At 50.7% G+C, this 57671-nt stretch carries 49 protein-coding genes, 1 tRNA gene, 2 pseudogenes and 1 other annotated feature (2 of these 53 cut by a window edge); of the genes and pseudogenes, 26 read left to right on the top strand and 26 right to left on the bottom strand.

Going from position 1 to position 57671, the window contains the following annotated elements; translation table 11 throughout:
• The 3 genes and pseudogenes from dndC to dndE all read left to right on the top strand — a co-directional run.
• Positions 1-1480, top strand: the 3' portion of a protein-coding gene (gene dndC / locus HA51_RS15090; RefSeq protein WP_084935443.1) for a DNA phosphorothioation system sulfurtransferase DndC. 155 nt of this gene lie to the left of the window's left edge; the window shows 1480 of its 1635 coding nt (coding positions 156-1635); its start codon lies beyond the left edge, outside the window; it ends in the stop codon at positions 1478-1480.
• Positions 1470-3469, top strand: a pseudogene (gene dndD / locus HA51_RS15095) (DNA sulfur modification protein DndD). The gene dndC and the pseudogene dndD overlap by 11 nt, the downstream one beginning before the upstream one ends.
• Positions 3469-3822, top strand: a complete 354-nt coding sequence (gene dndE / locus HA51_RS15100) for a DNA sulfur modification protein DndE (RefSeq protein ID WP_084935444.1) — start codon at positions 3469-3471, stop codon at positions 3820-3822. The pseudogene dndD and the gene dndE overlap by 1 nt, the downstream one beginning before the upstream one ends.
• Positions 3823-4115: 293 nt before the next feature.
• On the opposite strand, the gene HA51_RS15105 is transcribed toward dndE, so the two are convergent.
• The 7 genes from HA51_RS15105 to HA51_RS15135 all read right to left on the bottom strand — a co-directional run bounded on the left by HA51_RS15105 (position 4116) and on the right by HA51_RS15135 (position 16579).
• Positions 4116-4343, bottom strand: coding sequence for a hypothetical protein (locus HA51_RS15105; protein ID WP_084935445.1), 228 nt, complete (start codon positions 4341-4343; stop codon positions 4116-4118).
• A gap of 50 nt (positions 4344-4393) precedes the next feature.
• Complete coding sequence (locus tag HA51_RS15110) at positions 4394-5089, bottom strand: DGQHR domain-containing protein (RefSeq protein WP_084935446.1); 696 nt, start codon at positions 5087-5089, stop codon at positions 4394-4396.
• On the bottom strand, positions 5086-5889 hold the full coding sequence (locus HA51_RS15115) for a hypothetical protein (protein ID WP_084935447.1): 804 nt from the start codon (positions 5887-5889) through the stop codon (positions 5086-5088). Before HA51_RS15115 ends, HA51_RS15110 begins: the two co-directional genes overlap by 4 nt.
• A complete protein-coding gene (gene dptH, locus HA51_RS15120) occupies positions 5886-10955 on the bottom strand; it encodes a DNA phosphorothioation-dependent restriction protein DptH (RefSeq protein ID WP_084935448.1) in 5070 nt (1689 codons plus the stop codon). The genes HA51_RS15115 and dptH overlap by 4 nt, the downstream gene beginning before the upstream one ends.
• A complete protein-coding gene (dptG, locus tag HA51_RS15125) occupies positions 10936-12258 on the bottom strand; it encodes a DNA phosphorothioation-dependent restriction protein DptG (protein WP_084935449.1) in 1323 nt (440 codons plus the stop codon). Before dptG ends, dptH begins: the two co-directional genes overlap by 20 nt.
• A 4-nt stretch (positions 12259-12262) precedes the next feature.
• Positions 12263-13909: a DNA phosphorothioation-dependent restriction protein DptF gene (gene dptF / locus HA51_RS15130; RefSeq protein ID WP_084935450.1), complete on the bottom strand. Its 1647-nt coding sequence runs from the start codon at positions 13907-13909 to the stop codon at positions 12263-12265.
• 912 nt (positions 13910-14821) lie between these two features.
• On the bottom strand, positions 14822-16579 hold the full coding sequence (locus HA51_RS15135) for a DUF262 domain-containing protein (RefSeq protein ID WP_084935451.1): 1758 nt from the start codon (positions 16577-16579) through the stop codon (positions 14822-14824).
• A 1258-nt stretch (positions 16580-17837) separates the two neighbouring features.
• On the opposite strand from HA51_RS15135, the pseudogene HA51_RS15145 reads away from it, so the two are divergent.
• Positions 17838-18263: pseudogene (locus HA51_RS15145) on the top strand (site-specific integrase); the annotation flags it as partial.
• Between the two features lie 15 nt (positions 18264-18278).
• Here the strand turns inward: HA51_RS15145 and HA51_RS15150 are convergent.
• Together HA51_RS15150 and HA51_RS15155 are read right to left on the bottom strand one after the other, a co-directional pair.
• Positions 18279-18355: transfer RNA gene (locus HA51_RS15150), tRNA-Arg, on the bottom strand.
• 163 nt (positions 18356-18518) lie between these two features.
• Complete coding sequence (locus HA51_RS15155) at positions 18519-19022, bottom strand: DUF1198 family protein (protein ID WP_084935499.1); 504 nt, start codon at positions 19020-19022, stop codon at positions 18519-18521.
• A 176-nt stretch (positions 19023-19198) separates the two neighbouring features.
• On the opposite strand from HA51_RS15155, the gene folD reads away from it, so the two are divergent.
• A complete protein-coding gene (gene folD / locus HA51_RS15160) occupies positions 19199-20065 on the top strand; it encodes a bifunctional methylenetetrahydrofolate dehydrogenase/methenyltetrahydrofolate cyclohydrolase FolD (RefSeq protein ID WP_084935452.1) in 867 nt (288 codons plus the stop codon).
• On the top strand, positions 20065-20277 hold the full coding sequence (ybcJ, locus tag HA51_RS15165) for a ribosome-associated protein YbcJ (protein ID WP_084935453.1): 213 nt from the start codon (positions 20065-20067) through the stop codon (positions 20275-20277). The genes folD and ybcJ overlap by 1 nt, the downstream gene beginning before the upstream one ends.
• A gap of 173 nt (positions 20278-20450) precedes the next feature.
• Here ybcJ and cysS read toward each other — a convergent pair whose 3' ends face one another.
• The gene (gene cysS, locus HA51_RS15170) at positions 20451-21836 is read right to left on the bottom strand and encodes a cysteine--tRNA ligase (RefSeq protein ID WP_084935454.1); all 1386 of its coding nucleotides are present in this window, start codon (positions 21834-21836) and stop codon (positions 20451-20453) included.
• A 218-nt stretch (positions 21837-22054) separates the two neighbouring features.
• Between cysS and ppiB the strand changes: the two genes are divergently transcribed.
• The 4 genes from ppiB (at position 22055) to purK (ending at position 25012) form a co-directional block, all read left to right on the top strand.
• Positions 22055-22549 carry a peptidylprolyl isomerase B gene (gene ppiB / locus HA51_RS15175; protein ID WP_084935455.1) on the top strand — a complete coding sequence of 165 codons (495 nt, stop codon included), beginning with the start codon at positions 22055-22057 and terminating at the stop codon, positions 22547-22549.
• Entirely contained in the window at positions 22549-23265 is a 717-nt protein-coding gene (gene lpxH, locus HA51_RS15180; RefSeq protein WP_084935456.1) for a UDP-2,3-diacylglucosamine diphosphatase, read from the top strand. Before ppiB ends, lpxH begins: the two co-directional genes overlap by 1 nt.
• A 176-nt stretch (positions 23266-23441) precedes the next feature.
• Entirely contained in the window at positions 23442-23951 is a 510-nt protein-coding gene (gene purE, locus HA51_RS15185) for a 5-(carboxyamino)imidazole ribonucleotide mutase (RefSeq protein ID WP_084935457.1), read from the top strand.
• A complete protein-coding gene (gene purK / locus HA51_RS15190; protein WP_084935458.1) occupies positions 23948-25012 on the top strand; it encodes a 5-(carboxyamino)imidazole ribonucleotide synthase in 1065 nt (354 codons plus the stop codon). The genes purE and purK overlap by 4 nt, the downstream gene beginning before the upstream one ends.
• A 247-nt stretch (positions 25013-25259) precedes the next feature.
• Here purK and ybbP read toward each other — a convergent pair whose 3' ends face one another.
• Together ybbP and ybbA are read right to left on the bottom strand one after the other, a co-directional pair.
• Positions 25260-27677 (bottom strand): putative ABC transporter permease subunit YbbP, encoded by a 2418-nt coding sequence (ybbP, locus tag HA51_RS15195; RefSeq protein WP_084935459.1) that lies wholly within the window; start codon positions 27675-27677, stop codon positions 25260-25262.
• Positions 27674-28360 (bottom strand): putative ABC transporter ATP-binding protein YbbA, encoded by a 687-nt coding sequence (gene ybbA, locus HA51_RS15200; protein WP_084935460.1) that lies wholly within the window; start codon positions 28358-28360, stop codon positions 27674-27676. Before ybbA ends, ybbP begins: the two co-directional genes overlap by 4 nt.
• On the opposite strand from ybbA, the gene tesA reads away from it, so the two are divergent.
• From tesA to HA51_RS15225, 5 genes are all read left to right on the top strand, one after another.
• A complete protein-coding gene (gene tesA / locus HA51_RS15205) occupies positions 28328-28954 on the top strand; it encodes a multifunctional acyl-CoA thioesterase I/protease I/lysophospholipase L1 (RefSeq protein ID WP_211282954.1) in 627 nt (208 codons plus the stop codon). The two genes, ybbA and tesA, sit on opposite strands and share 33 nt — an antisense overlap.
• Before the next feature lie 31 nt (positions 28955-28985).
• The gene (locus tag HA51_RS15210; RefSeq protein WP_084935462.1) at positions 28986-29759 is read left to right on the top strand and encodes an SDR family oxidoreductase; all 774 of its coding nucleotides are present in this window, start codon (positions 28986-28988) and stop codon (positions 29757-29759) included.
• 79 nt (positions 29760-29838) lie between these two features.
• On the top strand, positions 29839-30693 hold the full coding sequence (locus tag HA51_RS15215; protein ID WP_084935463.1) for a thioredoxin family protein: 855 nt from the start codon (positions 29839-29841) through the stop codon (positions 30691-30693).
• Positions 30694-30757: 64 nt separating this feature from the next.
• The gene (locus tag HA51_RS15220) at positions 30758-31672 is read left to right on the top strand and encodes an SPFH domain-containing protein (RefSeq protein WP_084935464.1); all 915 of its coding nucleotides are present in this window, start codon (positions 30758-30760) and stop codon (positions 31670-31672) included.
• Complete coding sequence (locus tag HA51_RS15225) at positions 31672-32130, top strand: NfeD family protein (RefSeq protein WP_084935500.1); 459 nt, start codon at positions 31672-31674, stop codon at positions 32128-32130. Before HA51_RS15220 ends, HA51_RS15225 begins: the two co-directional genes overlap by 1 nt.
• On the opposite strand, the gene cueR is transcribed toward HA51_RS15225, so the two are convergent.
• A complete protein-coding gene (cueR, locus tag HA51_RS15230) occupies positions 32106-32522 on the bottom strand; it encodes a Cu(I)-responsive transcriptional regulator (RefSeq protein ID WP_084935465.1) in 417 nt (138 codons plus the stop codon). The genes HA51_RS15225 and cueR overlap by 25 nt on opposite strands.
• Before the next feature lie 320 nt (positions 32523-32842).
• On the opposite strand from cueR, the gene copA reads away from it, so the two are divergent.
• The 3 genes from copA to ybaK all read left to right on the top strand — a co-directional run bounded on the left by copA (position 32843) and on the right by ybaK (position 36924).
• Complete coding sequence (copA, locus tag HA51_RS15235; protein ID WP_084935466.1) at positions 32843-35347, top strand: copper-exporting P-type ATPase CopA; 2505 nt, start codon at positions 32843-32845, stop codon at positions 35345-35347.
• A gap of 71 nt (positions 35348-35418) precedes the next feature.
• Positions 35419-36216, top strand: coding sequence for a TraB/GumN family protein (locus tag HA51_RS15240; protein ID WP_084935467.1), 798 nt, complete (start codon positions 35419-35421; stop codon positions 36214-36216).
• 228 nt (positions 36217-36444) lie between these two features.
• On the top strand, positions 36445-36924 hold the full coding sequence (ybaK, locus tag HA51_RS15245) for a Cys-tRNA(Pro)/Cys-tRNA(Cys) deacylase YbaK (protein ID WP_084935468.1): 480 nt from the start codon (positions 36445-36447) through the stop codon (positions 36922-36924).
• On the opposite strand, the gene HA51_RS15250 is transcribed toward ybaK, so the two are convergent.
• Complete coding sequence (locus HA51_RS15250) at positions 36921-37790, bottom strand: LysR family transcriptional regulator (protein ID WP_084935469.1); 870 nt, start codon at positions 37788-37790, stop codon at positions 36921-36923. The two genes, ybaK and HA51_RS15250, sit on opposite strands and share 4 nt — an antisense overlap.
• 90 nt (positions 37791-37880) lie before the next feature.
• Between HA51_RS15250 and HA51_RS15255 the strand changes: the two genes are divergently transcribed.
• Positions 37881-38312, top strand: a complete 432-nt coding sequence (locus tag HA51_RS15255) for a multidrug/biocide efflux PACE transporter (protein ID WP_084935470.1) — start codon at positions 37881-37883, stop codon at positions 38310-38312.
• A 120-nt stretch (positions 38313-38432) separates the two neighbouring features.
• Here HA51_RS15255 and ushA read toward each other — a convergent pair whose 3' ends face one another.
• Entirely contained in the window at positions 38433-40142 is a 1710-nt protein-coding gene (gene ushA, locus HA51_RS15260; RefSeq protein WP_084935501.1) for a bifunctional UDP-sugar hydrolase/5'-nucleotidase UshA, read from the bottom strand.
• A 204-nt stretch (positions 40143-40346) separates the two neighbouring features.
• On the opposite strand from ushA, the gene HA51_RS15265 reads away from it, so the two are divergent.
• Both HA51_RS15265 and ybaL read left to right on the top strand, forming a co-directional pair.
• A complete protein-coding gene (locus HA51_RS15265) occupies positions 40347-41543 on the top strand; it encodes an MFS transporter (RefSeq protein ID WP_084935471.1) in 1197 nt (398 codons plus the stop codon).
• Positions 41544-41763: 220 nt separating this feature from the next.
• Positions 41764-43452 carry a YbaL family putative K(+) efflux transporter gene (ybaL, locus tag HA51_RS15270; RefSeq protein ID WP_084935472.1) on the top strand — a complete coding sequence of 563 codons (1689 nt, stop codon included), beginning with the start codon at positions 41764-41766 and terminating at the stop codon, positions 43450-43452.
• Positions 43453-43593: 141 nt separating this feature from the next.
• On the opposite strand, the gene HA51_RS15275 is transcribed toward ybaL, so the two are convergent.
• From HA51_RS15275 to HA51_RS15290, 4 genes are all read right to left on the bottom strand, one after another.
• Positions 43594-44895: an inosine/guanosine kinase gene (locus HA51_RS15275; protein ID WP_084935473.1), complete on the bottom strand. Its 1302-nt coding sequence runs from the start codon at positions 44893-44895 to the stop codon at positions 43594-43596.
• A gap of 57 nt (positions 44896-44952) precedes the next feature.
• Positions 44953-45912, bottom strand: coding sequence for a ferrochelatase (hemH, locus tag HA51_RS15280; RefSeq protein ID WP_084935474.1), 960 nt, complete (start codon positions 45910-45912; stop codon positions 44953-44955).
• Positions 45913-46105: 193 nt separating this feature from the next.
• Entirely contained in the window at positions 46106-46750 is a 645-nt protein-coding gene (adk, locus tag HA51_RS15285) for an adenylate kinase (RefSeq protein ID WP_084935475.1), read from the bottom strand.
• A gap of 152 nt (positions 46751-46902) precedes the next feature.
• Entirely contained in the window at positions 46903-47733 is an 831-nt protein-coding gene (locus tag HA51_RS15290) for a DUF6024 family protein (RefSeq protein WP_084935476.1), read from the bottom strand.
• Between the two features lie 190 nt (positions 47734-47923).
• Here HA51_RS15290 and HA51_RS15295 point away from each other — a divergent pair, with 190 nt between their 5' ends.
• Complete coding sequence (locus HA51_RS15295) at positions 47924-48793, top strand: LysR substrate-binding domain-containing protein (RefSeq protein ID WP_084935477.1); 870 nt, start codon at positions 47924-47926, stop codon at positions 48791-48793.
• Between the two features lie 105 nt (positions 48794-48898).
• Here the strand turns inward: HA51_RS15295 and htpG are convergent, their stop codons facing one another.
• From htpG to HA51_RS15330, 6 genes are all read right to left on the bottom strand, one after another.
• Positions 48899-50767: a molecular chaperone HtpG gene (gene htpG, locus HA51_RS15300; RefSeq protein ID WP_211282955.1), complete on the bottom strand. Its 1869-nt coding sequence runs from the start codon at positions 50765-50767 to the stop codon at positions 48899-48901.
• Between the two features lie 230 nt (positions 50768-50997).
• Positions 50998-51603: a recombination mediator RecR gene (gene recR, locus HA51_RS15310; protein WP_084935478.1), complete on the bottom strand. Its 606-nt coding sequence runs from the start codon at positions 51601-51603 to the stop codon at positions 50998-51000.
• Complete coding sequence (locus HA51_RS15315) at positions 51603-51932, bottom strand: YbaB/EbfC family nucleoid-associated protein (RefSeq protein ID WP_031377860.1); 330 nt, start codon at positions 51930-51932, stop codon at positions 51603-51605. Before HA51_RS15315 ends, recR begins: the two co-directional genes overlap by 1 nt.
• 52 nt (positions 51933-51984) lie before the next feature.
• Positions 51985-53979, bottom strand: coding sequence for a DNA polymerase III subunit gamma/tau (gene dnaX / locus HA51_RS15320; RefSeq protein WP_084935479.1), 1995 nt, complete (start codon positions 53977-53979; stop codon positions 51985-51987).
• Positions 52582-52643: a sequence feature (DnaX frameshifting element), on the bottom strand. Its footprint overlaps the gene before it by 62 nt.
• Before the next feature lie 416 nt (positions 53980-54395).
• A complete protein-coding gene (gene apt, locus HA51_RS15325; RefSeq protein WP_084935480.1) occupies positions 54396-54947 on the bottom strand; it encodes an adenine phosphoribosyltransferase in 552 nt (183 codons plus the stop codon).
• A gap of 153 nt (positions 54948-55100) precedes the next feature.
• Positions 55101-55481 (bottom strand): DUF454 family protein, encoded by a 381-nt coding sequence (locus HA51_RS15330; protein ID WP_084935481.1) that lies wholly within the window; start codon positions 55479-55481, stop codon positions 55101-55103.
• Between the two features lie 57 nt (positions 55482-55538).
• On the opposite strand from HA51_RS15330, the gene priC reads away from it, so the two are divergent.
• From priC to rsmS, 3 genes are read left to right on the top strand one after another with little or no spacing between them, the layout of a single operon-like run.
• Positions 55539-56051 carry a primosomal replication protein PriC gene (priC, locus tag HA51_RS15335; RefSeq protein WP_084935482.1) on the top strand — a complete coding sequence of 171 codons (513 nt, stop codon included), beginning with the start codon at positions 55539-55541 and terminating at the stop codon, positions 56049-56051.
• Positions 56052-56102: 51 nt separating this feature from the next.
• Entirely contained in the window at positions 56103-56348 is a 246-nt protein-coding gene (locus HA51_RS15340; protein WP_084935483.1) for a GlsB/YeaQ/YmgE family stress response membrane protein, read from the top strand.
• A gap of 8 nt (positions 56349-56356) precedes the next feature.
• Complete coding sequence (gene rsmS / locus HA51_RS15345) at positions 56357-56512, top strand: pleiotropic regulatory protein RsmS (RefSeq protein ID WP_084935484.1); 156 nt, start codon at positions 56357-56359, stop codon at positions 56510-56512.
• Here the strand turns inward: rsmS and acrR are convergent.
• On the bottom strand, positions 56509-57147 hold the full coding sequence (acrR, locus tag HA51_RS15350; protein WP_084935485.1) for a multidrug efflux transporter transcriptional repressor AcrR: 639 nt from the start codon (positions 57145-57147) through the stop codon (positions 56509-56511). The two genes, rsmS and acrR, sit on opposite strands and share 4 nt — an antisense overlap.
• A gap of 142 nt (positions 57148-57289) precedes the next feature.
• On the opposite strand from acrR, the gene HA51_RS15355 reads away from it, so the two are divergent.
• A protein-coding gene (locus HA51_RS15355; protein WP_084935486.1) for an efflux RND transporter periplasmic adaptor subunit crosses the window boundary here: on the top strand, positions 57290-57671 show its 5' portion. It continues 809 nt past the right edge of the window; the window shows 382 of its 1191 coding nt (coding positions 1-382); its start codon is at positions 57290-57292; its stop codon lies off the right edge, out of view.

Below are 57671 nucleotides of genomic sequence, written 5' to 3' on the forward strand. Positions count from 1 at the left end.
TAAGGACTCATCAGCAGTTATCACCTTAGTATATTTGGCCTTGTTAGGTCTAACTCCAGAGATGCGCAACAAAGACGTTTTCTTAGTGTCATCAGACACATTGGTTGAAACACCAGTAGTAGTTGATTTAATCAAGAAAACCATGATGCAGATAGAGGCTGGTGCAAAACGCAATAACTTGCCAATAACCCAACATTCAGTCACACCAAAAACTAATGAAACTTTCTGGGTCAATCTGTTGGGCAAAGGATATCCCGCTCCAACTCGAAGTTTTCGCTGGTGTACTGAAAGAATGAAAATTAATCCGGTTAGTGATTTTATAAAAGATAAAGTCAGCCAGTTTGATGAAGTTATTGTTGTCTTAGGTTCACGAAGCAGCGAGAGCGCATCGCGCGCACAAGTGATCGCGAAGCACAAAATTGATGGCTCACGCCTCGCAAGACATACCACATTGCCAAATGCATTTATCTATACCCCTATCGATAGCTGGGACGTAGATGACGTATGGAAATTGTTGCGCGGTGCGTTTCGCTATGCCCCTGATGATATCAATGAATGGGAAAGTCCTTGGGCAGGAAATAACCGTCCTCTTTGGACTCTATATATGGACTCCTCAGCACAGGGGGAGTGCCCATTAGTGATCGATGAGAGTACCCCGTCCTGTGGTAACTCCCGCTTTGGCTGCTGGACCTGTACCGTAGTCACCAAAGATAAAGCGATGGAAAGTCTGATCAAGAATGGCGAAGAGTGGATGTCCCCTTTGCTGAAATATCGCGATCTGCTGGCATTTACTACCGACCCCGTGAATAAAGACACGTTCCGCAACTATAAGCGCCGTACCGGTAAAGTGAGTTATCAATATGCCAAGGACGGTGAAGAAATCAGTGCGGAACGTAAGCATGTTCCCGGCCCTTACTGGCTAAAATATCGCCAGAAGTGGCTTAAAGAATTGCTGGAAATAGAGCGCGATTTGAACGATCAGGGCCATACCATCACGTTAATTACGCAGCCGGAGCTACATGCTATTCGCCAGGAATGGCTGAAAGACCCTAATGAGCCGGACTGGTACGACATTTTGCCAGGTATTTATCGCGACGTTTACGGAAAAGACTTGGACTGGGTTATTGACGACCAGTCACGTTTCAATGCTAGCGATGCGGAACTGCTTGAGCAGATCGCCCAAGGGTTTGAGGTGGTTCCTGAGATGGTTATGAAACTGATTGAGCTCGAGGTTTCTATGGAAGGACTCAGTCGCCGTCAGGGTATCTTCGACAAACTTGGCACTATCTTGAAACAAGACTGGGGCAGTCTCGAAGAAATAAAACAGCAGCAACAAGCCTTGCAGAAACGGAACGACCGAGATATTCATCAGGATGAAGTAGCAAAATTGGAGACCGAACTACAGATCTTGCAGCGCAGAATTGCCGAAGTGAGCGAGCCGACTCTGCTTACCAGTGAGGAAAATGAACGTGTTAATTAAACAGCTGGTATTGCGTAATTTCCGTGTATTCAATGGTACTCATGTCATTGATTTGGCCCCGAGAAAGCGCCGGAACAATGATAACCCGCGTCCGATAGTTCTTTTCGGTGGGCTTAACGGAGCAGGAAAAACATCAATTCTGTCTGCAATACGCCTGGCACTGTATGGTCGGTTAGCGTTCGGCTCAGGAACTCAACAACAAGAGTATGTTGAAGAACTTAGCGCATTAATTCACAACGGATCAACGACTGATGAACGGCCAAATGAAGCGTCGATTGAACTCGTTTTCACGTATAACAAAGGAGGGCATGAAGCTGAGTTTACCGTCACGCGCACATGGAAAAAAGGGAAAAAGGATCAACTATCCCTCCAGCAAGATGACCAACTCCTTGAAGAACTGGATTACGATCAATGCCAGGGGTTCTTGAATGAATTAATTCCGCATGGAATTGCCGATTTGTTCTTCTTTGATGGTGAAAAAATTGCAGAGCTCGCTGAAGATGACTCTGGTAATGTTCTACGTACAGCCGTACGTCGCTTGTTAGGTTTAGATCTCATCGCGAAACTTCGTAATGATTTGATGATCTTTGTTAAGCGTCAGCAATCCAGTCAACTAGCAGACTCCCAACAACAAAAACTTGCTGAACTCGAAGAACAGGTTAAGCAGTTTGCTTTCCAGACAGAGCATATTTTAGAAAAAGCTGATTTTGCCAAAATAAGATTTGATTTGTTTTCAAAAGAAATCAACCGGTATGAAGCACTTCTGAATGCGCAAGGTGGTGCTTTTGCTCAGACAAAAGCACAGGAAAACAGAAAGTCGACACTCTGTTAAAAGAAAAAGATCGCCTTGAAAAAGCATTGCGCCATGAATGCGATAGCTCACTACCTTACGCTCTAGCACCTAAGACTCTAGGTCTTTTGCTTGAGCAAATTAGTGCAGAGATACAAATTAAGCAGGCGAACAGTTTTGAAAAGGAATTAACTCAATTTCTTACGCAGCTGAAAAATGATATTTCATTCCGCTCAGGAACTACTGGCAAAATTGCTGCAGAATCAATTGAAGATAATCTGAAAGATTACCTGGCAGGAAAACCGAAAGGTGAGCTGTTATTTGACATATCCGAACGCGAAGCTGGGATGATCCAACAATCGATCGAAAAGGACAGCAAGAAAGCGTGGCTGCGTTTTGATCTTTATCGTAACCAATTGGGTGAAGTTGAAGAGCAGCTTGAGCAAGCCGCGGCAAACATTGCTCGTGCACCGGAAGATGATCAACTTATCGATCTATTTGAAAAAATTCGGGAACTTGACCGTAAACGAGAGAGTAAACGGCAGGAGTATCGCTCGCTGTTGGAAGAAGCAAAACAAACTAAACAGCTGCAACTGGACTGTGCTCGTCAGGTACAAAAAACACACGATCTGGCACGTAATCAACATAACTCCGATAGTGCATTTAATAATGCCCAAGAAACAATCAACCTGCTTGACCGCTACAGCGAGCTTTTAACTCAAGCAAGGGTGAAAACACTATCAGCGAATTTTGAAGGTGCTTACCGTAAATTAGCTCGTAAAGAAGATTTGCAGCTCAATGCACACATCAATCCAGAAACGTTTGATGTGGAATTAGTGGATGAAAACGGCTCAGTGATCAATCGCAAACTACTCTCTGCCGGAGAGAAACAGATCTATGCGATTGCAATTCTTGAGGCCTTGGCAAAAACTTCTGGTCGTGATTTGCCGGTAATCATTGATACTCCATTGGGCCGTTTAGACTCTCAACATAGAGATAAATTGATTAACCACTACTTCCCGTTTGCCAGCCATCAGGTAGTGTTGCTGTCTACAGATACGGAAGTGGATGAGCGTTATTTTGTCGATCAATTGCGTGATGATATCTCTCATGCTTATGAGATTGTGTTTAATGCGCATACAAAATCATCGGTGCTGAAACCTGGCTATTTCTGGGAATTAACCAAGGAGGCACTCTGATGCTCCCGAATCGAATGGTGCTTAGTCGTCAGACTGAAGAGCAGCTTAAAAAATTGAAAGGGTATACCGGGATCACTCCGAATATTGCCGCCCGGCTGGCTTTTTTCCGCTCGGTGGAGAGTGAGTTTCGTTATTCCCCTGTGCGTGATACCAATAAGCTAGATGGCTCGCTGGTGCTGGATAAAATTACGTGGCTGGGGGAAACACTACAAGCTACGGAACTGGTGCTGAAAATGCTTTATCCTCAACTAGAGCAGAAAGCGATGATTAAGGCATGGGCGGCGCATGTCGAAGATGGTATTGCGGCATTAAGGAATTATCGGAGCTTAAAAGATTTCGCCATAAACTTATAAAAACCAAAAAATGAATGCCGGAAAAACATTCCGGCATTCAACTAGATTAACAGTTCTTATAATTTTTTCAGAAAAAACTAACCATATCTTTAAAAGATGGGTGTCTTAATTCAAGATCAATTATAAACCTGCCAGAAACAGCATCCGTTTATAAGCATCATTCATCCCTTTTGTTGATGAAGGATAAAGGGTAGAGTCAGAGAAATCCTCTTTATTTTTTATTACATTTAGATAGTTTGTAAAATCATCACTTATAACCTTCCTAGAAACGCCATGTTTAAGCAAGACAGCTTTTAAAAATTTAAATATGCAGGCAATGCCAACTGTTTTTTGAGAAAGTTATCATCCCCCAGATCTTTCCAAAAAATTTCATCTGTGGCCTCCAACGCTAAAGACAGTACTTCTTGAATAGCTTTATCATTCCCTTGAATATATAATTTTCTTAAGGGATACTCTGCATCATCTTTAAGAATACTTCTTCCATATATAGTACTTTCGCCCGCATATCGCTTTGAGTTCATCAAATATCGATCATCTTTAGGATTCTTACTTATCAGAGAAAGTATAGCTTCTACAATAGAGGCAGTAGAAACACGCCAAGAAGCTGCATTATTTTTTTATGTTCATCTGCTGTTCTATATTTGATCCTATTTAACAAAGGCTTTTCACTATTGAAAAGCCGAACAAGATAAACAGCTAGGGTTTCTGGCGGCCAATTTATTGGCTCTTCATTATCCAGTTCATAACCAAACAATTGATATGCTAGACTTTTATCAACTTTCCCTTGATTGTAATTTATCGTCGAAAATAAAAAAGCTTGGTAGGGCATAGCCAAATCGATATAAATTGCACAAAGTAGATCCATTTGTGTTTCAGCATATTCAAAAGCATACAAGCGATGCTGCCCATCAATAATAGAAAGAACTTCCGAATGTTTAGGCACCTTTATTGTGTATAGGTTCTCTGTAGTTGTTGGTTCAACTAAGCATCTTTCGTTTTCTCCAGCATATCTACCTGATTTTAAAAAATTTGCCCCTAGAATTATTGAGTTAGGAAAAGCAGCAGACTCTCCATCAATAAACTTTGATATTTCGTGTAACCTTTTATTATTCAGTAAACGCTGAACACCTTGGATAGTTCCATTTACATTCTCGGCCTTCAAGGAAAAACTTATTTCCTTTAGAGTGACAGAAGGTATAACACATGCATAATAATCAGCAAATGGCTGGGATACTTTCATTGCTAAAAATTCATGATATCCACTCATTCTAAGCCATCTCCATTTAGTTGAGTAACGGGGTGTTCTGGAGAAATTGCCGCCTCATCGAGGCCCATACCTTGTAATTTATCACTATCCAATACTATGCCACCAACAAGATTGTTTGCATCCGTATTTACGATATATTCCTTTTTCCTAATATTTGTGAATATCCATAAAAAAATCGATAACACTCCTCCCCAGAAGACCTGAGGGGAATCGCCTGTTGGATTTTTCAATGCAAAGAATGACAGTATAAATGCTACTACCCAAAGGAAAAATGCTGCATATTCCTTTACTCGGCTATCACTACCGTCATCATTTAATAAATCATCTGAGATAATATTTTTCTCGCACTCTGAACTATCTTTCTTTTGTATAAAAAACTCAGCAGCAATCCCACCCAACAACCCTAAGTTAAACATAAATAATGAAAAATTCTGAAAAAGAGTAATATCAAGAGATGAGATATACAAACAAACCACATTAACAGATTCAACTATTTTATCTGATTGTATAATCCCTCCCGATGTTGTTGTAATAATGGTATTTGTTGGTACTATTGTTTCACAGACAGGGGAGAGGTCTAAAGAGTATAACCATGGAGCCCATATCCCTGCACTAGATATAAGCATAATAACTAAAAATGAAAATATAAATTTTGGATTTTGTACTACTTCATATATTACAGACAGAAGGAAATTCCATAATAAAAACCAATACTTAAAATATCCTTTTTCATCAATCTTTAGCCTATTGATTGATAAGTAATATTTTGTACAAGTAAGGAATTTTTCTATTTTATTCATATAATTAACTCCCAAAATGCCTTGTCACGCATCTTCTTGACCTTTTTATCTCCATCAATATACAAACTAAAATGCTTCTCAAGCTGCCGAATCTGTCCCATCAAAGACTCCTGCTCACCTTTATCATCGACGTTAAATACCGCCTTGATATCCGCATTCTTAATTTCAGAAACACGATGGATCACCCACGTTAAAATATAGGAGGCGTAATTATTTTCACCAGTCTTAAAGTGGGTTATCTCCTGCGTTGACAGGATCGCACCAACACCATACTCACGACCTTCTTTAAGGATCTTCCTAAGGCTGGCAAAATCTTGGCGCATAAAGTTATCGGCTTCGTCCACCAGAATCATTTTGGTGAGTTGACGATAATCCCCTCGCACCACTGGTTTACCGCGCTTTTGCATCTGCGCGTAAAAAAGATCCAGTGTTAGCGCGACCACCAGGTTTTGCACTTCTGGCGGGTATCCAGCCAGTTCAATCACGGTGACGCCGTCAATCAATTCGTACAAGCTGGTCATCTTCTCCGGGATGGTCTCGAATATCTTGTAACGCGCCAGTTTAGAAAGTGCTGCGTAAAGTGAATCTTCTTCAACCTTCTCCTGATCGAGGAAGCGCTGCCATACATCTTCAATCGTCGGTGCAGTCCTTGACCATGTTGTCGGATCCTCCGGCGAAATACCTGCAGCTTCGTAGCATTCTAAAATTAGATTTTCTAGTTTGAGCTGCTGCTTATGGCCCAGCCCATAAGCTTTCGCCATTGTTTCCGATAGTCCACCAGCGGTGTGAATTGGTAGCATTGGCGTATCGCCAAACAGAGATAAGGGGTTGTAAGGCAGCTTAAATAATTTGTACTTTTTGGCCCCCGTAGCATTAATAAAAGCTTCGTCAACATAGTCTGATTTGTAGTCGAAGATCAGCAAACCAATAGGTTTACCATCAACGTTGCAAGACTGATTACACATCAACTGTGTGATCAGCGATTTAGTAAACTGAGTTTTACCGGTGCCCATCGTCCCAATAATACCGGTATTGGTATTCATGAACTTCGCGGTGTTGGTTGGCTCCCAATGTAACGGACTCTGACGCGCAGCATCATGACCAAACAGGATCTGTAATGGGGTATCGCTAATATCAGTAGTCGCCACAGGCACAGCAGGCGGTAACGAATCCGGTTCCGAAATGGATTGAGCAGTAGTCGGCGTTGTGACTTCTACCACGACTTCGGGTTCTAATGGACAGGCATCACACTCTGGCTTAAGCCGGTATTTTTCTGGCACCCGGTATCGTTCGGCAAGAGGTAGTTCATCCCCCTGTGCGGCAATCAACGAAGGCAGCAGTGAATATGGGATCTCAATCTGTAAGATATTCTCCGCTGTCTCTTTATAAGAGAGATCGAAACAGGTTGCGCTGTCCACATGTGCCACGACGAAGCCGTCCACATAGTCTGCCAACTCACCTAATTGATAGTCTCCCGTTAACCACCATTCACGTCGTTCCAGTAAGGGAGTAAGTTTGTCGCTGTCCAGCACGCCATACAGGCGCAGTTTCTCCACCTGCATCAGCACCTGACGAATAAAGAGCGCGCGGTACAATTGTGATGCCAGCGTTTGTGGTTCCAGAATATCCTGCTGTAAATAGCGTTTAAGCTCACGAGCCTGTTGGCCTGCATAGCTATAGTCAGGTCGTGCCCCTGTTTTAACTTCTAATGGCAACAGATAAAGACAGTTTTCTTTAAACCCAACAAAAAGCACGTCGTCCGATATTGCTCCTTTGCGATAACCCTGTAAATTTCGGGACAAATCGCTCTCTTTCATTTTCAGTCCAACGTTGCCGGATACGCGGATCATTTCGGCTACAGATAGCGGGATCCAGCAAATATCAGATTGCTGCAGCATGGACTGCACAAATTTATATGCACCAATAATACCGTGCTTTTCTTTACGCTCTCTATCGTTTGAGCGCAGCATCTTGAGCAACCATTCGCCGTTAAAGGCGTTAAATTCGGCCAGTAGATGCTGGCTGTCAACGGAGTGCTGCCCTGTCTGAAGCAGGCGTAAGAACAAATCAACCTGTTTAGTTACGGTGACAGCATCATAGCCAGCGCAACTGGTATATTGGTCAGAGTAGTGGATAAGAACCACATCTTTCTGGTTTGTGAAAAAGTCTAGAGTGACTTTGGGATCAATAATTGTGGTCCAGAGTGCACTATTGTAGGAGTAATTGAGTAGCTGTTTAAAATTGCCGCTAACAGCAAGACCGATCCCTTGTCCGTGGTATTGGCTATTACTTTGACGCGCAGGCTGCCACAGGCAGCCAATTAATCGGGCAAGGCGTAAGGCACTGTATTGCTCAGTGTTCACATCACGCAAGCCAAACGCGGTAAAGTAGGCATCCCCTTGTGTTTCAGCACCTTCTCCGGCGATCAGGCCATGACACAATACTCCGCTTGAAGCATCTTCAATACGAATCTGACGGCAATCTACCGGTGCCGTGTTGGTGAAAAATGCCAAGTGTGCATATGCCATCTTGTCACTTTCTGTAGGCAGGATAAATTTACTGAACGTTAAACGGCTACGTAGCAAATCAATCAGCATATCGGCTTCAGCGCGCCATACGCCGCTGTTTAAATCGAGATCATTCTTAAGATGCTCATAGCTTCCGCTTTCTGCAAAATGATCGAACATATTGGGAAGCAGGCGTTCATCGTAGCAGTTCACATGCACTGAAATAGCATGCTCTTTTTCCTGTTTGAAATATTCCACTATCCCAAGAAATAGCTCTTTAGCGCTCCCTTGGTTGATGGCATTAACAATTAATGAATTATTGCCAGCATTTTGGAACAACCGACCGTAGGCATCAGTGAATTCATTGAGTTTATCTTTTACGAGACGTTTAACGTAATCATGGCTAACCTGACGCTGAGGGACAACATCAATCCAGAAACGGTTTTCCTCTACAGGCTGTAGTTGCGCGTATTCATGCTCATTATGGTAAACAAATGGCATTAAACCGGAAACCATCAGGCGATCAAGAGTAATCGGCGGAAGGGTTGAAAATGATGATGATGTATGCTTTTCAAATTCATCGACGATGCTCTCTGCCAGTTGTAGATGGTAAGCCAGCACTAGAGGATGTAGCGGTGAAAGGCGCTCGTGGCTATCATCGCGGCAGATGCCCAAATTCAGTAGACGTTTCTCATGCGCAGTCAACGCCTTACTTAAGCCAATCTGCAAGAGTGCCTGCTCAAACGTATTGATAATGTGGTTCACAAGAGAGCGATATTCTGCCGACCACGACACTAGGCTTGGCAAAGTGTTATGGCGCTTGAAGTAAGCAAATAACTGTTCATAAGCCTTATAAAGGTCAGGATGACTGGTTAGAAGTTCACCCAATGCAAACTCGCTATTGTTGCTTCCGGTCCCCAGCAGATGTCGCTCGATTAATGAAGCTTCCAATAAAAGTAACTGCTGACGAACACCGACGACATTATGTTCAGTGTTATCTAGGATGATACGTCCCTTGAGGCGGCTCCAGGATGCATTCCCCTCCTCTTTAAACAGCTTATTAAAGCGACTCTGATCGAAAAGCAACGGTAGCACTAAGCCTTCTTCTGCCCCCGGCCCCTCAATGTTAATTAACAGACGATTTTCGCCTGACGCGAGCATAAACTGAACCAAGTCACTTTGATTCGCCAGCGTTTCAAAATTCACCTGTGCATAGAGCTGAGAATCTATACACTCGCTCTCTTCATCAAGTACATAGGTTAGGTTGCCTAACTCGGCAATGCGCAGTACGTTATCCTCCAACTGCAGCGTTATCTGTCCTTTTCCCGGCTCAATACGATAGCAATTCTGAATATCGTTTAACCAAAATTGTCCTTGCTCTACAAGTAACAGACGGAATTTGTATTCTTCGGCTGAATTATTGCGATTAGTCAATTCGAGGCTAAAGAAACACGGATGCCCGTTAAAAGGCACGGACGCCATAATGCGGGAATTCTTGCCTCCCGCCCGACTGGTACGCAAGAAAGATTCATTTTTAAGTTGACGATGATGGCTAATCTTTATCTGGTTATCCTGAAGATCGTTCCCTTGGAAGCTGAACTCGAGCTCCACAACTGATTGTCCAGGCAGTACCTGCACAAGTAAACTAATATCGCGTTTACCAGCCTTACTAGTGCTTTTCACGCGTTGCCAAATCTGACCATTTTCAACAGAAACGTTTTCCAGCACTAATTTCTGTTCACTGTTTTGCTCTTTCTCTTTCCTGTAGTCAGAGAAATCCAGTTCACGCCAGTCATCTTTATCGACAAAATGTTCCTGAATGAATTTCGTACTAAATTCAGTCAATACATTCTCCAACTGCCCACTGTAGCGTTCAACGCTATCTTCTATCTGCCGATACAATTTCCGGTTTTCATTCAATCTGGTGCGTAGTTGTTTTTGACTGTAGTTAAGTAGTTCATCGTCTCTAAAAAGGTGAAGCTCGGAAAAATCCAGATGCCCGTCATCTAGCAGACGATATAGAGAGGAGAAACCAAATACAGTAGCGCCTTCATCCAACACCGTCGCGAGCTGATCATCTAGCAAGCAGCGAGACAATTCTGAACGGTTACTACCAGCGGTTATGAGTTTTCCAAGTTGGTAGCTGAAGGTTTTTGGGTACCAAATTGCATCGGGGGCCGCCACATCTTTCGTACTATTAATCAGTGTATCAAGCATACTGTTGTGAATAATCAAAAGTGCTGTTTGGGCAAAAACACCGCTTTGTCCTGAAACTTCATCACGAAGATGTGAGATATAGTTTTCCGTGAATGCTGGAGCTACAACTCCGTGCAGTACTGGAATAAGCTGAATTCCATTGCAGGATAAATAGTAAACCTTCTGCCCAGGTGAAATCTCCAACTGATTTCCCTCAGCCAGAGAAGCAAATGCCTGCCAGAGTTTTAAACCATTCTCTGGATCAGGAGATTTGAACTGATAACGTTCACCAGCTTCGATTATGCCCCCAACCCAGTTAATGAAGGTCTCCGCTAAGTAGGTTTCATACTGTTTTACGGACATATACGGCATCTCCACTGTCACTCATTCGTTCTACATTTCCCATACGCTCGTAAAAAGCTACCAATGTTTGCGCCGACTGGTTATCTAGATAAAAACCACGCTTTTCAAAACCGCGTAACAGTTCATGAAGCCGGAGTTTGTCATTTTTACCTACAGTGAGATTAGTCAGTAACAACAAGCGATCTTGATTGAGCACCAACACTTTCCCAGCACGGCCACGCACCTGAATAAAATCATTACAGATCTGATTTTCTAGTTCGTTAACATAATTTCGATTCACGGTAGCACGGTCATTTTTTTTACCCTGAAACTGTTCAACTGAAACAGACAATAACTGTTCAAATGCATTTTCAATGTTTGTGGCGGATTCACGGCGGGGGAGGCCGCGAACTAAAATAAATTCTTGCAAATAAGAGTTGAGTGCATCCAATACCTGAGAATATGAGTCTGAACGATTAAGTGTATCCTGATAGATCTGCCACAATGGACGTTTTTTTTGTCCTTTCCCCCATTGCAAAACTTCCAGAGCAGAAAGTATCGGAAAAAGCTTTTCGCTTTGACTGGCGAAAAGTTTATAGCCATAACGCTTTACTTTTTCTCGTTCGGAACTGGCTTTCTCGCTATCAAGTATAAAAAAAAGCGATTTGCTTTTCGGTTCACCGTCTTGCCAGTTGTCTACATTGAGAGCCAATTGAGCACACCAAGAAAAAGCATATAAGCGCAGAGTATTGGTTAATTCTTGCAAAAGGTATTGCGGGTGTTCAGCCAGAAATGCCAAGTCGTCCTGAAAGCATTCTACCATATATGGGAGATAGGATTGTTCTTCCGCAAACGGCCCTCTTCCCAACAACTTTACTTTTTCATTTAGCTTATTCAGCATTTGCTGCTCAATGAAGTTCAGCCTGTCCTGTATAGGATAATTAAGGCTAAAATCTCCCATTAAGTTGGCAAACAACGTGCCAAGACGTTTGTCCGCAGTTGACCCTGCACTTATTTTTTCTCCCGAATATTGAGCATGAAAGAGTAAAAATAGTGGAGAAACTCGGAAAATATCTTGGTTAGAAAAATACATACGCTCTAACACCGGCCAAAATTTAGGCTCATCAAGCAGCTCCTGCATGTGAGCTTTACAATCATCACGGAATTGGTCGGGTTCATAAGCTTCAATTTTGCGTTTCAAGGCATAGCTAAGGGCTAAGCCGGTAACAAATTGCCAGCTAATATCGTTGTTTTTATTTCGCACTGGCAGATAACTATCTAGCTGATTGTTACCTACTTTTAATTCGGTTGCGATAGGATACATTCTACTATCCCTCCATGCCGCTAATAGTGATCATATCGTCATCCGCCTTTGCACGATAAATTCGTTTTCCGCCATCGTAAAATTTAATTTCTTTACTTGATTTAGCCTGTTCAGCAATAAGTTCTACAATTTCATCCAGCAGTACAATGGCATTTTTGTCATATTTATTTGGCCGATAGCCATTATTCAGCTTATCCAACAACTCAAAAAGATTCAGGCCGATATGGACATGTGGTAATGAGGTTTCACCAACTTTTAAATAGACATCAAAGCCAGCTGGGTGAGCAGTATGTTTGTTACGAATTGTATCCCAGTCAGGTCTTACTTCTACAGGAGCAGTTATTTTGACACCACCAAACTCCCCCAGAAAGAAATCTTCTTTATGTATACTTAATTCGGGTGCTTTACGGTTGGCGTAGCGCTGAATGCCAGCGATAAGTTCGAATGCATAAAAACGATTCAATATTTTTTTCTGTTCTGAATCTGCGGTGTAATTTTTATGCTGGTGCCAAATTTTTGAGTAGCGTTCGAACAGTGATTCGTTGAAAAATGCGGAAAACTTTCGATGATAATTGTTTCCCAGTGATTCGTGTTGTAATAGCCAAAAAAGTCGAATCAAAGAGACAGCATCCCCGGGCTTGACGTTTTGCCGGTCAAACTTAATGTGCAAAGGTTCAAGTGCAGTCAGAAAATCATCAAGATCGTCGTCAACCAACCCAAGCTCATAGCGTAAAATAAACTGATCCAGTTCATAGCTGTGCAATCTGGAGGGATCAAAATCGGAAACTTTTTTGATCAGATCATTTTCTTCACTATTAAAGAGGTTATCAAATAAATAACCGGGACCAGTTAGCAGATGATGCAAAAAATCCAACAATGTTCTTGTTGTAACAAACTGGTCTTTAATTAATCGAGACTTAAATAACTGAGTAATTAATACATCCTGAACTCCAGACATGCAAAGCAGATTGAAGTTAGCGACTGTAATTAAATCAGATTGTGTTGCTTCATTTCGTCTAAAAATAGTATAAAATAAATTACCATCATCTTTTCCAGTTAACTTAATTAGCAGTTTTTTTATAAATGATGAATACTGTCTTCCTTCATCAAATTGGAATTTTGGGTAATTTTCAAAATCAAAAAAATAACAATTACCACTGTTAAATGGACCGCTATTTTTTTTCTGCTTAGATAAAAACTTATCAATGACTAAGCGAAGCGACTCATGACGATCAGCCCCCTCTCTGGCAAAATTGGCCAGCATCCCTGTATTGACGCCTATCAACAATGGGCATGATTGCTGATGGTTGTCGAACAAATTGTTCAATGCATCAATGGCAGTTTGTTGAGGTGCAAAACTGTGAGTAGCATCAAGATGAAAAGAAAATCGCTGATTATATTTTAAATTTGACTTACAGCGAGTTAAAATTTCAGACTTACCATCCCCACTACTGCCACACAAAAAAATTATTTCATTGGGTTTGGCTACATCCAAATGACGCAGCAAATCTTCTTCAATATCTTGTTGAACAAAGAGTTGATCCTTTAACTGATCAAACACGTCTTTTTGGCGCTGTCTTACCGTGGTGACTGAAAACGAAGATGACTTCGCGAGTACACCCAACGCCTTGCGTAATGTGATTGCGTTCATAACTTCATGTTCTCAATAAAAGAATTATCTTATTGTATACAAGCTAATCTATGATCACTATATTCTTTTTACTCTCTTTAAAAGTGAGCATCTGTCTCATCATCGAATCCTATGACGTTGACCACATTAGACTTACTGACTATTCGTTATAGGAGGTCTAATACCTAGACTTAGAATGGAAACCTCATAACATTTAGAAAGCACTAAAATTTGGATATTTAAAAGATGTGTTAAGACGCCTTTTAAAATTTTAATCGTATGATTACCTGACCTTAAGTGTCGATATTTTTTCTTATTTTTCAATAACTTGATGGTATTTACACTAACCTTATAGCTATCAATATGGTCCCCATACCACTGTAATATCGCCCTTCCCTGATCCATAAACTGCACAGGCTTGTACTTACCCCGGATCGCGCTCTTGTCCACATGTGCCAGCTACGACTCAATCCATGCCGCAGCCCTGCTAATGCAGGATATTACTAATCATGTGCCGGAAACAATGAACTGTCGCCCTCAATTGATACCTAATTCGCTTTACCACCTAATTAATACTCACTTCATTCATTATCTTGGTTATGTAATTACGTCCCGGTAATACCTGCGAATAACGCCCGTAACAGCTTGGATTTCGTGTAATGCTTAAACCGCCTGATTTGACACGAAACGCTGCATCTTACTTCGTTCTTTAGGCACTTCCTAAATCTCTTTATCAAGGTCAAGACCAAACTCTTTCTATTCCGCCAAGCGTAACTAAATAGTGCGCATGATCTGGGCCTTAATAATTTAATTAAGTATGGGTTTCAGATGTTGAAGAATGTATTGCTTCTCTGAAAATCCATACAAGTTTACTTAGTTGCTTAAATTCTTTATAGTCAAACCCCCTTGGTTATCACCAAGAGGTGCTTGAGCCTATGCTTCTAATGGCCATATTTTTGGAGACATTTCAGCAATGTCTTCACAACGTTCAGATATCCAGTCAGGACTCCAATAACGGCCTTTATTTCCACTATTATAAATTTCAGCAGTAGTCGGGAAAATAGAATTACTGTATTCATCTTGCTTTGTAGAAAAAATACTATTTTTTATTTTTTGGTTTATTTGCCTTTGTAATAAGGTCATATTACCTAGATTATACACGTAATCTTTTATAGTTGTTCCTTTTGGGATTATTATATTAGGATCTTGCTCCCATTTAGTTGTATCCTGCGGCAAAACATGCTCTAAATGTATTTCGGAATAATTGGGTATACTTTGACTATTATTGATGTGAAGATAACATTTAGAAAGTATATATTTAGCAATTTGATTATCTTGCGTTTTAAACTGCATTATCGCTTGTTTAAAAGCATTATCACCAACTTTTTCAGCCTGACTTGCAAAAGGGGCTAAAATAGTTTCGTCATCACAGTCTTTCCGCATCCTTAATAAAACTTCATCAAATATTTTTTTTGCCCCTCCTACAGAATAATCGCAAACAGTTATCCATCGAAAAAGAAATGAGAGACTTAGCTTACATAATGGGACTATCAAATCCTGTCTCTTTTCATTAGCAAACATTATTAAAGGGTAGCAAGTAGTATATTTAAGGGAGTTAATCTCACCACAATAAGTTAAATATTTTTGCTTGGTGTGTAAACACCCAGGGAATGTTAATTCAGATGAGGCATATATGGATAATTTAGAAGCGAGGTCTTTAAGATTACCAGAAAAATCTAAAATGTCATTATCTACGTTGTCAATATACCTTCCAACATTTTTATATAACTCTTTTTTAGTAATATTTTGCCCCTGTATTGCTTCCCAATAGACTCTCAAGAAATCCACAGAAGAAAGCCTACTACTTTCAACATCTCCTATCATTTCATCCCAATTAGTCAGTAATTTTTCACTTTTTTTTGTATCCCCTCCAGCTCGCATCAAGATCTTATTTTTTACCAAATCAGAAACACTTAAATCCATTCCCTTTGAATTTAAGGACTCAAATAATAAAAAAGCATCATAATCAGTTTCTACTTCAATAGTAATAAATTTTAATTTTTTTACAATGTGCACCAAAACATCATTGAGTTGTTGCAGTGCATCCTCATCAGTAAACTCTTCCAAAATACACTTTGAAAATATCTTTTTAGTTTTTATCAATCTTTTATCACTTTTAACTATTCTTTGCTTGTTTTCTGTAAAGCAAATATTTTCTTGCTCCTCGTCAGTTATTATCTGTTGAAACAAGTCATCGTCTTTTCTGTTTAACCGCAAAAAATAATTGTCAGGTTCACTCGGTTCTCTCAATCTTGCCCGTGATATGCCAGATATTTTTCTGGCTAAAGCTTGGTTTTTTTTATCCCTAAGAGCTTTGTTGAACACTTCTGGACTGTTAGGAAAGGCTTCACCTAACGATGCAATAACTGAAAAGAGAATTGAGAATGTAGCAAGCCTTTGTTGACCATCAACTATATCAAAAATATCACTACTATTACTGTCTTTTTTTAGCACCACTGTCCCCATGAAATATTCTGAGCTTTGCTTATACGAAGTTATTATATCTAACCACAAAGTTTCCACTTCACTTATAGTCCATGCATAGTCACGCTGGTAATCAGGGACGCAATATTGAGTTTCTAATCCAGATAATATTTTCTCCAAACTTTTACTTTCTGGTATTATATTCATTAAAAAGTCCTTTCAATTAAAATCAACTTGTGGGCAAGCATCGACACAGTATGTCCGCCTTGAATTATCTCTTGCAATTCTCCTGATTCTAATGTAAAGACACTATTGTTGCAATACCTAATTAGCTAACTCTACCTTGAACTACATTGTTACTTATCGGTTTACAACTTGGTTGCTTTAAAAAAATTAATTTTTCATTTTTAATTCATTTCACCTTATACTTACCAGACGAATTAAATTATTAATACATCCCACACCATTGCCACAGATAATTTACTTGACAGCTCACCTTTATTTTAATATTTGCACATCGAAAATGGTATCAGGTCCTATTCACAGCTTTGAAATGACCATTAACACAGTAGTATCATTATTTAAAAAGAAATTTTCTTGACGTAAGCTTAGTAACTCACCCAACAAGCTCAGAACCATTATCAGTTTTCAAAAGTTGTGGTAATCGTCGCCTAAGTACAATGCTGTCCAGCATCTCAGCCACTTCTGCAGGCCGAAGGTTCTGACCCACACAGATCTCCAGACATTCACGTGTGTAGAGGTCAACGACCGTCAGCCGGCTGACCATCAAACAACACACCAGAGACAAAATCCATGCCCCATTGGTTCGGCCAGAGCCCGGAAACTGTGGCTGACTTTTCACTACGGATTTATTGCGGCACGGACGTTTGAGCCGAAGCGACAGCCACTGCTCACGGTGGTAACGGTAAATGCGCTTATGAACATCGCAACAGCCCTCACGTTTTAGCAGGATATGCACCCTGCGCTAACCATAGTGAACACGGGTTTGGTGATTTACTTTATGCGCAGGCGCAACACACTGTCGTCTGCCGCAACAGAGCGGTATCGGTACGAATTGTGGCTGATCTGCAGCGTAAAACAGACCTGTCTCTCACTGGCACCGTATCGGGTCTGTAAGTCACTGACCCACTCACGCAGGCGTGCCAGCGTCAGCTCTTTTTTGCCAGCACATCCTGCAGCATGGCCTTGTCGAGGCTGAGATCGGCAACCACCTTCTTAAGGCGAAGGTTTTCTTCCTCAAGCTGCCGTATGTGCCTGAGTTCTTATGGCGAAATCCCGCCGTATTTTTTGCGCCATGTTTAAAAAGTGGCGTCGGAGATGACCAGATTGCGGCAACCTTCGGGTACGGATGTAGCTAGGTCAGCCTGCTTCAGGGCAAAGACAATCTGCTATTCGGTGAATCGTGACTTTTTCATCGGCACAACCTCCGCTCGGAGATGTGACTATTGGCGTGGCTCTGAATGATACGGCGTGCAAGGTACTGAAGGGGCAGATTGGGAAGCATTCACGCTGGGTGTTTGTTCACAACAAACCCAAGCATCACAGCGATGGAACGCTGGCACCGGCGGGCAGGAAAATGCGCAGTGATGATAACACGGCGTGGAATATCGGTCTAAAGCATGCAGGCATAGAGGATTTCAGATTTCACGATCTGCGACACCCCTGGGCAAGCTGGTTAATCCAGTCTGGTGTTCCGCTTTCAGCTCTGCAGGAAATGGGGGGAAGGGAAAGCATTGAAATTGTGCGCCGGTATGCTCACCTAGCACCGAACCATCTGATGGAACATGCGCGTAAAATTGACTCACTTTTAGGGGGTGACGACAAAAATACGACACAAGGGGAAAATCAGGTGGGATTGAAGTTGGCGTAAGTGATTGAAAGTATTTGGTACGCCCTACAGGATTCGAACCTGTGACCTACGGCTTAGAAGGCCGGTGCTCTATCCAGCTGAGCTAAGGGCGCATAGTGGTTGCGTCGGATTATACGTTTGCACGCTCTGCCGTCAACGTTTTTGCCGTCCTGCGGCGCCAGAGTGTTGAATCATTGAGCAATCCGTCCTTAATCTCGAACAGAACTCCCCAATATCGAGCCATACGCCCCTACCCCCCAACACTCCCCTAACCTCTCAATGCCGCTTACGCCACTCGCTCATCGACACCAGATTGCTCACCTCGCCAGACTCCCCTTCCAGCTCGATCCCCTGCTGCGTAAACCGCGCATTATATTGCTCACGCAGCGCATGCAGCTCCGCACTCTCCGGTTCCAGCTGCCGCAAAAAACCTAACGCCAACAACAGCTGCTGTCGCGAAATCAGTCCTGAAAATCCGGCCTTGGTCAAAATCCCGTGCCAGCGCACCGCGTTCGCGTCACCGCCATCCACAATCAGCACCTGCCAAATCAGCAGTACCGCCGCGCCGTTGCCCAAATGGGTCTCGTTATCCCCTGAGATGTAGTCAGTGAACTCTTTGGCCGCGTCTTTGCCCATCAGTGAAAGCATGGATTCGACATGCACGGGCGGCAGTTGCAGCCTTTTACTCAGCCCTTGCGCGGCGTGACGTGAACCCGCCGTCAGCAGTTGAAATCCTACAACAAACACCACTACCAGCGTGGCGAGCATTAACCAAATCATCACGGCATCCACATAATTTCCTGAGGGACATAATACGCGCTAAGGCAGGCTCGCGTCACTGCGGAAAGTCGTGAAACGCACTGGCGAAATGAATCTCTACCTGACAGCCGGACGCGCTTCTGACAGAATAGGCGCCAATCCCCGATTTAACTTTCTACAGATGGATTTCCTCTCTGATGGCAGCAAAAATTATTGACGGTAAAACGATTGCGCAGCAGGTGCGCCTTGAGGTTGCCGAAAAAGTACAGCAGCGTCTGGCAGCCGGTAAACGTGCACCAGGTTTGGCAGTCGTGCTGGTGGGTGAAAACCCCGCTTCGCAGATCTATGTCGCTAGCAAACGTCGCGCCTGTGATGAAGTGGGCTTTCTCTCCCGCTCTTACGATCTGCCGGCCACCACCAGCGAAGCCGATCTGCTAGAACTGATTGATGCGCTGAACAATGACAACGAAATCGACGGCATTCTGGTTCAGCTCCCGCTGCCAGCCGGTATTGATAATGTCAAAGTGCTGGAACGCATCGTGCCAGACAAAGATGTCGATGGCTTCCATCCGTACAACATTGGTCGTCTGTGCCAGCGCGCACCGAAGCTGCGTCCGTGTACGCCGCGCGGCATCGTGACGCTGCTGGAGCGCTATAACATCGATACCTATGGCCTGAACGCCGTGGTGGTTGGCGCATCCAATATCGTCGGTCGTCCGATGAGCATGGAGTTGCTGCTGGCGGGTTGCACCACCACCGTGACGCACCGTTTCACCAAAGATCTGCGTCACCACGTTGAGCACGCCGATCTGCTGGTGGTGGCAGTCGGTAAGCCGGGCTTTATTCCCGGTGACTGGATCAAGCCAGGCGCGGTGGTGATTGATGTCGGTATTAACCGTCTGGAAAGCGGCAAAGTGGTCGGCGATGTGGATTTTGCGTCAGCGTCTGAGCGTGCGTCTTACATCACTCCGGTTCCCGGTGGCGTCGGTCCAATGACCGTAGCAACCCTGATTCAAAATACATTAGTGGCGTGTGAAGAGTATCACGACGTCGAGGAGGCATAATGGCCAGTTTTTCATTGGGCGAACATGCCCACGTTGATTTGTGTGACCTGCTGAAACTCGAAGGTTGGGTCCAGAGCGGTGCGCAGGCAAAAGTCGCGATCGCGGAAGGTGAAGTGCGTGTTGATGGCGCAGTTGAAACGCGTAAGCGCTGCAAGATTGTTGCAGGCCAGAAAGTTGAGTTCGCCGGTTTTAAAATCACCGTTGTAGCTTAAACGTTCAGGCAAATAAAAAAGGGGCGAACTGCGGTTCGCCCCTTTTTTTATTCTGCGGCCTGTGAGTCCAGGTACGCATAAATGCGTACCCTACAATCTCGTCTTTGGTGCCGATGAAAGCGCGCCGTACAATCTGCAGCATCTGGGTGCCGATGAAAGCGCACCCGTTGAGATTACTTACGACGCCAGCTCGAACCCTGCGGGCCATCTTCCACGATCACGCCCAGCTCGTTCAGCTTGTCACGCGCCACGTCTGCCTGTGCCCAATCTTTTGCAGCACGCGCGTCGGAACGGGCTTTGACCCAATGCTCGATTTCCGCGACTTCATCATCGTTCACCTGCGCACTGCTTTGCAGGAACTGTTCAGGGTCCTGCTGCAAAATGCCCAACACATCCGCCAACTGACGCAGTTTTGCGGCCAACGCATCAGACGCGGCTTTGTCTTCCGTTTTCAGGCGATTCACTTCACGCGCCATATCGAAGAACACCGAATAGGCTTCTGGCGTGTTGAAGTCGTCATCCATCGCCGCACGGAAGCGCGCTTCAAACTCTTCGCCGCCCGCTGCCGTGGCATTGGCATCGGTGTGACGCAGCGCAGTGTAGAGACGCTCCAGCGCCGCACGCGCCTGGTTGAGGTTGTCTTCGCCGTAGTTGAGCTGGCTGCGATAGTGGCCCGACATCAGGAAGTAACGCACGGTTTCCGCATCGTAATGCGCCAGCACGTCACGCACGGTGAAGAAGTTGCCGAGTGATTTCGACATCTTCTCACGATCGATCATCACCATGCCGGAGTGCATCCAGTAATTGACGTACTGGCCGTCGTGCGCACAGGTAGACTGCGCCACTTCGTTTTCGTGGTGCGGGAACATCAGATCCGAACCGCCGCCGTGGATGTCGAAGTGGGTGCCCAGCTGTTTGCAGTTCATCGCAGAACATTCAATGTGCCAGCCCGGACGACCGTTGCCCCACGGCGAATTCCACGCGGGTTCGTTAGGTTTGGACATTTTCCACAACACGAAGTCCATCGGGTTGCGTTTGATTTCAGCGATTTCTACGCGCGCGCCCGCCTGCAGCTGAGTCAGATCCTGACGTGACAGCACGCCATAACCTTTGTCGCTCAGCACATCGAACATTACATCGCCGTTATCAGCAACATAAGCGTGTTTGCGCTCGATTAAACGCTCAACCATTTCGATGATTTCAGGGATGTGGCGCGTGGCACGCGGCTCCAGATCCGGCGGCAGAATGCCCAGCGCGTCAAAATCTTTGTGCATCTCGGCGATCATACGGTTGGTCAGCGTTTCAATGCTCTCACCGTTTTCGTTAGCACGTTTGATAATCTTGTCTTCAATATCGGTGATGTTACGCACATATTTGAGCTGATAGCCTACATAGCGCAGATAACGTGACACCACATCAAATGCAACGAAGGTACGCCCATGACCGATGTGACAGAGGTCGTAAACCGTAATTCCACAGACGTACATGCCGATCTGACCAGCGTGGATCGGTTTAAATTCCTCTTTCTGTCGACTCAGGGTGTTATAGATCTTCAACATTGAACGGTTCCGTTATTTACGTTTGCGGGATACGCCTTTCCAGCGTAGCTGGACATTGTGCCGTATTTTTCTCAGTTGTGCATCGCTCGCTTACCTTCTATAGCTGCCTTACTGACGAGCTATTGGAAATTGTGATATAAGAGGCGTCTACAAAAATGCCCCGCCGCTTAGCAGGCGCGGCAGTTGATACTGACGACACCCGTAACAGGACGAATATAATGGTCACTTTCCAGACGAACCATGGCGACATCGTAATCAAAACCTTCGATGACAAAGCGCCGGCTACCGTGAAAAACTTCCTGGACTACTGCCGTGAAGGTTTCTACGACAACACCATCTTCCACCGTGTTATCAACGGTTTCATGGTTCAGGGCGGCGGTTTCGAGCCTGGCATGAAGCAGAAAGACACCAAAGAAGAGATCCGTAACGAAGCCAACAATGGCGTGAAGAACACCAAAGGTACGCTGGCGATGGCCCGTACTCAGGCGCCACACTCAGCGACTGCACAGTTCTTCATCAACGTAGCAGACAACGACTTCCTGAACTTCCGTGACGAAAGCCTGCAGGGCTGGGGTTACTGCGTGTTCGCTGAAGTGGTTGAAGGCATGGACGTGGTTGAGAAAATCAAAGCGGTGAAAACGGGCCGCAGTGGCATGCACCAGGACGTTCCGGTTGACGACGTTGTCATCCAGAAAGTGACTGTTAGCGAGTAATGTCGCGCACGCTGTTCATCGCAGATTTGCATCTGTGTACAGAAGAACCGGCAATTACTGCCGGTTTTCTGCATTTTTTGCAGGGTGAAGCGCAGCAGTGTGATGCGCTTTACATCCTCGGCGATCTGTTTGAAGCCTGGATTGGTGATGACGATCCTAATCCATTGCATCAGCAAATCGCCGCCGCACTGAAAGCCCTACCGGTCCCTAAATTCTTCATTCACGGTAATCGTGACTTCCTGCTTGGCCAACGTTTTGCGCGTGAAAGCGGCATGACGCTGTTGCCGGAAGAGCAGGTATTGACGCTCTACGGGCAACGCGTGCTGATCATGCACGGCGATACCCTGTGTACCGACGATGAAGGCTATCAACGCTTCCGCGCTAAAGTGCATCAACGCTGGTTACAACGTCTGTTCCTCGCCCTGCCGCTGCGGATGCGGATACGTATTGCCGCGCGAATGCGAGCCGACAGCAAGAATGCCAATCAGCATAAGTCGCTCAGCATCATGGACGTTAATCCGCAAGCCGTGATCGATACGATGACGCGCCAACAGGTGCGTATTCTGATTCACGGGCATACCCATCGTCCGGCGGTACATCAGCTTTCCCTGCAAGGTGAAAGTGCCCAGCGTGTGGTGCTGGGTGCATGGCATGAACAGGGGTCGATGATTCAGGTCGATGCCGCAGGCGTGCAGCTGATCGAATTTCCGTTTTAATATCGGGCGCGCTTAGGCTCGCCTTTATCAGTTTGAATCTGCAAATCTTCGCGCAATAGTGGCTGTTTTCCTCCTACGCAACCGTTTTCCTTGCTGCCATCTCATGCTATTCTCTGTGCCCTTCTTTACCTGCCCGCCCGGCCAGGTTCGTTCGACTATTCACAGGAGTTGACCACATGTCATCCAACGCCACCCCGGCTCGTATCGTCATCGTCATGGGTTCCAAAAGTGACTGGGCTACCATGCAGTTCGCCGAGGAAATTCTTAACAGCCTGGATGTTCCGTTCCACGTTGAAGTGGTCTCTGCTCACCGTACGCCAGACAAACTGTTCAGCTTTGCCGAAACCGCTGCGGACAACGGTTTCCATGTGATCATCGCCGGTGCGGGCGGTGCTGCGCATCTGCCGGGCATGATCGCGGCGAAAACTCTGGTGCCAGTGCTGGGCGTGCCGGTACAAAGCGCCGCGCTGAGCGGTGTGGATAGCCTTTACTCCATCGTGCAGATGCCGCGCGGTATTCCTGTTGGTACGCTGGCGATTGGTAAAGCTGGTGCGGCAAATGCTGCCCTGCTGGCCGCGCAGATTTTAGCGGTGCATGACAAAGAACTGGCGGCACGTCTTGCCACTTGGCGTCAAACTCAGACCGACGAAGTGCTGAACAACCCAGATCCGCGGGGGGATGCATGAAACCGGTTTGCGTACTCGGGAACGGTCAGTTAGGCCGTATGCTGCGCCAGGCGGGTGAACCCCTGGGCATCGCCGTTCATCCCGTAGGCCTGGATGCAGAGCCTTCCGCCCTGCCTATCGCCGAAAGCGTGATCACCGCAGAAATTGAACGTTGGCCCGAAACCGCGTTAACGCGCGAGCTGGCGCTGCATCCTGCGTTTGTGAACCGCGATATTTTCCCGCGGCTGGCCGATCGTCTGACGCAAAAACAGCTGCTCGATCAGCTGAATCTGGCGACTGCGCCATGGCAGCTGCTGGCGGATAAAGCCGAATGGCCGCAGGTGTTCAGCTCACTGGGTGAACTGGCGATTGTGAAACGTCGCACCGGCGGTTATGACGGTCGCGGTCAATGGCGTTTGCGCGCGAACGAAACTGATTCGTTGCCGGATGAGTGCTATGGCGAATGCATTGTAGAGCAGGGCATCAACTTCAGCGGTGAAGTGTCGCTGGTGGGCGCGCGCGGTCACGATGGCACCACGGTGTTCTATCCCTTGACGCACAACCTGCATCAAGACGGCATTCTGCGCACCAGCGTGGCGTTCCCGCAGGCCGATGCCGCGCAACAGCAGCAAGCAGAAGCGATGCTCAGCGCCATCATGCATGAGCTGAAGTATGTCGGCGTGATGGCGATGGAGTGCTTTGTGACGCCTGAAGGCCTGCTGATCAATGAGCTGGCGCCGCGTGTACACAACAGCGGCCACTGGACGCAAAATGGCGCGTCGATTAGCCAGTTTGAGCTGCATCTACGCGCAGTGCTGGGTTTGGCGCTGCCGAAACCGGTGGTGTTTGCGCCGTCGGTGATGGTGAACCTGATTGGTACTGATGTGAATGCCGATTGGCTGCAACAGCCGCTGGTGCATCTGCACTGGTACGATAAAGAAGTGCGTCCGGGCCGTAAGGTTGGACACTTAAACCTGACCGATAGCGATCAGGCACGCCTCGCGGCGGCGCTGAACGCCTTGGTTCCGCTGCTGCCAGAAGAGTACGCCAGCGGAATTGCCTGGGCGGTTGAGAAGCTGTAATCGAAAAGGCCGCGAAAGCGGCCTTTGATTTATGTGCATACTGTATCGGTGCGCATAAATGCGCCCCCTACGGATGAATGCCTGAGGGTCCGGTTCGCATAAATGTACACCCTACGAATTGATGCCTGTTGGCCTGATGCGCATGAATGTGCACCCTACGAATGAATGCTCGTTGCCTGATGCGCATGAATGTGCACCCTGCAGTGGCATAAAACTGTAGGGGCGGCATTTATGCCGCCCATTGCCCTCACGCCGCTTCAAACCGTTTAAACAGCGCCTTCCCTTTCAGCAACCGAATGCCCAGCCAACTACCGCACAGTGACAGCAGCAGCGCGCCGCTGATCGGCAATGCGATCCATAGCGTCCAGTCGGGTTCCCACGGAAAATCGAAGATCTTGCGCTGTAATCCCCATAACGCCGCTTCTGCGCCTAACGCTGCTGCAATCCCCGACACCACACCCAGCAACGCAAATTCACACCACAACGTGCCGCGCAGCAGGCGTTTGCTGGCACCCAGCGTGCGGTACACCACCAACTCCTGTCGGCGCTGTCGCATGCCGACCTGAATCTGTGCCAGCAACAGCAGCACGCCGCAAACGGTGACCAACACCACCATGATCTCCAGCGCCTGGCTAACTTGAGCCAGCACCTGACCTATCTGCTTCAGCATGCTGCCGATATCCAATAAACTCAGCGTCGGGAAGGCGCGATTTAACTGCGCCAGCAGCGCGGGGTTGTTGTCCATACGGAAGCTCGTCAGCCAGGTCTGTGGCTGCTGATCCAGCGCGCCCGGCGGGAAGATAAAGAAGAAGTTCGGCCGCAGGCTCTCCCAATCCACTTTACGTAGGCTGGTGATTTTCGCACTGAACTGCTGCGTATCGCCGCTGAAGGTCAGGCTATCCCCCAACTTCAGTCCGAGCCGATCCGCTAACTCCATTTCCATCGACACTTCACCGACTTTCGGCGGCCAGCTTCCCGCCATCAACGGGTTGTGATCGGGACGTTCCGCCTGCCAGGTCAGATTGAGTTCACGATTTAGCGCGTTATCCATTTTAGGATTGGCTTCTTTGCCGTTTAGCTCTGTCAGACGCGCACGCACAATCGGGTAGAAGCTCTCTGCTTTCACCTGATGCTGACTGAGGAAATCGCGCACCTGCGGCACCTGCTCCTGCGTCATATTAAGCAGGAAATAGTTAGGTGCATCCGCTGGCAACTGCTGTTGCCAGCGATCCAGCAGATCGCCACGCATCACCAGCAGCAATGCCAGCAGCATAAAGGAGAGTGAAAACGCGGCTAACTGGCTCAGCGTCATCACCGGCTGTCGCAATAGGCGATTGATCGCCAGCCGCATCGCCAGATTACGCACCACCAACTTACGCAGCAGCAACAGCGTGCCCCAGCCAAGCAGGGCCAGCAGCAGCGCTAGCATCACCACGCCCGCTAGCAGCGCCCACAGCATTTTACTGCCGCCCATCAATAACGCCAGCAGGCCAACCACCACCAGCGCCATCACCGGCAGATAAATGCGCAGCGGCCAGATATTGGCGACCGCATCACGCCGCAGTACGCGTAACGGCTGGGTCGCCATCAACAGACGATACGGGCGCAGTCCCACCAACAGCGAAATCACAAACATGGTGCCGATGGCCCATAACCACGGCCAGAAGCTGGCGGCCGGAAGCGCAGCGGGCAGCACGGGTTTGAGCATCACTAATAAAATGATCTCAATCCCCTGCCCTAGCGCGCTGCCTGCGATGGCGGCCAGCAACAGCACCGCCAGCCACTGGCCGACAATCAACCGCTGTAAGGCTTTACGCGTGGCTCCGAGAGTTTTCAGTACCGCCACCAGATCGTAGCGGCTACGGCAGTAGTGGCTCATCGCCACCGCAACAGCGGCAATCGCCAGCATCAGGGTTAGCAGCGCTGAAAGCAGTAAGAATTGTTGGGAACGCTGCATCGAACGTCCCAATGCATCCTCTGAATTCTCGACGCTGATCCAGCGCTCTCCCGCTTTCAACTGCGGTTGAATCCAGCGGTCATAGCGACCAAGTGGCGCGGGATCGCCTGAGAACTTGTAGCGCCAGCTCAAGCGACTGCCAGGCTGGATCGCGCCGGTTTTATCGACATCCGCGAGGTTCATCAGCAGACGCGGTGCGGTCTGGAACGGATTGAAGCCGCCATCCGGTTCCTGAATTACTTCGCCAGCGATACGCAGCGTGGTGTCACCGACATCAACGTTATCGCCGACTTTCAGATTAAGCAACGCCAGCAGTCGCGGCGCGGCCAGCACCGTGCCCGCTTGCGGTTTTAACCCCGGCGGATCGGTCTGTAAGGTGCCAAACATCGGATAGGCATCATCCACTGCTTTAACGTCTGCCAGCTGTGGTGTTTGATCGGCAAACGTCATGGTCATAAAGCTGAGCTGGCGACTAACGGAGAGCCCTTCATCGCGCGCTTTATTCAACCAGGCTTCGGGCGCGGGCGCACTGCTGCGCAAGGTACGGTCCCCCGCCATAAAATCACGGCTCTGCTGGCTGAGCCCTTTCTCCATGCGATCGCTAATAGAGCCGAGCGCCAGGACACAGGCCACCGCCAGCGTTAACGCCAGCCAGACAATCAGCAGCGAAGGCGATCGCCATTCACGCCAGAACCAGCGCCAAATCATGACTCCTCCCACAGCTTGCCGTCGCGTAGCCGCAGCCGTCGATCGCAACGTGCCGCCAGTTGCTCGTCGTGCGTTACCAGAATCAATGTGGTGGCGAAATCACGGTTAAGGGAGAAGAGTAAATCGGCGATGCGATCGCCGGTTTTGCGATCCAGATTGCCGGTAGGTTCATCGGCAAACAGCAGGCCAGGACGTCCGCTAAAGGCGCGGGCCAGCGCCACACGTTGCTGTTCTCCTCCAGAAAGCTGGGCAGGCAGATGCTGCAAACGATCTTTCAAGCCAAGCTGCGTCAGTAGATCCACCGCCTGTGCGCGGCTGTCACGATCGCTGTCCCCGCGCAACAGGGCTGGCAACTGGACGTTTTCCAGCGCATTCAGCGTGGGCACCAGCATAAAAGATTGAAACACAAAGCCAACTTCGCGCGCGCGCAACGCGGCTCGCTGCTCTTCGTCCATGCTGTGCAGCGGCTGGCCGAGCAGGTGCACTTCGCCGCTGCTGCCATCATCCAGCCCAGCCAGGATACCCAGCAATGTTGATTTACCGGAGCCGGACTCGCCAATTAGCGCGATGGTCTCGGCTGGTTTGACAACCAGCTCAACTCCGGTGAGGATGGTCAGCTGATGCTCTCCCTGACCGACGGACTTAGTAAGATGATGAACTGCAACAATGTTTTCCGCTGGCATTATCCCTTCCTGTTGTTATTGCTTCTGCTGGTGTCCCGCATCGCTGCCGCCGATACCTTGCTGGTATTGGGTGACAGCCTGAGCGCCGGGTATCGCATGTCCGCCACCGCGGCATGGCCCAGCCTGCTCGATAAAACCTGGCATCAGCAGCCCCAGATTATTAACGCCAGCATCAGCGGAGATACCGCTGGACAAGGGCTGACGCGTTTGCCGGGCCTATTAAAACAGCATCAACCCCGTTGGGTGTTAATCGAATTGGGCGGTAACGACGGCTTGCGCGGTTTCCCGCCACAGAACATCGCCCAGGATCTGAGCAAAGTGATCGACGAGGTCAAAGCCGCCAACGCGCAGCCGTTGCTGATGCAAATTCGTCTGCCTGCTAATTATGGACGTCGTTATACGGAGGCGTTTAGCGCGATCTATCCGCAGCTGGCACAGCAGTACAACATTCCTCTGGTGCCATTCTTTATGGAGCAAGTTTATCTGAAGCCGGAATGGATGCAGCAGGACGGTATTCACCCCAATCCGGATGCGCAGCCGTTTATTGCTAACCTGATGGCAAACGAACTGGCTCCGCTAGTAAAGCAGAATTAATGCAGGCGTGTGATTTATAACAGGTAAAGAAATGCAAAAAACGATCTTAATCACCGGTTGTTCCAGTGGCATCGGTTTAGTGGCTGCCAACGATCTGCTGTTACGCGGCTATCGGGTGATTGCCGCCTGCCGCCGCCCAAACGATGTGGCGCACATGGAGGCGCTCGGCTTTATCGGCGTCCAGCTTGATCTTGACGATCCTGCCAGCGTGGATGCGGCGGCGGATCGCGTGATGGCGCTCTGCGATCATCGCTTGCACGGCCTGTTTAACAACGGCGGCTTCGGTCAATATGGACCGCTGACCAGCGTGTCGCGCCAGCAACTGGAAAAACAGTTCTCCACCAATGTCTTTGGTACCCATCAGCTCACCATGCGCTTGCTGCCTGCGTTGCAAGCCAGCGGTGACGGACGCATCATCAATACCAGTTCGGTGCTGGGACTGATCTCTACGCCAGGCCGCGGGGCTTATGCCGCCAGCAAATGGGCTTTAGAAGCCTGGAGCGATGCGCTGCGTATGGAAGTACGCGCATCGGGCGTGCGTGTGAGCTTGATCGAACCCGGTCCGATCGCCACCCGATTCACCGACAATGTGCATCAGGGTGAACAAGACAAACCGGTGCGTAACCCAGGGATTGCGGCGCGCTTCACCCTGCCGCCGGAGGCCATTTTGCCAAAGCTGCGCCACGCGCTGGAGAGTAAACATCCGCGTTTGCGCTATCCGGTGACGCTGGTCGCATGGATAATGAGCCTGCTGAAACGCCTGCTTCCCGGATGGTTGCTGGATCGCATTTTGCGCAGCAACTAAGCAGCAAGCCAGATTTGAACTTGAAGCGGGGCAGCTTGCCCCCATATCCTCAACACACTTTCTGCAAAGAGACGTATTCATGTCACACGCTTTGATTATCGACATCAACGAATCCAACCTGCAACAGACGCTGGAGCAATCCATGCAGCTGCCGGTGCTGTTTTATTTCTGGTCTGAACGCAGCCAACACTGCCAGGAGCTGACGCCCGTTCTTGAGCGTCTGGCACAGGAATATGCCGGTCAGTTCATTCTGGCCACGCTGGATTGCGATAAACAGCAAGCCGTGGCATCGCAGTTTGGTCTGCGTTCCATTCCTACCGTCTATCTGTTCCAAAATGGTCAGCCGGTTGATGGTTTCCAGGGACCGCAGCCGGAAGAAGCCATTCGCGCGCTGCTGCAAAAAGTACTGCCACGTGAGGAAGAGCTGAAAACCCACCAGGCGATGCAATTGATGGAAGAAGGCAAACCGCTTGATGCGCTGCCGTTGCTGAAAGATGCCTGGCAATTAAGCAATCAGAACAGTGAAATCGGTTTCCTGCTGGCAGAAGTGCTGATTACCCTTAACCGCAGCGACGAAGCGGAAGCCGTGCTGGCGGTGGTGCCATTACAGGATCAGGATACGCGCTACCAGAGCCTGGTGTCACAGATCGATCTGCTGAAACAAGCGGCGGATACGCCGGAGATCCAACAACTGCAGGATCAACTCGCTGGCGATCCCGCGAATGCTGAGCTGGCTGCTAAACTTGCCTTACAGCTGCATCAGGTGGGTCGCAATGAGGAAGCACTGGATCTGCTGTTCAGTTTCCTGAAAAGTGATTTGAGTGCGGGTGAAGGCCAGGTGCGTAAGATGTTCCAGGAAATTTTGGCCGCGCTCGGCACGGGCGATGCTCTCGCCACCCGCTATCGCCGCCAGCTTTACTCGCTGCTCTACTGACAGGTAGCGCGCGTTAAACGGGCCGAAGCGACTCGGCCCGACAATCTGACAACCAGGAGGTTATATGTTGACTGTGATTCCCGTGATCATCGTACTCGCTTTAGTCACTGTCTGGGCGAGTGTAAAAATTGTGCCACAGGGCTATCAATGGACGGTAGAACGCTTTGGCCGTTATACCAAAACGTTGTCGCCAGGCCTGAGTTTACTTGTCCCGTTTATGGATCGTATTGGTCGTAAGATCAACATGATGGAACAAGTGCTCGACATCCCCTCTCAAGAAATCATCTCCAAAGACAACGCTAACGTCACTATTGATGCCGTCTGTTTTATCCAGGTGGTTGACCCTGCGCGCGCCGCCTATGAAGTCAGCAATCTTGAGCTTTCCATCCTCAATTTAACCATGACCAATATCCGCACCGTGCTCGGCAGCATGGAGCTGGATGAGATGCTGTCGCAGCGCGATAACATCAACACGCGATTGCTGCACATTGTTGATGAGGCCACCAACCCGTGGGGCGTCAAAATCACCCGTATTGAAATTCGCGATGTGCGCCCGCCGCAAGAGTTGATTGCCGCGATGAACGCGCAGATGAAAGCAGAGCGAACCAAACGTGCCGATATTCTTACTGCGGAAGGCGTGCGTCAGGCGGCAATTTTGCGCGCTGAGGGCGATAAGCAATCGCAAATTCTTAAAGCTGAAGGTGAACGAACCTCTGCCTTCCTGCAGGCCGAAGCGCGTGAACGTTCGGCGCAGGCGGAAGCGAATGCGACACGTGTGGTATCTGAAGCCATTGCCGCTGGGGATATTCAGGCTGTTAATTACTTCGTGGCGCAGAAATACACCGATGCGCTGCAGAAAATTGGCGAGTCGCATAACAGCAAAGTGGTGATGATGCCACTGGATGCCAGCAGCTTGCTGGGGTCGATTGGCGGCATCAGTGAACTGCTGAAGGAGAGCCGTCAGGAGCGTAAACCGTGATCCTAATGGAACTGATTGCCCATCCTCACTGGTTCTGGTTAACGCTGGGTGGCCTGCTGTTAGCCGCTGAAATGCTCGGCACCAGCGGCTATCTGCTGTGGAGCGGACTGGCGGCAGTGCTGGTTGGACTCATCGAGTGGATGTTTCCCTTCTCTTGGACCAGCCAGGGCGCACTGTTTGCGGTGCTCACACTCTTGTGCGTGTTTTTCTGGTATCGCTGGATGCGCTATCGCGAGACGACCCAGCAGCCGAACACCCTCAATCAACGGGGTTCACAGTTGATCGGCATGCATCTGACCTTGGATAGCGCCCTAAAAGATGGCTTCGGCCACGTACGTATTGGCGACAGCAGCTGGCGCGTGCAAGCCAAAGAGGATTTGCCCGCCGGTACACCGGTCATCGTTACCGGTGTCGTTGGCATTACCCTGCTGGTTCAACCGCGTTTTCCTTCGGCTTGATGGCAACAGCCCGCGAGGTGATTAATGATGGGGCATTCCGCACTGTCATCGCCTGGGCAGGCTTCCGCCAACTCCAGCAGTCGCGCGCGCATCGCATGCAGTTCTTCGATGTGCGCGGCGATTTCATCCGCTTTTTGCAGCGTCCGCGCCTTTACATCGGCGCTGTGACGCGCAGGATTGTTAAACAGCGTGACCAGCTCGCGACACTCTTCCAGCGTAAAGCCCACCTGGCGCGCCTGGCGCAGCAGATTGAGTTCATCGATATGATGTGCGGCATAGCTGCGATAGCCATTGTCGCTGCGTAACGGCGGCGTCACCACGCCCTTCTCTTCATAGAAGCGAATCGCTTTACTGGTGAGACCGGTCTTTTTTGCCACATCGCTAATGTTCATCTTTTACCTCTTCACCGCTTGACCTTCCCCTGAATGGAAGGTTTAGGCTCTATAACTAATGCAAAGTTTGCAGGCAGTCAAAAATAAACCCTAAATAATTCGAATGGCAGGAAGGCGGCAACCGAGAGACAAATCGACTTGTCGATTTGAACAGCGCTCGCGCTGGCCCGCATTATGAGCCTCCTTGAGGAGGTTCATAATGCCGAAGCACTTGCTCAGATAAGTGATTCGGGACAGCGAAAGCAGCCTCTCACCTGCACCAACAGTAGGCCCCATGGGGGGATTTGAAGTATGACGGGAAAACGCACGAGGAGTTAACGATGTCACACACACAATTACTGGCGCTCGACGGTTTGTCTTGCGGTCACTGTGTTAAACGGGTCAAAGAAGCACTTGAGCAGCGCGACGATGTCGAACAAGCGGACGTCACGCAGCAGGAAGCACGTATCACGGGCGCAGCCAGCGTCGCAGACCTGATTGCCACCGTTGAGCAGGCTGGCTATCACGCGGCGGTCAAAGACAGCCCAAAGCCTAATCCGTTGCCAGCAGCAGAGCCGCAGCCGGAGGCACTGACAACGGAGCCACGATCGCAACCGGCAGTTGAAAACCTCCCTGTTCACCATTTACTGATTGGCGGTATGAGCTGCGCCAGTTGTGTGAGCCGGGTGGAGCAGGCGTTGCAAAACGTGCCTGGCGTCAGTCAGGCACGGGTTAATCTTGGTGAACGCAGTGCGCTGGTCTTGGGTGATGCGCCAGCGGAAGCACTGCTGGGTGCCGTAGATGATGCAGGCTACTCCGCGGAAATCATCGACGATGAACAAACCCGACGCGAACGTCAGCAGGCCACGGCACAACAGGCAATGCGCCGCTTTAGCTGGCAGGCCGCATTAGCGCTGCTGCTCGGCGTGCCAATGATGATCTGGGGCATGCTTGGTGACAACATGATGCTAAGTGAAGCCAACCAGACGCTGTGGCGTTCTCTGGGTCTGATTACCCTGCTGGTGATGGTGATCGCTGGCGGTCATTTTTATCGCAGTGCCTGGCGCAGCCTGCTGCGCGGTACTGCCACAATGGATACCCTGGTCGCGCTGGGAACCGGTGCCGCCTGGCTCTTTTCCATGAGCGTGGCCCTATGGCCAGAATTTTTCCCCGTTCAGGCGCGACATCTATATTTTGAAGCCAGCGTGATGATCGTCGGCTTGATCAACCTCGGCCATGCGCTGGAACAACGGGCGCGCCAGCGGGCATCAAAAGCACTGGAACGTCTACTGGATCTCACACCTGCTCAAGCCCGCGTGATCAGCGACCAGGGTGAAGTGCTGCTGCCACTCAGCGACGTTCAGCCCGGTATGCTACTGAAACTGGTCACTGGCGATCGCGTCCCCGTGGATGGTGAAGTCGAGAGTGGCGAGGCCTGGTTTGATGAGGCGATGTTAACGGGTGAAGCGGTGCCTCAGGCTAAGCAGCCCGGCGATAAAGTCTATGCCGGGACGCTGGTGCAAGACGGTACGCTGCGCTTCGTCGCACGCGCGACCGGAAGCCACACCACGCTGGCACGCATTATTAATCTGGTGCGCCAGGCGCAGAGCAGTAAGCCCGAGATAGGCCGTCTGGCGGATCGTATCTCCGCCGTATTTGTTCCGGTGGTGGTTGCCATCGCCTTGCTGAGCGGCCTGGTGTGGTATTTGGTCGGCCCGCAGCCGCAACTCGCCTACACCCTGGTGATTGTGACCACCGTGCTCATTATCGCCTGCCCTTGCGCGTTGGGCTTGGCGACACCGATGTCGGTCATTGCAGGCGTGGGACGTGCGGCGGAACTTGGCGTGTTGGTCAGGGATGCGGATGCACTGCAGCGCGCCAGTGAAGTTGACACCATCGTGTTTGATAAAACCGGAACGTTAACGCGCGGAACGCCAGAAGTCAGCGATGTGCTGCTGTATGGCGACTGGAACCGCCAGCAGGTACTGAGTGCCGCCGCGCAGCTGGAACAAGGTTCTAGCCATCCACTGGCAAAAGCCATTCTGGCGGCAGCACCCGAGATCAGTGAAGAGGTCTCAAAGCAATTTCGTACAATACGCGGCAAAGGCGTTAGCGCTAAAGTCGCAGGCAGAACACTGTGGCTAGGGAATCAGGCACTGCTGGACGAGCAGCACATCGATTACTCCGCCGCGCAGGCCGATATTGAACGCCTGGCGCAGCAAGGCGCCACACCCGTGCTGCTGGCAGACAATCGTCAACTGCTCGGTCTGATTGCCCTGCGCGACAGCTTACGTCCTGAGAGTAAAGCCGCGTTACAGCGCCTGCATCAGTTAGGCTATCGACTGATTATGTTAACCGGCGATCATCAGCAAACGGCACAGGCGATTGCGGCTGAAGCGGGCATTGATGAGGTGATTGCCGGCGTGCTGCCAGAAGGCAAGGCACAGGCAATTATCCAACTCCAGCAGCAGGGCCGCAAAGTGGTGATGGTTGGCGATGGCATTAACGATGCACCGGCGCTGGCGCAAGCCGATGTGGGCATTGCGATGGGCGGTGGCAGTGATGTCGCGGTTGAAACCGCAGCCATGACGCTGATGCGTAACGATTTACACTGCGTTGCCGATTCGCTGGCGATGGCAAGCGCCACGCTGCGCAATATGCGGCAGAATTTGCTCGGGGCCTTTATTTATAACAGCTTGGGGATTCCGATTGCTGCGGGCGTGCTTTATCCCTTCACAGGGCTGCTGTTAAGCCCGATTGTGGCAGGGGCCGCCATGGCGCTGTCATCCATTACCGTGGTGAGCAACGCTAACCGCTTGTTGCGCTTTAAGCCCGTTAAGCACTGATCGCCATCTCTGCCCTGTTTTTCGGCGAGTGAAATCGCTAGCATGGATTTTTGACTCGAAAAGGACAGGGCATGAGACGCAGTCTGTGGCAAAGCCTTCAGCAGCTGACCGCTACCCTCTTCCCGGCGCGTTACAGCTGGCCGGCTATGGATATTCAGTTGGGTAATCGTCGCCTGCATCTGGCAGGCAGTATTCATATGGGCACGCGCGATATGCAGCCGCTACCCGCGGGTTTGTTGCGCCAACTCAGCAAAGCCGATGCGTTAATTGTCGAAGCGGATATCACCCAAGGCGCATCACCCTTTACCAATGATGATGTGCATCCACCGCTGGAAACGCGTCTGGATGCTGACGTCATACACCGGCTAAATGCGCTGTGCGATACGCTTTCACTGTCGCCAGGCATGTTTGACACACTGCCGTTCTGGCAGATCGCCCTGATGCTGCAAGCGCAGCAGGCACAACGTCTGGGATTGCGACCGCAATACGGCATCGATTATCAATTGCTGCTGGCAGCAAAGGCAGCCAATAAACGTATTATTGAGCTGGAGGGTCCAGACACGCAAATCGCGCTGTTGAAGTCTCTGCCGCAAGATGGCCTGCCGCTGCTTCTGGATACGCTGGAGCACTGGCACACCAATGCTCGCCTGCTGCAAACCATGATCAGTTGGTGGCTGGATGCGCCGCCCAAGCAGCAGCCAGTGGCTCTCCCGACGACCTTCAGCAGCGATCTTAATGACACGCTGATGCGCAACCGCAATCAACACTGGCGCGAGTTATTGCTGGCGCTGCCGAAAGGACGTTATGTGGTCGCGGTAGGTGCGCTGCATTTGTATGGCGATGATAATTTGCCAGAGTTGTTGAAATAACAGAGTGAATCCGCAGCGGCGCAATTTCAGGCGGATGAGTTTTATTGGTGGTGATCGGTGGGCAAAAAAGAAGGCCAATATCGCTATTGGCCCGTCAAAGAGGAATTTGTTTATGATTTTGGTTATCACCAGGGTTACTGGCGCGGGCCAATTTTCGCGCAAAGTTCAGAATTTCGCCAGTATTATTCATCAAAACTGAAATAAGAATTTTCGTAGCAAGGATCGAACATGACACCCGCCGTAAAACTGCTGGAAAAACAAAAGGTCGCTTTTACACTGCATCCTTACGATCACGACAGCCAAGAGACCAACTTTGGCGATGAAGCGGTGCGCAAGCTCAATCTGGATGCCCGACAGGTGTTTAAAACGCTGTTAGTGGCGCTCAACGGCGATGCCAAAGCGCTGGCCGTGGCGGTGACGCCGGTTTCTTGCCAGCTTGATTTGAAAAAAGTGGCGAAAGCGCTGGGAGCCAAAAAAGCAGACATGGCCGACCCGCAACTGGCACAGCGCGTAACCGGGTATCTGGTGGGCGGTATCAGCCCGCTCGGGCAGAAAAAACGCCTGCCTACCGTTATCGACCAGCAAGCTGCGGAGTTTGCCACCATCTTTATCTCTGGCGGCAAACGCGGATTAGATATCGAACTGGCAGCCCAGGATTTAGCAAGACTGCTGGATGCCGCGCTGGCAGATGTCGCTCGGCGTGACTAATCCGGCTGCTGGGCGCAGAGTTGGTCAATCATCCAGCGCCCAGCAGGGCCGGGTGGGTTGCGGCGCGACCAGATGACATCCACGGCGATGCGCTGCGGCCATCCCGGTACGGGCAACTCCTTGAGTACCTGATGACCAAACTGCTCAACCAGCCAGCGGGGTAATACACTCCAGCCGAAGCCCTGCTCCGCCATCTCCAGCAATAACAGATAAGAGGGTGCGGACCAGACGCGTCCCGCTGGCAGAGGTTCACGGTTTTGCACCCAAGTATTGAGACGCAAATGGCGCAGCTCACCCAACTGACCTTCGCTCACCAGCGGTAACTGCGACAACGCATGATCCTGATGCAGATAGATCGCCATCTGCGCCCCCACCTGCAAACGCGCGACCGCCAAATCCGGTGGCAGCTGAGGCTGTGCACGCACAACACCCAGATGCACTCGCCCCGCCTGCAAAAGATCCAGCGCATCGGCATCTTCGGCAATCATGCATTCAAATTCGATGTCGGGATAACGTGCCTCAAAACGATTTAGCAGATTTTCATAGTGGTCGGCCTGCCAGAAATCGGAGATGGCTAAGCTCAAGCACGGTTCAACCCCCTGCGATAGCCGTACGGCCAGTTCATCCAGACGCTGGCTGGCGGCAAGAATCTGCTGCACCTGTGCCAGTGCGCGTTGGCCCTGTTCGGTTAACACCGGTAGACGCCCGCTGCGATCAAACAGGGAAAAGCCGAGATCGTCTTCCAGATTGGCTACCGCGCTGCTGATGGTCGACTGGCTTTTTGCTAAGGCGCGCGCCGCGGCTGAAAAGGATCCGCTGGCCACGGTCTGCACAAAGGCCTCAAGGGATTCCGGGGAGTATTTCATGGTGATCCATCGCTTTTATCGATAGGTAATCATTTTATCTTAGCATTTCACGGTGAGAAAATACGCGACGTTACCCAAAAGGAGGTTTATATGCGTACCCGTTCGCTGAAAGAACGTTTTTGTCATGCCGCAGGATTTGAAGTGTTGGCGATTATGACCGTTGCCCCGCTGGCTGCCTGGGTTATGGATAAACCGCTGTTTCAGATGGGCGCGTTGGCAATCATGCTGTCAACGGTCGCGATGCTGTGGAATATGATCTACAACACCGGCTTTGATCGTATCTGGCCACCGCAAGTCAAACGCGGTCTCGGTCTGCGCGCCATCCACGCGTTGGGCTTTGAAGGCGGCTTTATTGTGATCGGTTTGCCGATTGCCGCCTGGATGCTGAGCATCTCACTGTTGGACGCATTTATGTTGGAAGTGGCGTTTTTCCTGTTCTTCCTGCCCTACACCATGGCCTACAACTGGATGTGGGATAAATTGCGCCATCGCTGGGTAGCGCAAAAATCCTGTCAGGCATAAATATCGGTGCGCATAAATGCGCACCTTAAAAAACGCCTGATTTCATTGTAGGGTCATACTTGTTACTGAAGTGCGTTTCGGTCGCCAGTAATGGCGACCTTCATGCACCCATGCACCTTCTTAATTATGCGCCGCCCGTGGCCAGATCCACGCCAGAATGCTTTGCGGGTAATAGCGCTTCTTTGGTTTTTCCTCGGCTTTACCCCGCTCCTGCACCTGCTGTTCCGTCAGATGAACAATGCCACTGGGCACATAGTCGGCAATTTTCAGGGGTGAATGCTGGCTGACGTAATCACGCAACACATCAGCATCACGCAGTCCGCTATGGGTGAATCCCGCATGGGTCTCGATAGAAGGATAGCCATCACCACCACTGGCATTAAAGCTATTGGTGGCCATGCGATACGTTTTATCTTTCTGTAACGGCTCGCCGTTGATCTTCACTTCACTCACCGTTTTGCCATCCGCGACCAGGCTAATATTGCTGAACTGCGCAAAGCCGCCAGAGTTGGTTTTGATATTGGCAACCGTCGCAAGATAGTTCAGCAACTCGTCGCCGCTCAGCGTGACCGATACCACCTGATTACCAAACGGCTGCACTTGCAGCAGGTCGCGCCAGCTCAGCTTGCCCTGAGCCAGTGACGTTCGGATCCCTCCGCCACTCATCACGGCGAAATCGGCTTTTGTGGCGGCCATCTGCGCCCGCAGGATCAGCTGCCCCAGATTGGTTTGCTCAAAGCGCACCTTGTCACGCTCACCGACAAATACGCCGTCACTGCTGCCAACGTTCACATCCAGTTTTTTCGCTGCGCGCAGTTGATAGGGTGTTAATAGCTTCATCATCGCGCTGTTAGGCGGGATCGCTTCCTGCCAGGTCAACCAGGAGGTGCTGCCGTCCAGATTTTTCACTTCATGCTTCAAATTCACCGGGATCAGTTGGTAGCTATCCAGCGTTAACTCGCCGTTGCGGAAAGTGAAATCACCGCGTCCGACATATTTGCCCCACTCTTTCGCCTGCATAATCCACACGCCGTTTTGTTGATCCGGCTGGCAAGGCTGTCCTGGCTGATAATCTTTGACGCTGACGTTCTCTTTCGCCATACAAACCGCGTCCTGTGAGTGACCGCCAATAATGATATTGATGGTGCCTGGCGGCAGGCTGCGCGCCAATTCTACATCGCCTGGCGCATTGCTGCCGTGCTGACCATCGTCGTAATGGCCCATGTGGGTCAACGCCACAATCACATCAGGTTTTTCAGTGGCTCGCAGTTCGGCTACTGCTTTTTCTGTCTCTTTCACCGGATCGCGGATGTCTATCTCAGCGATATTTTCGGGATTGGAGATTTTCAGCGTGTCAGTGGTAGTCAAGCCAATCACCGCAATCTTCAGCCCCATACGATTGAAAATGGCCCAGGGTTTAAACAGGCGCTGATCGGTGCCTTTCTGATAAATATTGGCAGAGAGGAAGGGAAACTTGGCCCATTTCTGCTGCTTCTGCAGCACGCTGAGGGGTTTGTCGAATTCGTGATTGCCCAGCGCCATGGCATCGTAGCCAATCAGATTCATGCCGCGAATATCCGGCTCGGCGTCCAGTAAATCCGATTCGGGTACACCGGTATTCACGTCACCTGCCGAGAGTATCAGCGCACCGCCGCCTTTCGCCTGCACGTCATAACGTTGGGTATCCATCAGCGTTTTTTGCGCCGCCAGGCCATACTCGCCTTGCGCATCAGGCCAATAGCGACCGTGATGATCGTTAGTGTGCAGAATACTAAATCGATAACTGCGATCCGTTTGCCATGCCTGTGCCAGCATCGGCAGCAACAGCATGATCAGCGCCAGCCAGCGCCCTCTCCGCGGTAATGACAACAAAGCCGATCTCCTTATTCTGCGTTTTCCCACTAACCAGTGGACTTAATGTGCTTTATCTCTCTTCTGTGTCGCACAGATGGCACTTTAACTCAAGACGAAAGGCTTATAGAGTCATTCAGGTATTAACAAACTGATAACGATAAACGCACTCTCAGGATTTTTATGGCAAGTGACATCGCAACCCCGGCGCGCGCACCGGGACGGACCGCTTTTGGCATTTTAGGTGCCATTAGCTTCGCGCATCTGCTCAATGACATGCTGCAATCGCTGCTGTTAGCGATCTATCCCATGCTGCAGAAAGATTTTAGCCTTAACTTCGTTCAGATTGGTCTGATCACGCTGACATTTCAGGTCACGGCCTCACTACTGCAACCCCTCATCGGCTACTACACCGATAAATACCCCAAGCCCTGGTCACTGCCGGTTGGCATGGGCTTTACGTTGTGCGGCCTGCTGTTACTGACGTTCTCCAGCACGTATCCGCAAGTCCTGCTCGCCGCTGCGCTCGTGGGCAGTGGATCATCGGTGTTTCACCCTGAATCCTCTCGCGTGGCACGTATGGCCTCGGGTGGACGTCATGGGCTGGCACAGTCGCTGTTTCAGGTCGGCGGTAATTTTGGTAGCGCGCTAGGCCCATTGCTGGCTGCGATGATCGTGGCACCTTACGGTAAAGGCCATCTCGGCTGGTTTGTACTGGTGGCCATGTTGGGCATTATTGTGCTGTTGCAGGTGAGCCGCTGGTATAGCCATCAGCATCGCACCAGTAAGTCGACGAGCAGCGTTGTGCCGGCAAGTCCTCTGCCGCGCAAAAAGGTGGCGTTGGCGATCACCATTTTGCTGCTGCTGATTTTCTCCAAATACTTCTACCTCACCAGCTTGAGTAGCTATTACACCTTCTATTTGATTCAGAAATTTGGGCTATCGGTGCAAGCCTCGCAGTTCCATCTGTTCGCATTCCTGGGTGCGGTAGCGGCGGGCACCATTATTGGCGGTCCGATTGGCGATAGAATTGGCCGTAAATATGTGATTTGGGTATCGATTCTTGGCGTTGCGCCCTTTACCTTGCTCTTGCCGCACGCGTCATTAATGTGGACCAGCGTATTAAGCGTCATCATCGGATTGATTCTCGCGTCGCGTTTTTCCGCCATTTTAGTGTACGCACAAGAGTTGATGCCGGGACGTATCGGTATGGTTTCTGGGCTGTTTTTCGGTTTTGCCTTCGGTATGGGAGGGTTGGGTGCTGCGGTGCTTGGCGTGGTGGCTGACCACACCAGCATTGAATGGGTATATCAAATCTGTGCCTGGCTGCCTTTAATCGGCCTTTTGACCGCTTTCCTGCCTGATAACCGCCACGCTTGAGCCGCTTTTGGGGGGCAACTCTTTTTCCTCGCCCCCCTTCAATCTGCGGAAAATCTGCCGATAGTATGAGATAACTGAGGAAAATGCCGCTTCAGCTGCGTTTTCTTCTTATTTTTTCAATTTTTTCGCTTTTCACCGCTCAAATGTTTAAACGGGGTTAGCGAATCTGCATTACACTAGGTTGTTACAAGCGGATACATTTGCACACAAGGAGACAGGCATGCATCACACCACACCGTTGATCACCACCATTGTCGGAGGCCTGGTCCTCGCCTTTCTCCTTGGTATGATTGCCAACCGTCTGCGAATTTCTCCGCTGGTCGGTTATCTCCTCGCTGGCGTACTCGCTGGCCCTTTTACCCCAGGTTTTGTCGCCGATACCAACCTCGCCCCTGAACTGGCCGAATTAGGCGTTATCTTGCTGATGTTCGGCGTAGGTTTGCACTTCTCACTCAAGGATTTGATGTCGGTAAAGTCGATTGCCATTCCTGGGGCCGTTGCGCAAATCGCCGTGGCCACGCTGCTGGGAATGGGGCTTTCCTGGGCGATGGGCTGGTCGTGGATGACCGGCTTAGTGTTTGGACTCTGCCTCTCCACCGCCAGTACCGTGGTGTTACTGCGTGCGTTGGAAGAGCGACAGCTGATTGATAGCCAGCGTGGGCAAATCGCCATTGGCTGGTTGATTGTTGAAGATTTGGTGATGGTGCTGACGCTGGTGTTGCTGCCTGCCATCGCCGGGATGCTGGAAGAAGGTAACGCCAGCCCAACGCTGTTGCTGTGGGACCTGATGTTGACCATCGGTAAAGTCGTCGCCTTTATGGTGTTGATGATGGTGGTCGGTCGTCGCGTGGTTCCCTGGATTTTGGCAAAAAGCGCTGCCACCGGCTCGCGTGAGCTGTTTACCCTGTCCGTGCTGGCGCTGGCACTGGGGATCGCCTTTGGTGCCGTCGAGTTCTTTGATGTCTCGTTCGCGCTGGGTGCCTTCTTCGCCGGTATGGTGCTGAATGAATCTGAACTGAGCCACCGTGCAGCGCACGACACGCTGCCGCTGCGCGATGCTTTCGCCGTGTTGTTCTTTGTCTCGGTAGGGATGTTGTTCGACCCGATGATTTTAGTTGAGCAACCGCTGGCGGTGCTGGGGGCGCTCGCCATCATCGTGCTGGGCAAATCGATTGCCGCCTGGCTGTTGGTGACGCTGCTCGGACACTCACGTCGTACAGCGATGACGATTTCTGTCAGCCTGGCGCAGATCGGTGAATTCGCCTTTATCCTTGCCGGATTGGGGATTTCACTCGGTATGCTGAGCGATGAAGGCCGCAACCTGGTGCTCGCCGCCGCCATTCTTTCGATCATGCTCAACCCCATTCTCTTTACCCTGCTGGAGCGCTATCTCGAAAAAACCGAGACCATTGAAGAGCAGACCCTCGAAGAAGCCATTGAAGAAGAGAAGCAGATCCCCGTCGATATCTGCAATCACGCGGTGATTGTCGGTTATGGCCGCGTCGGTAGCCTGCTGGGGCAGAAGCTGATGGAAGCCGATGTCCCCTTGGTGGTGGTGGAGAATTCTCGTCCGCGCGTCGAAGCCTTGCGCGAGCAGGGGATCAAAGCGGTGCTCGGCAATGCCGCGCGCACCGATACCATGGATTTAGCCCGTCTGGACTGCGCACGCTGGCTGCTGCTCACCATTCCCAATGGTTATGAAGCGGGAGAGATTGTGACGTTTGCGCGTGAAAAACGCCCCGATATTGAGATTATTGCGCGCGCGCATTACGACGATGAAGTGAGTTACATCATGGAGCGCGGGGCAAATCGCGTAGTGATGGGGGAACGTGAGATTGCCAACAGCATGCTGAACGTGTTGCAGGAAGAGATTGCGCAAAACCCGATTGTGCGCGAGTGCCAGATTTAACGATGTGCGGTGATGGGCCAGGTGCGCATAAATGCGTCATTAGAATTCTGCGGTTTTCAGCCAGGTGCGCATAAATGCGCCCCCTACAATCAACATGCAGAGTTTTCGTAGGGTGCGCATTTATGCGCACCTGCCGACATATTACCTATCCCAATACGACTCTTCTAAGCTGTCTTCCCGCTCAGGGAGGCCGCGCGTCAGACGCGGAGAATGCTGGTTCAGCACCTGATAACTCACCCGGTTTGCATACTTACACACCTGCGCCAGCGAGGAATAGCTAAGATATCCCCGCGCATGCTTACTGGAATTCGGCACATTCTGGCGGTGGAAATTATTGGCGGTGATGTCGTGCAGTAACGCGGCTAGTGCGCCATCGCCTGCGCCATTGGTGTTCATGATCTTCTCAGGGCCCCCCATGTAAGGTGCGATATGCGAGAAAATCCTGAGCGGTTGCTCGCAATCCTGATGGCGCATCGCGCGGCTGAACTCAAACTGATTAAACTCAGCAATCGCGCCCGGCAGCAGTGGATGGTTGGTTTTACGCTTGAACGCCTCTTCGGTAAAACCGGCCATGTACAATCCGGTTGGCCCGGCGGTGCAGAGCACCAGATCCACCCAATCCAGCGCCATATTCGAGGCCAGTAACGGATCCTGTTCACCGGTCAGCGCAAAAGCCTCTTCTTCATTCATCGCCACAATCGAAACGTGTTCGCGCAAGAAATCGCGCCAGAACTGGGGATTATCCTGAATGACATATTTGGTGCCCAGCGTCAGCACCACCGGAACATTGTGCTTTTTCGCGTATTCAATCGCGCGCAGCGTGGCGGCGGGCATCGGTTCGCCCGGCTGACAGCGAACCAGATAGGAAGTCAGTACCAGTGCTGACGCCCCGGCAATCACCTCTTCAGGAATGCTCTCGGCCTGTAGCTGATTCATCAAACCGGGACTGATGGCGAAAGTACGTTCACCCTGCTCGCCAATCAGCGTAAAGCAGCGACCAATCGCACCATCAACACCTTGCAGATAGTTAAGATCCATACGGCTGGAGGTGTTGCACAGATAGCGATAAGCATAACCGCCGATTTGGATGTTATTGCACATCACACCCAGTAGCACCGAGCGGTCATCAGCCAACACCGAATAGTTGTGTAGCGTGTTACCGATGGTGCCACCTGCAAACTGATGGCTGATCAGCGCATCACGCATCAACTCGTCATACAGCGCTTCCGCGGTGGCATCATCGATCACCAGCGAGTGACCCGCACTCAAACCATAGCGCTGCAGGAAAGCGTCATCCACTTTGGCTTCAATATCCACCAGCGTTTGGTCAATGCCGACCACCCAACTGCCCTCTTCCTGTTCCTGCTGAATAGCCTGCAAGAGTGGGTCGCGCGCGTTGACGGGGAAATAGTGTTTGGATTTGCGTTTGCCGGGAAATTTCATGATCGCTGCCGTAAGGGAAATCTGACAGAGAATGATATCACACTCTCTGTCAGCACTTTATCGGCGCGCGTTGACCAGTTGAACCATCATCTCGATGTGTTCGTCATCGGCATTGAGTGCAGGAATATATTCAAACTTCTCTCCGCCAGCATGCAGGAAGATCTCGCAGTTTTCCCCGCTGATCTCCTCTAAAGTTTCGAGGCAATCGGCGGCAAAGCCGGGACTCATCACCTGCACATGTTTGATGCCTTTGGCGGGCAAACTCTTCATGGTTTCATCAGTGTACGGCGTCAACCACGGCTCACGACCAAAACGGGACTGGAAGGTCATCATAATTTTGTGCGGCGCGATATCAAGCGCAGCAGCCAGCGCATTGGTGGTGTCTTTGCAGCGTAGCGGATAATCATCGCCTTCATCAGCAAAACGCTGCGGAATGCCATGATACGACAGCACCAATAAATCCGGTTCACCGTGCAGCGCAAACGAACGCTCGACCGAGGCTTTCAGTGCCGCAATATAAGCCGGATGTTCGGCATAATCACGGATAAAGGCAACTTCAGGCAGCGAGCGCAATGGCTTAAAGCTGGTGGCTAACCCGTCCCAGACCGCGGCGACTGTGGAACAGGAGAATTGCGGATAGAGCGGCAACACAATCAGTTTAGTCACGCCTTGTTCAAGCAGGCGGTTCAACGCGCTGTCCAGGCTTGGTTGGCCATAACTCATGCCAAGCTCAACCGGCATATCCATCCGCTGCGCCAGCGCCTCGCGTTGACGTTTGCTGAACACCATCAGCGGAGAACCTTCTTCCATCCACACCGAGGCGTACAGTTTTGAGACGCGCGGCGAACGGAACGGCAAAATGGCGAAATTGAGAATTGGCCACCATAACCAACGCGGTGTATCCACCACGCGTGGGTCGCCAAGGAACTGTTTCAGGTAGCGCTTAACGGCAGGTGTTGTAGGCGCATCGGGTGTGCCTAAATTGACCAGCAAAACCCCAGGCTTTTCTTGCCTCATTGGTATTTCCTTGATGTCAAAACGAATGGATCAAAATCAGGGGGAAATTGTAGCGGAAATTGTGGGAGGGGAAAGCAATTGCTGCAAAAGGGCCGGATAACCGACCCTTTATAGCACAACCCTAAATCATTCAAATGGCAGGAAGGCGGCAAACGAGAGCAGCCAACACACCTGCAAATTGAAGTATTACGGATTAACCGAGGATTTCGGCCAGCTGCGTGCTCACTTCAGCAACCTTACGGGTGCCGTCGATTTTGTGATATCGGGTGTTACCGGCTTCCGCTTCTTTGCTGTAGTAAGCAATCAGCGGTGCGGTCAGCTGATGGTACTCCACCAGACGCTTACGCACGGTTTCTTCCTGATCATCTTTACGCGTGGTCAGTTCTTCGCCCGTCGCATCGTCTTTACCTTCCACTTTAGGTGGATTGTAAGTGACGTGGTAAACGCGGCCAGACGGCGCATGCACGCGACGCCCTACAATACGATCCACAATCAGCTCGTCCGGTACGGCGAACTCCAGCACGAAATCCACATTGATGCCCGCGTCTTTCATGGCGTCAGCCTGCGGGATAGTGCGTGGGAAGCCATCGAGCAGGAAACCGTTTTTGCAGTCTTCCTGCGCGATACGCTCTTTCACCAGCGCAATCACCAGCTCGTCAGTCACCAGTTTACCGGCATCCATGATGGCTTTCGCCTGTTGGCCCAGTTCGGTGCCTGCTTTTACTGCCGCACGCAACATGTCACCGGTAGAGATCTGCGGAATACCGTATTTCTCCATGATGAATTGAGCCTGAGTGCCTTTACCTGCGCCCGGTGCCCCGAGCAGAATAATACGCATTGCGTAATTCCCCTTGCGAATCGCATTGATGAATCTGAGAAGGCCAAGAACATACCATTATGACCCGCGCACCACAAGGAAACGGGCGCGCTTCCGGTGAAAGGCTTCACTTTGACCTGCTTTGGCATTCAACGCCAGCAGAGTGCCCGTTTTTAGGAATGACCGCTAAAGGTTAATACTTCTTTCAGGCGTTTTTTGAGTGTTGGCGTGGCATTTTGATTTTTATTGACGCTCCCACGGATGTTGGCGTGCAGGCGTAAACGATTGTGCGTAGGCAGCAACTGCATATCCTGCGGTAGCTCGTTAAACTGGACGCCAGTAGGGAGAGGGAACAACGCGAAGGGCAAGCCGTGTTGCTGAATCGATTGCAGCTCCAGCGGGGCATCCAAGGTGATGTTTTCCACGCTAGCGATGTTAAAAGGCCGCCAATCGCTGTTTTCCATCAACATCAGTGCGCTGTCCAGCGCAGCACCGAAGTTCAGTCCCTGCTCGAATAAGCGTAACTCACTGCGCACCAGCGTACTGAAATCACTGGTTTTTAAGGCAATCAGGATCAGGCCACTGCTCAGCGCGGCGTGTTTATCCAGACGCGCCACAAACAGGCGTGCATCGCTGATTAATCGTTTGTGCAGCAGGGTGGCAAAGGACTCCGAAGCATCCGTTACCCCTTGGCTCTGGCACTCCGCCAATGGCCGCACGCGTCCTTGCTGCATATCCACGTGTTCTACCAATGCGATATTGCCCGCCGACATCGGCACGGCGGGCAATACACTCAGTTCACTCACCGGATATTGCGAAGCATAGCGCGTTTGATTGCGCGCCTGTTCCTGACGGAGAAACAGCTGTGACAGTAGCACCCGTGCAATATGCAATGAGGGAGCAAAAAAGAGGTCGTAATTTTCCAGCCGATAATGACGGGATAGCAAGCCGCGAAGTTGATCGCGCGCCGCCGCCGCCCTGGCAGTAGCATGTTGGTGATCCATCGCGTGAGATTTCTCTATTATTATAATGCTGTGTGTGGTCGCGGATTGAGGAGTACATTAGCCGCGTTAAACACAGAGATGCCCATCCGTCAACCCGCCAGAATCTGGGGTAGAGGTTAGGCCAATGCGGCTGGACATTAAAATGATATAAACTGACAATCCCTGTTAGGTTTTTACACAGGGGATGAGTATGACCGCGCTTCCGTCGTTACGTGCACTGCACTATTTTCACCAGGCGGCACTGCACAGCAGTTTTAGCGTTGCGGCTGAGCGTCTGCATGTGACTCATAGCGCCATTAGCCATCAGATTCGGCAGCTGGAAAGCTGGATGGGCAAGCCTCTGTTTGTGCGCACCAATGGGCGCGTCAAATTAACCTCACACGGTGAACGATTACTGGTGAGTTGCCAAAAAGCGTTTAGTGAACTCTCCACAACCTGCGAAAGCATTCGCACCGGCATGCGCCATCACCTCAGCGTCTCATGCGCGCCGAGTTTTCTCGCACAATGGTTGATTCCACGTATTAGCAGTTTTTATCAACGCTACCCAGATATTGAAGTGCAGTTTCAAGCGCTGGGTGAGATCGATCAGTTGCGCAGTGAACACACCGACGTATTGATTCTTAGCTATGAGCAGTCGCCGGATGACGATATCGACGGTACGTTAATCAGCGATGATTACATCGGCCCCTTGTGCGCACCGCAATATGCCGCGCGTTTTCAAAGTGAACAGGATTTGGCCGCACTGCCGCTGTTGCATGCCGATACACGCCTGCACGCCTGGGCTGAGTGGGCGAAAACCAGTGGAGCACGCGGTAATTTTTGGGTGGGCAAGCATTTCGATAATCTCACCTTGGGCATTCAGGCGGCGAGAAATGGCTTGGGTGTGATCATGGCACCGCGTTTACTGGTGCGCCAAGAGTTGAGCGACGGCACGTTGATAGCGCCATTGGGCTTTGTGCGAGTGGACCGCGCGACCTGGATGATGACGAAAATGTCACGACAGCATGATGCGGAGATTACCTTGTTCCGCGATTGGTTGCGGGATCAGGCGCTGCATTAAAAAGAAAGGTCGTCATAAATGACGACCCTACGATTAATTTCACACCGAGCAAATGGGATTACGTAGGTCGGCATTCATGCCGACCGGGTAAATCACCGCACAGGTTTACGCCGTCAGCAATTGGTTCATGCGACGGATAAACTGGTTTGGATCTTCCAGCGTGCCGCGTTCTGCCAGCAGCGCCTGATCCAACAGCAGCTCAACCCATTCAGCAAAATGCGCTTCATCGTGGGTGTCCGCCACGCGTTTCACCAGCGTATGTTCCGGGTTGATCTCGAAGATGTACTTCACCTCCGGAACTTCCTGACCCGCCGCAGCAAACAGCTTCGCCATCTGGGTGGTCATTTCGTTGGCATCAGTGGTGACAATCGCCGGAGTGTCGGTCAGACGGTGGGTCAGACGCACCTCTTTCACACGCTCGCCCAGCAGCGTTTTCACGCGCTCAACAAACGGCTCCAGCGCTTTTTCCGCTTCCTTCTGCTCTTCAGTCTCTTCATCAGCCAGTTTGCTCAGCGAATCGTCCGCTTTGCTTACTGACTGGAAAGTTTTACCGTCGAACTCGGTCAGGTAGCTCATCATCCATTCGTCGATGCGATCGGACAGTAGCAGCACCTCAATGCCTTTTTTGCGGAACAGCTCCAGATGCGGGCTGCTCTTCGCAGCGGCGTAGCTGTCAGCCGTGATGTAGTAGATCTTCTCCTGCCCTTCGACCATGCGGCTCAGGTAGTCATCAAGCGAAATGTTCTGCTCAGCACCTTCGCTCTGCGTGGTAGCGAAACGCAGCAGCTTGGCGATCGTTTGCTGATTGGTATTGTCTTCTGCTGGGCCTTCTTTCAGCGCCAGACCGAACTCTTTCCAGAACTGCTGATACTTTTCAGCATCATCTTTCGCCAGTTTTTCCAGCATCTGCAGGCTGCGCTTGGTCAGGGCGGCGCGCAGGCTCTGCGTGACGCGGCTGTCCTGCAGGATTTCACGGGACACGTTCAGCGGCAGATCGTTGGAGTCTATCAGGCCACGTACGAAGCGCAGGTAGTTCGGCATGAACTGCTCGGCATCGTCCATGATGAACACGCGCTGCACATACAGTTTCAGGCCGTGTTTGCTGTCGCGATTGAACATATCGAACGGCGCACGCTGTGGGATGTACAGCAGACTGGTGTACTCCTGCTTGCCTTCCACACGGTTATGGCTCCAGATCGCCGGATCGCTGTAATCGTGGGCGATGTGCTTGTAGAACTCGTTGTACTCTTCATCGCTGATTTCAGACTTATTGCGCGTCCACAACGCCTGGGCTTTGTTGATCTTCTCCCAAGTGGTGGTGTCGTTCTCTTCGTCTTTGGTCTCGATCTCAACCGGCAATGCGATGTGATCGGAGTATTTACTGATCACATTACGCACGCGCCATGCATCGAGGAAATCGTCTTCGCCTTCCCGGAAGTGCAGCGTGATTTCGGTGCCGCGCTCGGCTTTCTCGATTTCGGCCAGAGTATATTCGCCCTCGCCCGCCGATTCCCAGAACACCGCTTCGTCCGCTTTCGCGCCAGCAGCGCGGGTGCGGACGGTGACTTTGTCCGCCACGATAAACGCCGAATAGAAACCTACACCAAACTGACCAATCAGCTGGCTGTCTTTTGCTGAATCAGAGCCCATGGACTCAAGGAACGCTTTGGTGCCAGATTTCGCGATAGTACCGAGGTTTTCAATCACCTCGTCGCGGCGCATACCAATACCGTTATCACTCAAGGTCAGCGTGCGATTGTCCTTATCGACCGAGATACGCACGCGCAGGTCGCCGTCGCCTTCATACAGATCCGGCGTGGACAATGCGCGGAAGCGCAGTTTGTCGGCGGCATCGGAGGCGTTGGAGATCAGTTCGCGTAGGAAAATCTCTTTGTTTGAATAGAGAGAGTGAATCATCAGGTGCAGAAGTTGTTTTACTTCTGACTGGAAGCCACGCGTCTCTTGTCCTTTCATGGTCATTGCTACCTCAACTAAATCAGGGTTGATCATATCCCCTTCATACTTCAAGCCGCAGGTGCGTTGGCTGCATTCGCTCACCCGAATCACTGACTTAAGTCAGCTCATCGGGATGAACTCTTTTGCCGCCTTCCTGCAACTCGAATTATTTTGGGTAAAAGTTGAGAAAGAAATGGGGATGATGATGAGGATTTCAAGCCGATGTCCGTAAAGACATCGGCAAGTGATTAGAATTTAATCTTGTGACGTCCGGCAAGTGAATGCGACAGCGTAGTGCCATCAACCATTTCCAGCTCACCGCCAACGGGCACACCGTGTGCAATGCGGCTGGCGTCAACGCCATATTGTCCGCAAAGATCGGCAATGTAGTTAGCTGTGGCTTCCCCTTCCACCGTGGGATTGGTGGCGAGGATCACTTCGGTCAGGGTTTCACGCTCCAGGCGCTGCTCCAGCCGATCCAAACCGATATCCTGAGGACCAATGCCATCCAGTGGTGACAAGTGGCCCATCAGCACAAAGTAGCGACCGCCAAACTGGCCGGTCTGCTCAATGGCGTGGATATCCGCCGGGCTTTCCACCACGCAAATCTGGCCGTTTTGTTGACGACGTGGATTGGCGCAGATGGTGCAGATTTCCTGCTCGGTGAAGGTGCGGCAATCAGCACAGTGGCCGATTTCCGACATGGCACGGGTTAAGGCCTGTGCCAGACGCATGCCACCGCTACGATCGCGCTGTAACAGCTGAAAAGCCATACGCTGCGCCGATTTCGGGCCGACACCCGGCAGGCAGCGCAGTGACTCCATCAAAGATTCAAGCAGTGGACTGGTTTGCATCAGAACGGCATCTTGAAGCCAGGTGGCAGCTGCATGCCAGAAGAGACAGAAGCCATCTTCTCTTTCTGCGTTTCATCGATACGGCGCGCAGCATCGTTAAATGCCGCAGCGATCAAGTCTTCCAGCATGTCTTTATCATCTTCCAGCAAGCTTGGATCGACTTCGACACGACGGCAGTTGTGTGCACCATTAATGGTCACTTTCACCAAGCCAGCACCTGATTCACCGGTGACTTCCAGTGCAGCAATCTCTTCCTGAACCTTGGCCATTTTGTCTTGCATCTGCTGGGCCTGTTTCATCAGGTTACCCAATCCGCCTTTACCAAACATAGTCTTCTCTCTCTGCTGGGGCTGTGCGCAACGGAGCTGCGACAGCGGGTGTTCAAACGGGTCGAATACTCTCTTCATCCAGATCGGCATCGAAGAATCGACGCAATGTCTGAATATGAGTATCGCTTTCAATCGACTGGCGCGCCTGCACCAGTTTCTCTTCATAAATGGCCTGGCGCCACTCCAGTGGCGTCAATACCGCAGGATTATCATCTTCAACGATGGTCAGTTCAACCGGCTGACCGGCTGACAGACTGAGCGCCTCCGCCAACGCCTGCTTGGCAGACGCCGAATTCAGGTGACGCTGACTGCTACGTAGATGCAGTGTAACGCTGTTTTCGCCCACTTCTTTCCACGCGTTTAATGCGACCTGCTGCACCAATTTGGGCAGCGTCAGTGCCACCACTTCGGCCGCCCAGGCATCACGCTGTTGCGCTTCTTCCGCGAGGCGCAGTGTCAGCTCAGGCGTTTTCTCATGCTCCAGCGCGGAACGCAAGGCTTTTGGCGTAGCCACGGGTTCCGCTTTGACCTCTACCGTTTGCTGCGCTTTCCAGCGATAAGCTTCCGGTTTAACGGGGGCTTTTACAGCAGGTTCAGTCGCGCGCTGTTGCACACGTTCAGTGACAGTTGCGAGGCGTTCCAGCGCCGGGTTTGCCGGCCGCGCGGAACGCGCTGCCGGCTCACTCTTTTTTGCTTTGCCGGCTCCCTGACGCAGCAATTGCGTTCGCGCTTGTAAAAGCTGGCTAGTGGAGTCTGACAAATGTTCGGGAGCCGATTGCATATCGGGATAATCATCGGCTATCGGCGGTGCATCCTGCATCGGCGGAGCCATCTGCGGCTGGGCAGCTGGTGCTGCTTTTGATGCGGGTGGCGCTGCAGTCGGTGCAGATGACGCAACAAGCGTCTGCGGCACGGCCTGCGGAACCAAACTCGGTCGAGCAACCGGCTCCGCAATGGTGGCTTGCGGATGGAAGGCCAGCGCGCGCAGCAGCGTCATCTCGACGCCTAAACGCCGATCCGGTGCCAGCGGCAAGTCTTTACGTCCCATTAGCAAGGTCTGGTAATAGAGCTGAACGTCGGCTGGCGGCAACACGCGTGCTAGATCGCGCAGGCGCTGCGCCTGATTCACATCGTCTTCGCCCAACGAACTCGGCAGGAGCTGCACCATCGCCACACGATGCAGCAAACGCAGCATCTCGACTAACAGCGCTTCCCACTCAACGCCACGCGAAGCCGCTTGATTCAGTAACGCCATCACCTGTTCGCCTTGACCGTCCACCAGCGCTTCAATCAGCGCGAGCGGTTGCTCGTCATCCAGGGTCCCCAGCATCTGCGCCACAGTTTCACGCGTCACGCTGCCCTGCCCCATGGCAATCGCCTGGTCGGTCAGACTCAGTGCATCACGCATGCTGCCGTCTGCTGCACGTGCCAGCAAATGCAACGCACGCGGCTCAGAGGCAATCTGCTCCTGCTGCAGGATGTGCGCCAGCTGCTGCTGGATCTGTTCAACATCCAGTGCTTTAAGATGGAACTGCAGGCAACGCGAGAGAATGGTGACCGGCAGTTTTTGCGGATCGGTGGTCGCCAGCAGGAATTTAACGTGCGACGGCGGCTCTTCGAGGGTTTTCAGCAGAGCATTAAAGCTGTGACGTGACAGCATATGCACTTCATCGATCAAGTAGACCTTGAAGCGACCGCGCGCGGGCGCGTACTGCACGTTATCCAGCAGATCGCGTGTGTCTTCAACTTTGGTGCGCGAGGCCGCATCGATCTCAATCAGATCGACAAAACGACCTTGTTCGATTTCACGACAGTTATCGCACTGACCACAAGGTGTGGAGGTGATGCCGGTTTCGCAGTTAAGACCTTTCGCCAGCAAACGCGCGATCGAGGTTTTTCCGACGCCACGGGTGCCGGAAAAAAGATAAGCATGATGGATTCGTCCCAGTGACAACCCATTGGCCAGCGCAGTCAGCACATGTTCCTGACCGACTACGTCAGCGAAAGCCTGGGGACGCCATTTTCGCGCAAGTACCTGATAGCTCATGTGGATTCAATCACTGGATTTTATTGAATTGGCACAGCGGTGCGGCTAAGTGAACCGGGTTCCGCCACAAGATAAAGGGGAAAAATGCAGCTTCGCAAACCCTGTTTATTTTGGCAGTAGTCTAACAGCCGCAACAAGATATGCCTATACCCGAGATACGTCGCGTGACAGGGAGTGAGTTTTCATCGCGCTCGCTTTATGGTGCATTTACACAACGGTGCTGCGGTGGGAATGCGCAATAAATTGCGCCGCTACCGGCTGGTGCAGGAATAGAGAACCATACGGCATGACATTACGGCATGGCGTTCATCATGTAGCGGCACGCTTTATCGTGCATTTACACAACGGTGCTGCGGCAGAAATGCGCAATGAATGAATTGCGCCGCTATAGGAGAATGCCAGCGGCGCAGCAGCCATTAGTGGCCGGGGAAATTGACGAGGCTAAAGCAGTCGATGCCCATCGCTGTCAGGCGTGCTTCACCGCTCAAGTCGAACAGGTTGATCACAAATGCCGCATCTTTGACTTCACCACCGGCACGGCGGATCAGTTTCACGGTCGCTTCCAGTGTTCCGCCGGTAGCCAGCAGATCGTCAACCACTAACACCACGTCGCCTGGCTTGATCGCGTCTTTGTGCAACTCCAACGCGTCGGTGCCGTACTCCAGCTCATAGCTTTCGCTGAAAGTTTCGCGCGGCAATTTACCTGGCTTACGTACCGGCACAAAGCCCACGCCCAGACCCAGCGCCACTGGCGCACCAAACAAGAAGCCACGTGCCTCTGTACCCACGACTTTGGTGATGCCTTTGTCACGATAGCGCTCAACCAGAATGGCAATCGACGCGGCATAAGCCTGCGGATCTTCCATCAAACTGGTGACGTCACGGAACAGGATGCCCGGCTTAGGGTAGTCAGGGATGCTTTTGATGCTGTTTTTGATGAGTTCAAGCTGCTGAGCAGTTGCGGTCATATGTGTTACGCCTGGAAAAATATCTAATACGCGCGGCTTCTGACAGCGCCAATACCCGGAAACCGGGTTAAGCGAAGACATTTAAACAGGGAAGCCACGCACGAAGATGCCCAAATCTATGCAAATACCCGGTTAAATGCAACCCTGACGCGCTTATTCGCCTGCGTCAGCATTTTCTTCCACCACCGGAATGCGCCACATAAACAGCAACAGCACACATAACATCACACCCAACATTATCCGTACCCACAGCATATTTACCAGGTAGATAGACACAGCAAAGGTGATAACGATCAGCAACATGGCGCGCCCTTTCGCTCCCGGTGGCATGGCCCGATGCTGTTGCCAGTGACGAATATAACGTCCAAACGGAGAGCGCCAAAGCAGCCAGTGATGAAAACGCGGTGACGATCGGGCAAAACACCAGGCCGCCAGCAACACAAATGGCGTGGTGGGTAATAAAGGTAATACAATGCCCAGCGTACCCAGCACAATTGCCAGCCAGCCGAGGCACAGAAGTAAAATTCGCTGCATGCCTGATGCCTGATAAAATCGGAACTGCGCTACGTTAACACAGCCGGAATCAGAGTGATGCCCCAACCGCCCGCACATCAACGCTTAATGCCCCTCGTCGAACAACTGCGTCAGCAGATTGCACAGCAAAGCGATGGAGCCTGTCGTCAGCCCCGTTTTGACGCACAGCTGTTTCGTTGTAAAGGGACGCGATTAACTGACTATTTGCGCGAGCTTGAGCAAAATCTGGCTCAACTCAGCGCCCCCGAAACCGATATGATGCGTCGCCAGTGGTTGGCAGAAAAGGTGCTGGACCAGGTTGCCGCGCTGCAACGTGAATGTCTAAGTCAGCAGTTACGTCCCGTTCGTGAACGGCCGCGCAGCGATCCGCGTCAACAAAAGCGCGAAGAGTACCTGGGTTACGAAACACGACTCTTGGCGATGATTGAGCAGCGTGAAGCGCATTTGGCGCAGGCAGAAACGCTGAGTGTGCAGCAGCAGCTGATCCGCGAAGTGGACGTGTTGCATGAACGCCTGGCACGCTGCCGCAGTGCACTGCATAAGTTAGAATTGTCCATTCAGGCACAATAAGCCACCTCCACTTTCCTCTATACTTCTTCGAACGAATTCAGGAGGAAAATCATGACCCTTATCTTGTGGATAGCGATCGGCATCTTGGCAGGCTGGTTAAAGCGCATGATGTTTCCCGGTCGACCGGGTGGTTTTGTCCCTACGCTGGTGCTGGCCGTGATTGGCGCACTGATTGGGGGCTACATCGCGACCTATTTCACCACTGGCGATCTGTCCACACTACATCCCGCTGGCTTTGCCGTGGCGTTGATCGGCGCAGTGCTCATGCTGTTAGTGGCCGCAAAATTACGTATTTAGGAGTAAAAATGTCATTAGAAACAGCATCAGACGAAATCAAGCTAGCGGTTGATTTGATTCAACTGTTAGAAGAGAACCAAGTGCCAACCACTACGGTGTTGGCGGCACTGGACATAGTTCAGCGCGATTACCTGCAAAAGCAGGCTGCAGAAGGCGCGAATTAACGCGCCGCAGAAAGGGTCGGACTCAGCCGCAGCATGTCCAGGAATGCATCGACCAGTTGTGGTGCATCCGCCGCGAGATCAAATGCCTGCGGGTTAAACAACCAATTTTCCATCATGCCGTTGATGTAACTGCACATGAGCCGCGCCGACTGAAGCGTGTTCAGGCTGGCGGGCAATTGCCCGACATCAATGCATTCACGCAGCACTAATTCAATCCTGTCGTAACACTCCAGCAGTAAACTTTGACGCATATCTTGTAATGTCGACATTTCGCCCACGAACTCACATTTATGGAAGATAATCTCCATTAGTGCGCGTCTTTGCGGATCCTTTGCTGTGGCGTCAAGGATATAGATCAGCATTGAGCGAATAACAGAAAGTGGATCACCCGGGTATTTTGTCTGATACTCAAGTTCCACATCGTCAAGCCCAGCGTCACACCGAAGCCAGATTTCATGCAATACATCGGCTTTATTTTTGAAATGCCAGTAGATAGCGCCGCGCGTTACGCCGGCAGCTGATGCGATATCCGCCAGGGATGTGGCAGCCACACCGTGTTCGGAGAAGTGTGCTAGCGCGGCATCCAGAATTTGGTGTCGCGTTTCAAGTGCTTGCGCTTTGGTTTTTCGTGCCATAGAGGACTTTTTTTACAAACTGGCAAGTTTACATACATTTGTGAATGTATGTACCATAGCACGACCCGTGTTTTAACGCAGCAATGGGTTTATCGGTTTGTGATCCATTGATCATTTGATATCGGACACTAGAGGTTTATTTATGAATAAAAACAGAGGATTAGCGCCTCTGGCGGCCGTCCTGATGCTTTCAGGCAGCTTTTTGTTAACAGGATGTGATGATAATAAATCCCAGCAAGCCGCCCAGCAGCAGCCCCCTGAAGTGGGCGTTGTCACGTTAAAAAACGAGCCCCTGAAGATTACCACTGAACTACCTGGCCGTACCTCAGCCTTCCGTGTAGCCGAAGTGCGTCCTCAGGTGTCAGGTATCATCCTGAAGCGTAATTTTGTTGAAGGAACGGATATCAAAGCAGGCGTGTCCCTGTATCAGATCGATCCCGCGACCTATCAGGCCGCTTATGACAGTGCGAAAGGCGACTTAGCGCAGGCGCAGGCTAATGCGCACGTGGCTCAGTTGACGATCA

This window comes from Pantoea rwandensis (assembly GCF_002095475.1).
Classification (GTDB): Bacteria; Pseudomonadota; Gammaproteobacteria; order Enterobacterales; family Enterobacteriaceae; genus Pantoea; species Pantoea rwandensis.

Bases quoted from the DNA above. Each gene is read 5' to 3' on its own strand.
- dndE (WP_084935444.1), top strand. From the start codon at position 3,469: ATGCTCCCGAATCGAATGGTGCTTAGTCGTCAGACTGAAGAGCAGCTT.
- HA51_RS15105 (WP_084935445.1), bottom strand. From the start codon at position 4,343: ATGAACTCAAAGCGATATGCGGGCGAAAGTACTATATATGGAAGAAGT.
- HA51_RS15110 (WP_084935446.1), bottom strand. From the start codon at position 5,089: ATGAGTGGATATCATGAATTTTTAGCAATGAAAGTATCCCAGCCATTT.
- HA51_RS15115 (WP_084935447.1), bottom strand. From the start codon at position 5,889: ATGAATAAAATAGAAAAATTCCTTACTTGTACAAAATATTACTTATCA.
- dptH (WP_084935448.1), bottom strand. From the start codon at position 10,955: ATGTCCGTAAAACAGTATGAAACCTACTTAGCGGAGACCTTCATTAAC.
- dptG (WP_084935449.1), bottom strand. From the start codon at position 12,258: ATGTATCCTATCGCAACCGAATTAAAAGTAGGTAACAATCAGCTAGAT.
- dptF (WP_084935450.1), bottom strand. From the start codon at position 13,909: ATGAACGCAATCACATTACGCAAGGCGTTGGGTGTACTCGCGAAGTCA.
- HA51_RS15135 (WP_084935451.1), bottom strand. From the start codon at position 16,579: ATGAATATAATACCAGAAAGTAAAAGTTTGGAGAAAATATTATCTGGA.
- HA51_RS15155 (WP_084935499.1), bottom strand. From the start codon at position 19,022: ATGATTTGGTTAATGCTCGCCACGCTGGTAGTGGTGTTTGTTGTAGGA.
- folD (WP_084935452.1), top strand. From the start codon at position 19,199: ATGGCAGCAAAAATTATTGACGGTAAAACGATTGCGCAGCAGGTGCGC.
- ybcJ (WP_084935453.1), top strand. From the start codon at position 20,065: ATGGCCAGTTTTTCATTGGGCGAACATGCCCACGTTGATTTGTGTGAC.
- cysS (WP_084935454.1), bottom strand. From the start codon at position 21,836: ATGTTGAAGATCTATAACACCCTGAGTCGACAGAAAGAGGAATTTAAA.
- ppiB (WP_084935455.1), top strand. From the start codon at position 22,055: ATGGTCACTTTCCAGACGAACCATGGCGACATCGTAATCAAAACCTTC.
- lpxH (WP_084935456.1), top strand. From the start codon at position 22,549: ATGTCGCGCACGCTGTTCATCGCAGATTTGCATCTGTGTACAGAAGAA.
- purE (WP_084935457.1), top strand. From the start codon at position 23,442: ATGTCATCCAACGCCACCCCGGCTCGTATCGTCATCGTCATGGGTTCC.
- purK (WP_084935458.1), top strand. From the start codon at position 23,948: ATGAAACCGGTTTGCGTACTCGGGAACGGTCAGTTAGGCCGTATGCTG.
- ybbP (WP_084935459.1), bottom strand. From the start codon at position 27,677: ATGATTTGGCGCTGGTTCTGGCGTGAATGGCGATCGCCTTCGCTGCTG.
- tesA (WP_211282954.1), top strand. From the start codon at position 28,328: ATGATGAACTGCAACAATGTTTTCCGCTGGCATTATCCCTTCCTGTTG.
- ybbA (WP_084935460.1), bottom strand. From the start codon at position 28,360: ATGCCAGCGGAAAACATTGTTGCAGTTCATCATCTTACTAAGTCCGTC.
- HA51_RS15210 (WP_084935462.1), top strand. From the start codon at position 28,986: ATGCAAAAAACGATCTTAATCACCGGTTGTTCCAGTGGCATCGGTTTA.
- HA51_RS15215 (WP_084935463.1), top strand. From the start codon at position 29,839: ATGTCACACGCTTTGATTATCGACATCAACGAATCCAACCTGCAACAG.
- HA51_RS15220 (WP_084935464.1), top strand. From the start codon at position 30,758: ATGTTGACTGTGATTCCCGTGATCATCGTACTCGCTTTAGTCACTGTC.
- cueR (WP_084935465.1), bottom strand. From the start codon at position 32,522: ATGAACATTAGCGATGTGGCAAAAAAGACCGGTCTCACCAGTAAAGCG.
- copA (WP_084935466.1), top strand. From the start codon at position 32,843: ATGTCACACACACAATTACTGGCGCTCGACGGTTTGTCTTGCGGTCAC.
- HA51_RS15240 (WP_084935467.1), top strand. From the start codon at position 35,419: ATGAGACGCAGTCTGTGGCAAAGCCTTCAGCAGCTGACCGCTACCCTC.
- ybaK (WP_084935468.1), top strand. From the start codon at position 36,445: ATGACACCCGCCGTAAAACTGCTGGAAAAACAAAAGGTCGCTTTTACA.
- HA51_RS15250 (WP_084935469.1), bottom strand. From the start codon at position 37,790: ATGAAATACTCCCCGGAATCCCTTGAGGCCTTTGTGCAGACCGTGGCC.
- HA51_RS15255 (WP_084935470.1), top strand. From the start codon at position 37,881: ATGCGTACCCGTTCGCTGAAAGAACGTTTTTGTCATGCCGCAGGATTT.
- ushA (WP_084935501.1), bottom strand. From the start codon at position 40,142: ATGCTGTTGCTGCCGATGCTGGCACAGGCATGGCAAACGGATCGCAGT.
- HA51_RS15265 (WP_084935471.1), top strand. From the start codon at position 40,347: ATGGCAAGTGACATCGCAACCCCGGCGCGCGCACCGGGACGGACCGCT.
- ybaL (WP_084935472.1), top strand. From the start codon at position 41,764: ATGCATCACACCACACCGTTGATCACCACCATTGTCGGAGGCCTGGTC.
- HA51_RS15275 (WP_084935473.1), bottom strand. From the start codon at position 44,895: ATGAAATTTCCCGGCAAACGCAAATCCAAACACTATTTCCCCGTCAAC.
- hemH (WP_084935474.1), bottom strand. From the start codon at position 45,912: ATGAGGCAAGAAAAGCCTGGGGTTTTGCTGGTCAATTTAGGCACACCC.
- adk (WP_084935475.1), bottom strand. From the start codon at position 46,750: ATGCGTATTATTCTGCTCGGGGCACCGGGCGCAGGTAAAGGCACTCAG.
- HA51_RS15290 (WP_084935476.1), bottom strand. From the start codon at position 47,733: ATGGATCACCAACATGCTACTGCCAGGGCGGCGGCGGCGCGCGATCAA.
- HA51_RS15295 (WP_084935477.1), top strand. From the start codon at position 47,924: ATGACCGCGCTTCCGTCGTTACGTGCACTGCACTATTTTCACCAGGCG.
- htpG (WP_211282955.1), bottom strand. From the start codon at position 50,767: ATGAAAGGACAAGAGACGCGTGGCTTCCAGTCAGAAGTAAAACAACTT.
- recR (WP_084935478.1), bottom strand. From the start codon at position 51,603: ATGCAAACCAGTCCACTGCTTGAATCTTTGATGGAGTCACTGCGCTGC.
- HA51_RS15315 (WP_031377860.1), bottom strand. From the start codon at position 51,932: ATGTTTGGTAAAGGCGGATTGGGTAACCTGATGAAACAGGCCCAGCAG.
- dnaX (WP_084935479.1), bottom strand. From the start codon at position 53,979: ATGAGCTATCAGGTACTTGCGCGAAAATGGCGTCCCCAGGCTTTCGCT.
- apt (WP_084935480.1), bottom strand. From the start codon at position 54,947: ATGACCGCAACTGCTCAGCAGCTTGAACTCATCAAAAACAGCATCAAA.
- HA51_RS15330 (WP_084935481.1), bottom strand. From the start codon at position 55,481: ATGCAGCGAATTTTACTTCTGTGCCTCGGCTGGCTGGCAATTGTGCTG.
- priC (WP_084935482.1), top strand. From the start codon at position 55,539: ATGCCCCAACCGCCCGCACATCAACGCTTAATGCCCCTCGTCGAACAA.
- HA51_RS15340 (WP_084935483.1), top strand. From the start codon at position 56,103: ATGACCCTTATCTTGTGGATAGCGATCGGCATCTTGGCAGGCTGGTTA.
- rsmS (WP_084935484.1), top strand. From the start codon at position 56,357: ATGTCATTAGAAACAGCATCAGACGAAATCAAGCTAGCGGTTGATTTG.
- acrR (WP_084935485.1), bottom strand. From the start codon at position 57,147: ATGGCACGAAAAACCAAAGCGCAAGCACTTGAAACGCGACACCAAATT.